The organism is Mesorhizobium sp. WSM3224, from assembly GCF_000427725.1.
Classification (GTDB): Bacteria; Pseudomonadota; Alphaproteobacteria; order Rhizobiales; family Rhizobiaceae; genus Mesorhizobium.
In genome coordinates this window covers 55,742-110,347 of the sequence record NZ_ATYO01000013.1, presented here as the reverse complement: position 1 = coordinate 110,347, position 54,606 = coordinate 55,742, and the positions used below count along the sequence as shown (strand labels likewise).

At 63.7% G+C, this 54,606-nt stretch carries 59 protein-coding genes (2 of these 59 only partly in view); 28 read left to right on the top strand and 31 right to left on the bottom strand.

Annotated elements, in window-relative coordinates; translation table 11 throughout:
* Window positions 1-821, top strand: the 3' portion of a protein-coding gene (locus YU3_RS0121625; RefSeq protein ID WP_027168212.1) for a trypsin-like peptidase domain-containing protein. Its footprint begins 127 nt before the window's first position; the window shows 821 of its 948 coding nt (coding positions 128-948); its start codon lies beyond the left edge, outside the window; its stop codon occupies window positions 819-821.
* Between the two features lie 16 nt (window positions 822-837).
* Here YU3_RS0121625 and YU3_RS0121620 read toward each other — a convergent pair whose 3' ends face one another.
* The gene (locus tag YU3_RS0121620) at window positions 838-1,263 is read right to left on the bottom strand and encodes a VOC family protein (RefSeq protein ID WP_027168211.1); all 426 of its coding nucleotides are present in this window, start codon (window positions 1,261-1,263) and stop codon (window positions 838-840) included.
* Window positions 1,264-1,329: 66 nt separating this feature from the next.
* Here YU3_RS0121620 and YU3_RS0121615 point away from each other — a divergent pair, with 66 nt between their 5' ends.
* On the top strand, window positions 1,330-1,956 hold the full coding sequence (locus tag YU3_RS0121615; RefSeq protein ID WP_027168210.1) for a TetR/AcrR family transcriptional regulator: 627 nt from the start codon (window positions 1,330-1,332) through the stop codon (window positions 1,954-1,956).
* Here YU3_RS0121615 and YU3_RS0121610 read toward each other — a convergent pair.
* Window positions 1,898-2,845 carry a LysR family transcriptional regulator gene (locus YU3_RS0121610; protein WP_027168209.1) on the bottom strand — a complete coding sequence of 316 codons (948 nt, stop codon included), beginning with the start codon at window positions 2,843-2,845 and terminating at the stop codon, window positions 1,898-1,900. The genes YU3_RS0121615 and YU3_RS0121610 overlap by 59 nt on opposite strands.
* A gap of 111 nt (window positions 2,846-2,956) precedes the next feature.
* Here YU3_RS0121610 and YU3_RS0121605 point away from each other — a divergent pair, with 111 nt between their 5' ends.
* Window positions 2,957-3,595 carry an FMN-dependent NADH-azoreductase gene (locus tag YU3_RS0121605; RefSeq protein ID WP_027168208.1) on the top strand — a complete coding sequence of 213 codons (639 nt, stop codon included), beginning with the start codon at window positions 2,957-2,959 and terminating at the stop codon, window positions 3,593-3,595.
* Window positions 3,596-3,931: 336 nt separating this feature from the next.
* A complete protein-coding gene (locus YU3_RS0121590) occupies window positions 3,932-4,864 on the top strand; it encodes a 3-keto-5-aminohexanoate cleavage protein (protein ID WP_027168206.1) in 933 nt (310 codons plus the stop codon).
* A gap of 47 nt (window positions 4,865-4,911) precedes the next feature.
* On the opposite strand, the gene YU3_RS0121585 is transcribed toward YU3_RS0121590, so the two are convergent.
* Together YU3_RS0121585 and YU3_RS0121580 are read right to left on the bottom strand one after the other, a co-directional pair.
* On the bottom strand, window positions 4,912-5,205 hold the full coding sequence (locus YU3_RS0121585) for an HlyU family transcriptional regulator (protein WP_027168205.1): 294 nt from the start codon (window positions 5,203-5,205) through the stop codon (window positions 4,912-4,914).
* 52 nt (window positions 5,206-5,257) lie between these two features.
* Window positions 5,258-5,899: a TetR/AcrR family transcriptional regulator gene (locus YU3_RS0121580; RefSeq protein WP_027168204.1), complete on the bottom strand. Its 642-nt coding sequence runs from the start codon at window positions 5,897-5,899 to the stop codon at window positions 5,258-5,260.
* Window positions 5,900-6,076: 177 nt separating this feature from the next.
* Here YU3_RS0121580 and YU3_RS0121575 point away from each other — a divergent pair, with 177 nt between their 5' ends.
* Together YU3_RS0121575 and YU3_RS0121570 are read left to right on the top strand one after the other, a co-directional pair.
* Window positions 6,077-6,754, top strand: coding sequence for a PspA/IM30 family protein (locus YU3_RS0121575; protein WP_027168203.1), 678 nt, complete (start codon window positions 6,077-6,079; stop codon window positions 6,752-6,754).
* 44 nt (window positions 6,755-6,798) lie between these two features.
* Window positions 6,799-7,059 carry a YiaA/YiaB family inner membrane protein gene (locus YU3_RS0121570; protein WP_027168202.1) on the top strand — a complete coding sequence of 87 codons (261 nt, stop codon included), beginning with the start codon at window positions 6,799-6,801 and terminating at the stop codon, window positions 7,057-7,059.
* 79 nt (window positions 7,060-7,138) lie between these two features.
* On the opposite strand, the gene YU3_RS0121565 is transcribed toward YU3_RS0121570, so the two are convergent.
* From YU3_RS0121565 to YU3_RS0121540, 6 genes are all read right to left on the bottom strand, one after another.
* Window positions 7,139-7,798: a PadR family transcriptional regulator gene (locus YU3_RS0121565; protein ID WP_027168201.1), complete on the bottom strand. Its 660-nt coding sequence runs from the start codon at window positions 7,796-7,798 to the stop codon at window positions 7,139-7,141.
* A gap of 211 nt (window positions 7,799-8,009) precedes the next feature.
* Window positions 8,010-8,390: a DCC1-like thiol-disulfide oxidoreductase family protein gene (locus tag YU3_RS0121560; RefSeq protein ID WP_027168200.1), complete on the bottom strand. Its 381-nt coding sequence runs from the start codon at window positions 8,388-8,390 to the stop codon at window positions 8,010-8,012.
* 92 nt (window positions 8,391-8,482) lie between these two features.
* Window positions 8,483-8,776, bottom strand: coding sequence for a GYD domain-containing protein (locus YU3_RS0121555; protein ID WP_027168199.1), 294 nt, complete (start codon window positions 8,774-8,776; stop codon window positions 8,483-8,485).
* 206 nt (window positions 8,777-8,982) lie between these two features.
* Window positions 8,983-11,010, bottom strand: coding sequence for an RNA polymerase sigma factor RpoD (rpoD, locus tag YU3_RS0121550; protein WP_027168198.1), 2,028 nt, complete (start codon window positions 11,008-11,010; stop codon window positions 8,983-8,985).
* Window positions 11,011-11,438: 428 nt separating this feature from the next.
* On the bottom strand, window positions 11,439-13,376 hold the full coding sequence (gene dnaG / locus YU3_RS0121545; RefSeq protein WP_027168197.1) for a DNA primase: 1,938 nt from the start codon (window positions 13,374-13,376) through the stop codon (window positions 11,439-11,441).
* A gap of 139 nt (window positions 13,377-13,515) precedes the next feature.
* Window positions 13,516-13,878, bottom strand: a complete 363-nt coding sequence (locus YU3_RS0121540; protein ID WP_027168196.1) for an RcnB family protein — start codon at window positions 13,876-13,878, stop codon at window positions 13,516-13,518.
* A gap of 361 nt (window positions 13,879-14,239) precedes the next feature.
* Here YU3_RS0121540 and YU3_RS0121535 point away from each other — a divergent pair, with 361 nt between their 5' ends.
* From YU3_RS0121535 to YU3_RS0121525, 3 genes are all read left to right on the top strand, one after another.
* Window positions 14,240-15,901 (top strand): Na/Pi cotransporter family protein, encoded by a 1,662-nt coding sequence (locus tag YU3_RS0121535; RefSeq protein WP_027168195.1) that lies wholly within the window; start codon window positions 14,240-14,242, stop codon window positions 15,899-15,901.
* Between the two features lie 186 nt (window positions 15,902-16,087).
* Complete coding sequence (locus YU3_RS0121530; protein ID WP_027168194.1) at window positions 16,088-16,297, top strand: DUF2061 domain-containing protein; 210 nt, start codon at window positions 16,088-16,090, stop codon at window positions 16,295-16,297.
* 181 nt (window positions 16,298-16,478) lie between these two features.
* Window positions 16,479-17,660, top strand: coding sequence for an MFS transporter (locus tag YU3_RS0121525; protein WP_027168193.1), 1,182 nt, complete (start codon window positions 16,479-16,481; stop codon window positions 17,658-17,660).
* A 1-nt stretch (window position 17,661) separates the two neighbouring features.
* Here the strand turns inward: YU3_RS0121525 and YU3_RS0121520 are convergent, their stop codons facing one another.
* From YU3_RS0121520 to YU3_RS0121510, 3 genes are all read right to left on the bottom strand, one after another.
* Window positions 17,662-18,219 carry a GNAT family N-acetyltransferase gene (locus tag YU3_RS0121520; protein ID WP_027168192.1) on the bottom strand — a complete coding sequence of 186 codons (558 nt, stop codon included), beginning with the start codon at window positions 18,217-18,219 and terminating at the stop codon, window positions 17,662-17,664.
* A 51-nt stretch (window positions 18,220-18,270) separates the two neighbouring features.
* Window positions 18,271-18,981, bottom strand: a complete 711-nt coding sequence (locus YU3_RS0121515) for a DNA helicase (RefSeq protein ID WP_027168191.1) — start codon at window positions 18,979-18,981, stop codon at window positions 18,271-18,273.
* Window positions 18,982-19,172: 191 nt separating this feature from the next.
* Window positions 19,173-19,784, bottom strand: coding sequence for a TetR/AcrR family transcriptional regulator (locus YU3_RS0121510; RefSeq protein ID WP_027168190.1), 612 nt, complete (start codon window positions 19,782-19,784; stop codon window positions 19,173-19,175).
* 97 nt (window positions 19,785-19,881) lie between these two features.
* Between YU3_RS0121510 and YU3_RS37010 the strand changes: the two genes are divergently transcribed.
* The 3 genes from YU3_RS37010 to YU3_RS0121495 all read left to right on the top strand — a co-directional run bounded on the left by YU3_RS37010 (window position 19,882) and on the right by YU3_RS0121495 (window position 23,071).
* A complete protein-coding gene (locus YU3_RS37010; protein WP_051334021.1) occupies window positions 19,882-21,354 on the top strand; it encodes a coniferyl aldehyde dehydrogenase in 1,473 nt (490 codons plus the stop codon).
* Window positions 21,351-21,812, top strand: a complete 462-nt coding sequence (locus YU3_RS0121500; RefSeq protein WP_027168189.1) for a GFA family protein — start codon at window positions 21,351-21,353, stop codon at window positions 21,810-21,812. The genes YU3_RS37010 and YU3_RS0121500 overlap by 4 nt, the downstream gene beginning before the upstream one ends.
* 260 nt (window positions 21,813-22,072) lie before the next feature.
* Entirely contained in the window at window positions 22,073-23,071 is a 999-nt protein-coding gene (locus YU3_RS0121495) for a hypothetical protein (protein ID WP_027168188.1), read from the top strand.
* Window positions 23,072-23,080: 9 nt separating this feature from the next.
* Here YU3_RS0121495 and YU3_RS0121490 read toward each other — a convergent pair whose 3' ends face one another.
* Entirely contained in the window at window positions 23,081-23,533 is a 453-nt protein-coding gene (locus YU3_RS0121490) for a GatB/YqeY domain-containing protein (RefSeq protein WP_027168187.1), read from the bottom strand.
* A gap of 316 nt (window positions 23,534-23,849) precedes the next feature.
* On the opposite strand from YU3_RS0121490, the gene carA reads away from it, so the two are divergent.
* The 3 genes from carA to YU3_RS0121475 all read left to right on the top strand — a co-directional run bounded on the left by carA (window position 23,850) and on the right by YU3_RS0121475 (window position 25,773).
* Complete coding sequence (carA, locus tag YU3_RS0121485; RefSeq protein WP_027168186.1) at window positions 23,850-25,055, top strand: glutamine-hydrolyzing carbamoyl-phosphate synthase small subunit; 1,206 nt, start codon at window positions 23,850-23,852, stop codon at window positions 25,053-25,055.
* A gap of 71 nt (window positions 25,056-25,126) precedes the next feature.
* A complete protein-coding gene (locus tag YU3_RS0121480) occupies window positions 25,127-25,378 on the top strand; it encodes a plasmid stabilization protein (protein ID WP_027168185.1) in 252 nt (83 codons plus the stop codon).
* Window positions 25,379-25,389: 11 nt separating this feature from the next.
* Window positions 25,390-25,773, top strand: a complete 384-nt coding sequence (locus tag YU3_RS0121475; RefSeq protein ID WP_027168184.1) for a helix-turn-helix transcriptional regulator — start codon at window positions 25,390-25,392, stop codon at window positions 25,771-25,773.
* Between the two features lie 130 nt (window positions 25,774-25,903).
* On the opposite strand, the gene YU3_RS37005 is transcribed toward YU3_RS0121475, so the two are convergent.
* The 3 genes from YU3_RS37005 to mntR all read right to left on the bottom strand — a co-directional run bounded on the left by YU3_RS37005 (window position 25,904) and on the right by mntR (window position 28,915).
* Window positions 25,904-27,172 (bottom strand): tetracycline resistance MFS efflux pump, encoded by a 1,269-nt coding sequence (locus YU3_RS37005; RefSeq protein WP_036259125.1) that lies wholly within the window; start codon window positions 27,170-27,172, stop codon window positions 25,904-25,906.
* Window positions 27,173-27,337: 165 nt separating this feature from the next.
* Window positions 27,338-28,267: a neutral zinc metallopeptidase gene (locus tag YU3_RS0121465; RefSeq protein WP_027168183.1), complete on the bottom strand. Its 930-nt coding sequence runs from the start codon at window positions 28,265-28,267 to the stop codon at window positions 27,338-27,340.
* Between the two features lie 195 nt (window positions 28,268-28,462).
* A complete protein-coding gene (mntR, locus tag YU3_RS0121460; protein WP_027168182.1) occupies window positions 28,463-28,915 on the bottom strand; it encodes a manganese-binding transcriptional regulator MntR in 453 nt (150 codons plus the stop codon).
* A 237-nt stretch (window positions 28,916-29,152) separates the two neighbouring features.
* On the opposite strand from mntR, the gene YU3_RS0121455 reads away from it, so the two are divergent.
* The 4 genes from YU3_RS0121455 to YU3_RS0121440 all read left to right on the top strand — a co-directional run bounded on the left by YU3_RS0121455 (window position 29,153) and on the right by YU3_RS0121440 (window position 32,897).
* Window positions 29,153-30,511: an Nramp family divalent metal transporter gene (locus tag YU3_RS0121455; protein ID WP_027168181.1), complete on the top strand. Its 1,359-nt coding sequence runs from the start codon at window positions 29,153-29,155 to the stop codon at window positions 30,509-30,511.
* 45 nt (window positions 30,512-30,556) lie between these two features.
* Window positions 30,557-31,399: a methyltransferase domain-containing protein gene (locus YU3_RS0121450; protein ID WP_027168180.1), complete on the top strand. Its 843-nt coding sequence runs from the start codon at window positions 30,557-30,559 to the stop codon at window positions 31,397-31,399.
* 96 nt (window positions 31,400-31,495) lie between these two features.
* Window positions 31,496-32,146, top strand: a complete 651-nt coding sequence (locus tag YU3_RS0121445) for a dihydrofolate reductase family protein (RefSeq protein ID WP_027168179.1) — start codon at window positions 31,496-31,498, stop codon at window positions 32,144-32,146.
* A gap of 100 nt (window positions 32,147-32,246) precedes the next feature.
* Window positions 32,247-32,897 carry a glutathione S-transferase family protein gene (locus YU3_RS0121440; protein WP_027168178.1) on the top strand — a complete coding sequence of 217 codons (651 nt, stop codon included), beginning with the start codon at window positions 32,247-32,249 and terminating at the stop codon, window positions 32,895-32,897.
* A gap of 11 nt (window positions 32,898-32,908) precedes the next feature.
* Here YU3_RS0121440 and YU3_RS0121435 read toward each other — a convergent pair whose 3' ends face one another.
* Window positions 32,909-33,775, bottom strand: coding sequence for a LysR substrate-binding domain-containing protein (locus tag YU3_RS0121435; RefSeq protein ID WP_027168177.1), 867 nt, complete (start codon window positions 33,773-33,775; stop codon window positions 32,909-32,911).
* A gap of 94 nt (window positions 33,776-33,869) precedes the next feature.
* Between YU3_RS0121435 and YU3_RS0121430 the strand changes: the two genes are divergently transcribed.
* Complete coding sequence (locus tag YU3_RS0121430; protein ID WP_027168176.1) at window positions 33,870-34,469, top strand: LysE family translocator; 600 nt, start codon at window positions 33,870-33,872, stop codon at window positions 34,467-34,469.
* A 175-nt stretch (window positions 34,470-34,644) separates the two neighbouring features.
* Here YU3_RS0121430 and YU3_RS0121425 read toward each other — a convergent pair whose 3' ends face one another.
* Window positions 34,645-35,439: an SDR family oxidoreductase gene (locus YU3_RS0121425; RefSeq protein WP_027168175.1), complete on the bottom strand. Its 795-nt coding sequence runs from the start codon at window positions 35,437-35,439 to the stop codon at window positions 34,645-34,647.
* Window positions 35,440-35,656: 217 nt separating this feature from the next.
* On the opposite strand from YU3_RS0121425, the gene YU3_RS0121420 reads away from it, so the two are divergent.
* Window positions 35,657-36,121 (top strand): MarR family winged helix-turn-helix transcriptional regulator, encoded by a 465-nt coding sequence (locus YU3_RS0121420; RefSeq protein WP_027168174.1) that lies wholly within the window; start codon window positions 35,657-35,659, stop codon window positions 36,119-36,121.
* Window positions 36,122-36,152: 31 nt separating this feature from the next.
* Here YU3_RS0121420 and YU3_RS0121415 read toward each other — a convergent pair whose 3' ends face one another.
* On the bottom strand, window positions 36,153-37,331 hold the full coding sequence (locus YU3_RS0121415) for an MFS transporter (RefSeq protein ID WP_027168173.1): 1,179 nt from the start codon (window positions 37,329-37,331) through the stop codon (window positions 36,153-36,155).
* A 196-nt stretch (window positions 37,332-37,527) separates the two neighbouring features.
* On the opposite strand from YU3_RS0121415, the gene YU3_RS0121410 reads away from it, so the two are divergent.
* The 5 genes from YU3_RS0121410 (at window position 37,528) to YU3_RS0121390 (ending at window position 44,549) form a co-directional block, all read left to right on the top strand.
* Complete coding sequence (locus tag YU3_RS0121410) at window positions 37,528-37,884, top strand: helix-turn-helix transcriptional regulator (RefSeq protein WP_027168172.1); 357 nt, start codon at window positions 37,528-37,530, stop codon at window positions 37,882-37,884.
* Window positions 37,884-38,678 carry a metallophosphoesterase family protein gene (locus YU3_RS37000; RefSeq protein ID WP_051334020.1) on the top strand — a complete coding sequence of 265 codons (795 nt, stop codon included), beginning with the start codon at window positions 37,884-37,886 and terminating at the stop codon, window positions 38,676-38,678. The genes YU3_RS0121410 and YU3_RS37000 overlap by 1 nt, the downstream gene beginning before the upstream one ends.
* A gap of 62 nt (window positions 38,679-38,740) precedes the next feature.
* A complete protein-coding gene (locus YU3_RS0121400) occupies window positions 38,741-39,487 on the top strand; it encodes an SH3 domain-containing protein (RefSeq protein ID WP_245273586.1) in 747 nt (248 codons plus the stop codon).
* A gap of 239 nt (window positions 39,488-39,726) precedes the next feature.
* Window positions 39,727-43,230, top strand: a complete 3,504-nt coding sequence (gene carB / locus YU3_RS0121395; RefSeq protein WP_027168170.1) for a carbamoyl-phosphate synthase large subunit — start codon at window positions 39,727-39,729, stop codon at window positions 43,228-43,230.
* Between the two features lie 422 nt (window positions 43,231-43,652).
* Complete coding sequence (locus tag YU3_RS0121390; RefSeq protein ID WP_156913549.1) at window positions 43,653-44,549, top strand: hypothetical protein; 897 nt, start codon at window positions 43,653-43,655, stop codon at window positions 44,547-44,549.
* 4 nt (window positions 44,550-44,553) lie between these two features.
* Here the strand turns inward: YU3_RS0121390 and YU3_RS0121385 are convergent, their stop codons facing one another.
* The 8 genes from YU3_RS0121385 to YU3_RS0121350 form a co-directional block, all read right to left on the bottom strand.
* Complete coding sequence (locus YU3_RS0121385; RefSeq protein ID WP_027168168.1) at window positions 44,554-44,946, bottom strand: RidA family protein; 393 nt, start codon at window positions 44,944-44,946, stop codon at window positions 44,554-44,556.
* A gap of 380 nt (window positions 44,947-45,326) precedes the next feature.
* Window positions 45,327-45,890, bottom strand: coding sequence for a DUF4142 domain-containing protein (locus tag YU3_RS0121380; RefSeq protein WP_027168167.1), 564 nt, complete (start codon window positions 45,888-45,890; stop codon window positions 45,327-45,329).
* A 111-nt stretch (window positions 45,891-46,001) separates the two neighbouring features.
* Entirely contained in the window at window positions 46,002-46,757 is a 756-nt protein-coding gene (locus YU3_RS0121375) for a DUF899 family protein (protein WP_027168166.1), read from the bottom strand.
* A 109-nt stretch (window positions 46,758-46,866) separates the two neighbouring features.
* Window positions 46,867-47,691, bottom strand: coding sequence for a carbohydrate ABC transporter permease (locus YU3_RS0121370; protein WP_027168165.1), 825 nt, complete (start codon window positions 47,689-47,691; stop codon window positions 46,867-46,869).
* A gap of 1 nt (window position 47,692) precedes the next feature.
* Window positions 47,693-48,565, bottom strand: a complete 873-nt coding sequence (locus tag YU3_RS0121365; RefSeq protein WP_084508199.1) for a sugar ABC transporter permease — start codon at window positions 48,563-48,565, stop codon at window positions 47,693-47,695.
* Window positions 48,566-48,630: 65 nt separating this feature from the next.
* Window positions 48,631-49,899, bottom strand: coding sequence for an ABC transporter substrate-binding protein (locus YU3_RS0121360; protein ID WP_027168163.1), 1,269 nt, complete (start codon window positions 49,897-49,899; stop codon window positions 48,631-48,633).
* Window positions 49,900-50,267: 368 nt separating this feature from the next.
* Entirely contained in the window at window positions 50,268-50,822 is a 555-nt protein-coding gene (locus YU3_RS0121355; RefSeq protein WP_036259122.1) for an N-acetyltransferase, read from the bottom strand.
* Between the two features lie 40 nt (window positions 50,823-50,862).
* Window positions 50,863-51,822, bottom strand: coding sequence for a lytic transglycosylase domain-containing protein (locus YU3_RS0121350; protein WP_027168161.1), 960 nt, complete (start codon window positions 51,820-51,822; stop codon window positions 50,863-50,865).
* A 165-nt stretch (window positions 51,823-51,987) separates the two neighbouring features.
* On the opposite strand from YU3_RS0121350, the gene YU3_RS0121345 reads away from it, so the two are divergent.
* On the top strand, window positions 51,988-52,557 hold the full coding sequence (locus YU3_RS0121345; RefSeq protein ID WP_027168160.1) for a methylated-DNA--[protein]-cysteine S-methyltransferase: 570 nt from the start codon (window positions 51,988-51,990) through the stop codon (window positions 52,555-52,557).
* A gap of 35 nt (window positions 52,558-52,592) precedes the next feature.
* Here the strand turns inward: YU3_RS0121345 and YU3_RS0121340 are convergent, their stop codons facing one another.
* From YU3_RS0121340 to YU3_RS0121330, 3 genes are read right to left on the bottom strand one after another with little or no spacing between them, the layout of a single operon-like run.
* A complete protein-coding gene (locus YU3_RS0121340) occupies window positions 52,593-53,078 on the bottom strand; it encodes a nuclear transport factor 2 family protein (protein ID WP_027168159.1) in 486 nt (161 codons plus the stop codon).
* Between the two features lie 20 nt (window positions 53,079-53,098).
* Entirely contained in the window at window positions 53,099-53,476 is a 378-nt protein-coding gene (locus YU3_RS0121335) for a nuclear transport factor 2 family protein (protein WP_027168158.1), read from the bottom strand.
* A 1-nt stretch (window position 53,477) separates the two neighbouring features.
* Window positions 53,478-54,380: an MBL fold metallo-hydrolase gene (locus YU3_RS0121330; protein WP_027168157.1), complete on the bottom strand. Its 903-nt coding sequence runs from the start codon at window positions 54,378-54,380 to the stop codon at window positions 53,478-53,480.
* A 167-nt stretch (window positions 54,381-54,547) separates the two neighbouring features.
* Here YU3_RS0121330 and YU3_RS0121325 point away from each other — a divergent pair, with 167 nt between their 5' ends.
* Window positions 54,548-54,606, top strand: the 5' end (the start) of a protein-coding gene (locus YU3_RS0121325; protein WP_027168156.1) for a LysR family transcriptional regulator. It continues 832 nt past the right edge of the window; 59 of the gene's 891 nt are visible here — the first part of the coding sequence; its start codon is at window positions 54,548-54,550; the stop codon falls past the right edge of the window.

Sequence of the window (54,606 nt, the reverse complement as noted above, 5' to 3'; positions counted from 1 at the left end):
GCCACGGCTCCGGCTTCGTCATCGCGCCGGACGGCCTGGTCGTCACCAATTTCCATGTCGTCGGAGACGCGCGCGCCGTGCGCGTCACCATGCCCGACGGCGCCGCGCGCGAGGGCCATGTGCTCGGCCGCGATCCCGACACCGACATCGCGCTGGTGCGCGCCGACGGCAGCTTCGCCGATGTTGCGCCACTTGGCGATTCCAAGCGCCTGCGCCGCGGCCAGATCGCGATCGCCATCGGCAATCCGCTCGGCTTCGAATGGACGGTCACCGCCGGTGTCGTCTCCGCGCTCGGCCGCTCGATGCGCGCCTCGACCGGCCGCCTGATCGACGACGTCATCCAGACCGACGCCGCGCTCAATCCCGGCAATTCCGGCGGACCGCTGGTGTCGTCGGCCGGCGAGGTAATCGGCGTCAACACCGCCATGATCCATGGCGCGCAAGGCATTGCCTTTGCTGTTGCCTCCAACACCGCCAATTTCGTCATCTCGGAGATCATCCGTTTCGGCCGCGTACGCCGTGCCTTCATCGGTGTTTCCGCGGACACCACCAACCTGCCGCGCCGGGCGGCACTGCTGTCGCAGGTGACCACCAACACGGCTGTGCGCCTGCGCAGCGTCGAGAAGGACGGTCCCGCCGCAAAGGCCGGCCTGAAGGAAGGCGACATCATCGCCGCCATCGACGGCCGGCCGGTGACCGGTGTCGACGATCTCGTGCGCATGCTCGATGCCGAGCGCATCGGCCGCGAGACGCTCTGCACCGTCGTGCGCCGCACCGGCGTCAGCCAGGTGGCGGTGATGCCGGTGGCGCGGACGGGCTGAGACCCGAGCGTCCGGCCTAGCTCCCTGCCGCCGCTCCGGCATATTGCGCCAGGAATTCTTCGCTCGGCGGGATCGGCTTGATGACGTCGATCAGCACGCCATTGGGGTCCTTGGTGATGAAATGACGTTGGCCGAAGGGCTCGTCGCGCAACGAGCGCAGGATCGGCAGGCCGGCGGCGACAACGCGCTCGTAAACGGCATCGGGGTCGCGGACTTCGAAATTGATCAGGAGGCCCGACGCACGCCCCCGCCCCTCTTGCGGGATGGTCTCATGGTCGCCGTGGACAATGCCGAGATTGACGCGCCTGTCCTCGGCCGAACGAAGATGCACATACCAATCGCTCTCGAAGAGCGGCGCGAAGCGGAAATGCTCGACGTAAAAGGCGGCCGTGCCCGCGACATCGCCGGTCATCAGCACCGGATAATAGCTCGTCGTCTTCATCTTTCTTTCTCCACTCACACAACATACAGTTTGTATGCGAATGCAAATAACATACAGGCTGTATGTATGCAACACGACTCCGGACGCCGCTCAAACCGCGATCGCACCGAAGCTACGCGCGCCGATTTGATCCGCGCCGCGCGAAAGCTGTTTACGGAAAAATCCTATGCGGAGACCGGCACGCCGGAGATCGTCGCCGAGGCCGGCGTGACGCGCGGCGCGCTCTATCATCACTTCGCCGACAAGCAGGCGCTGTTCGCGGCGGTCGTCGAGCAGGAAGCGGCGGCCGTGGCGGCGGAGATCGATCAGGCCTCGCCTCCGTCACTATCGGCGCGTGACGCGCTGATCGCAGGATCGGACGCCTATCTGGCCGCAATGCGGGTGCCCGGCCGCACCCGCCTCCTGCTGCTTGACGGTCCCGCCGTGCTCGGCCGCGCCGCCATGGACGAGATCGACAACCGCCACGGCAACCGTTCGCTGCGCGAGGGCCTTGTCGCGGCGATGCACGCCCGGTCGATGATCAGGCTGCCCGCCGAGGCGCTGACGGCCGTGCTGGCTGCCGCCTTCGATCGCGCAGCCCTTGCCATCGAAGCTGGCGCCTCCGGCGAGGATTACCGTGCGGTGCTGATCGCCCTTATGGACGGCTTGTCTCCTGCCCCTCCTCCGTCCACACCCCCGGCTCCATCTCGTTGAAGCAGCCGAGCTCGCGCTTGAACTCGTCGATCAGCCAGGATGCCGCCGGCTTCGGGCTGCGGTCGGTCCGGTGCATGGCATAGAGCGGCGAGCGCACCTCGCGATAGGGTTCGAGGTTGAGCTCGACGAGCCGGCCGCTGTCAAGGTCTTCGGCAATCAGCCAGCGCGGCAGGCCGCCCCAGCCGAGACCTTCGCGCATCAGGGCGCGCTTGGTGCGCACGTCCGTCAGCCGCCAGGTGCGGTAGGCAAAGACGCCATAGTCGCGCCCGCGCGTGCGCTCCGACTGGTCGGTAACAACGAGCTGGATATGCTCGCGCAGATCCTCGACGGCGATAGGGCCCGGCAGTTTCGCCAGCGGGTGGTCGGGCGCCGCCGCCGGCACCAGCGAGATGAAGCCGATGCGCAACAGATTGACGTCGGCCTCGCCTATCAGCCCGCCGAAGCCCAGATCCGACTGGCCGTTGACGACCTGATCGACGATCAGGCCGAGAGAGCCGATATAGAGGCGCAGCATGACCGCCGGGAACTGGGCCTCGAAGGCCTTCAGCACGCGCACCAGCGCGTGCGAAGGCAGCGTCACGTCGACCGAAATCGCCACTTCCGCCTCCAGACCCTGCCGGTAGCCGTCGGCGCGCGAGCGGATGCGCTGCAACACGCCCATCATGCGCCTTGCGTCCTCCAGCATCGCCTTGCCGACATCGGTCAGCTGCGGTTCGCGCACGCCTTCGCGCTCGAACAGTTTCAGACCGAGCTGCGCCTCCAGATTGGCGATGCCGTAGCTCACCACTGACTGCGCCCGGTTTAGCTTGCGGCCGGCAGCAGAGAAGCTGCCCGTGTCGGCCACCGCAATGAGTATCTGAAACTGGTCGAGCGTTGGATTGGGCTGCATGATCAATCAACTCTATAGATGGATGCCATGCAAATTATACCAGTTCTCCAGATAGGCGGGCAATCCCATATTGGCGGAGAAGTTCAAATCCAACCCCAAGGGGAGACCGCCATGTCTATTCTGCTTGTTACCTCCAGCCCGCGCGGCGCCGCTTCGCACTCGACCCGCGTCGCCACCGATCTCGCTCAGAAGCTGGCTGTAGCCGATCCGTCCAACACGCTTGTCGTGCGTGACCTGGTCGCCAAGCCGCTGCCGCATATCGACCCCGATTACGCCTCCGGCATCTACACGCCGGCCGAAGCCCGTTCGCCGCGCCAGGCTGAAGTCGTCGGCGTTTCCGACGCCGTGCTCGACGAGCTTTTCGCCGCCGATACCGTGATCCTCGCCACCGGCTTCATCAACTTCAACATCTCCTCGACGTTGAAGTCCTGGGTCGACCACATCGCCCGTTCCGGCAAGAGCTTCGCCTATGGCGACGGCGGCCCGAAGGGCCTCGTCACCGGCAAGAAGGTCTATATCGTGCTCGCTTCCGGCGGCATCTATTCGGAAGGCGCCGCGGTTCAGATGGACCATGCGGTCCCCTATCTGCGCAGCGTCCTCGGCTTCCTCGGCATGACCGACGTCGAAGTCATCCGCGTCGAGGGTGTCAGCATGGGCGCAGATGCCGTCACGGCAGCACTTGCCAAGGCCACCGCCAAGGTCGATGCGATCGCTGCCGCCAATGCCGATCAGGCCGCCGTCGCGGCCTGATCTCCGATGCCAGAATGAAAAAGGCAGGCGCCCGCCAGCGCCTGCCTCTTTCTGCATTTCGCCGCGGCCGGCGCTGGTGATCGTGGCGATCCAGAACGCGGTGCCGATCTGGAACGACTTTTTCTTCCCGCTGGTGCTGACCACCTGCCGCGGGGGCTGACCGTGTTCGTCGGCGAATTCACCACAGATTTGGGGGGTGCTGTTCACCGGGCTGACACTGGCGGCGCTGCCGATTACGCTGCTCTACATCGTGCTGTCGAAGCAGTTCATTTCCGGCATTACGCAAGGCGCGGTCAAATAAGGCGCGGTCAAACAGCGAAAGTCAGGACATCAAAAGTGGCAAACCAGAACAAGATCATCATCACCTGCGCGGTCACCGGATCGATCCACACCCCGTCGATGTCGCCGCATCTGCCAGTGACAGCGCAGGAGATTGCCACCGCCGCCATCGAGGCGGCCGAGGCAGGGGCTGCGATCGTCCACCTTCACGCCCGCAATCCGGTCGACGGCCGCCCCGACCAGTCGACCGAGGCCTTCGCCCCGTTCCTGCAGGTCATCAAGCAGCGCTCCAACTGCGTCGTCAACATCACCACCGGCGGCGCCGCGACGATGAGCGTGGAGGAGCGCGTCAGGCCGGCGAAGGTGTTCGCGCCCGAGGTGGCGTCGCTCAACATGGGGTCGATGAATTTCGCGCTGTTCCCGATGCTTGAGCGGTTCAAGACCTTCGAGCACGATTGGGAGCGGCCCTATCTCGAATCCTCGCGCGACCGCATCTTCCGCAACACTTTTGGCGACATCGAGCACATATTGCGCACCTGCGCCGACAACGGCACCCGCTTCGAGATCGAGTGCTACGACATCGGCCACCTCTACACGCTGGCGCATTTCGTCGAGCGCGGCCTGGTGAAGGCGCCGTTCTTCGTCCAAAGCGTGTTCGGTATCCTCGGCGGCATCGGCACGCATCCGGAAGACGTCGCCCATATGAAGCGCACGGCCGACCGCCTGTTCGGCAACGATTATCACTGGTCGGTTCTGGGCGCCGGCCGCCATCAACTGCCGATCGCCACGCAGGCGATCGCGCTCGGCGGCAATGTGCGGGTCGGCCTGGAGGACTCGCTGTGGATCGGCAAGGGCAAGCTCGCCCGCTCCAGCGCCGAACAGGTCACCAAGGTGCGCCAGATCATCGAGGGGCTCGGCGCCTCCATCGCCACGCCCGACGAGGCGCGGCAGATCCTGCAGCTCAAGGGCGGCGACAAGGTCTCGTTCTGATCTGAAAGGAAGAGCCGGCGGGGTCTGAGACTTCGACCCCCGCGCATCTATCCGAAAATCCGCTCGCCCTGCTCATCTACGAGCTGGATGCCCTTCTTGATCGAGATGTCGACGGCGTCGTCCAGCCCGGCGAAACGGTCGGCGCGGATGAAGCGGTGCTCCTTCATCACGCCGTCAACTTCCTTCGAGACGACGCCGCAGGTCTGGTATTGGCCCTCGGCCTTGTAGGGCGTGGCGCTGATCAGGAATCCCTTATGCTCGACCTGCTTCGCCGGCTTGGCAGTGCCGGCCTCCGTTGCCTCACTACTGCCGCCGCCAAAAAGCTTTTTCAGAAAAGACATTGCTCAAAACTCCCATTCACGCGGACACAAGAGGAATCACGGCGTCCTTTGTTCACGCAGGCTTTGTCCCAGCATGCGCGAATGCGCCGCCGCGTTCCAGTCCCTTGACGAAGACGCCGACCAGAAGCTCGACCTGACGCCAGATCTCCTCGGCCTGCCTGCTGTCCGAATTTGCCACATAGCCGCTGGTCACGATGCCATGCACGCTCGACCATAAGGTTCGGGCCGCAAGCGCGCGGCGGTCGTCGTCGAGGTCGAAATCTCCCGCCTTGAGCACGCCGGCGACGATGTCGAAGAGCGCATCCAGCAGCGCGTCATAGGCATCCGGGCCGGGCCGCGTGGCGCGGCGGCGATTGAAGGCAAGCACCGCCGGCCAGCTGCCGGGATGCGCCTCGACGAAGCGCACATAGGCGGCGGCCATCGCCAGGATGCGATGCCGGACATCGGTCACTCCCTGCCTTTCGAGATCGGCCATGGCGGCTATGCCTGTCGCGCCGAGCCGGTCGAGCAAACGCATGTTGACGGCGCGGTGCACTTCGTCGAGATCGGCGAACAGGTTGTAGACGGATCCGACCGAAATGCCGGCTTGCTCGGCGATGGTGCGCGCTTTCAAATTGTCGGCGCCGCCCTCGTTGAGCAGCGCCTCGGCAATGGCGAGCACCTTCTCGCTCATTTCTTCCTTGTCCAGCGCCATGCTCTTTCCTGTGCTTTATGTGCGGTACCGCGGCGCCTCGCCCGGAAATCCATTCCATTTCGTTGCATTTACCATGTCTGGCGCCTCATGAACAGCGTTCAAAATAGCCCTTGAACAATGTTCATTTCCTGATATGTTGGCTTCGTGAACATTGTTCACACAACCAGGGAGAAGACCATGCTTAGCCTGATCAAGACATTGCTGGACGGCGCCAGCGCACGGGCCGAGGACAATCTGAAGGATCGTTTCGCGATCGACCTTCTGGCCCAGCGCATCCGCGACGCGGAGGCGGGCCTCGCCGCCGCCAAGCAGACGCTCGCCTCGCTGATCGTGCGCCAGCGTGCCGAGCAGACCAGCCTCGACCAGCTCGACCGCCGCATCGCCGATCTGGAAACCCGCACGCTCAGCGCGCTTTCTGCCAACAACCAGGCTCTTGCCGAAGGCGGCGCGTCCGCGATCGCCGAACTCGAGAACGAGCGCGAGGTCCGCCGCGCCACGGTCAAAAGCCTCGGCGACAAGACCTTGCGGATGCGCCTATCCGTCGAACGGGCGCATCGCCGCATCATCGATCTCAACCAGGGCATGATTTCCGCCAAGGCAATCGATGCCGAGCGCAAGGCGCAATCGCGCCTCAACCGCTCGATCGGCCGCAGCGCGAGCATCAACGAGGCGGAGGAACTGCTGGCCCGCATCAAGGACAGCAGCGATCCGTTCGAGGAGGCCGGCATCCTCGACGAAATCGACGGCGAGCTGCGCCACGAGGCGATCCGCGAACGCCTCGCCGAAGCAGGCTACGGACCGGCCACCAAGGTGCGCGCCGAGCACGTCCTGGCACGCCTGAAGTCCCTCAACTGAACCCGCACTTTTCCCGAAACAGAGCAAATCCAAGGAGCAATACGATGAACGGCAATCAGACCTACATTCTGTTCAATACGGTATCCGTGGGTGCCGCCTATTTCATGCTCGGCCTGTCGCTGTGGCTGGCGCCGGTCGACCTCTCGACCAAGGGCTACTGGGCCATGGGCGTCCTCCTGCTCACCGGCAGCCTGGTGAACCTGGTCAAGTACCGCACCGACGAACGCATCTCCGCCGAGACCACGGCCAAGATCGAGAAGGCGCGCAACGAGAAGCTGATCAGCGAATATGTCGGTAAGGATTGATCCGTCTTTCCTGACCGATCGACAAAAAAGCCCGGGCACTCCGGGCTTTTTTCATTGCAAGTACAGGGCAGCGCTGGCGTTAGCGCCGCGACAGAGCCTCGATCGCCTCGGCGGCGTCTTCCAGAATGCTGATCGCCTCGGCCTGCTTGTCCTCCGGGGCATCGGCGATGTCGCCGAGTGCCGCGCGCAGCCGATGGCGCAGGGTGCGGAAACGGTCATGTTGCTCCGAGCGGCCGCGTCCACGCCGTCCTTCCTCGCCATCATCGCCCCAGCCGAACCACTCGCGCGCCTTGGCCATCTTGCGGCCGAACCGCTCGAGATGGTCGAGCACGCCGTCGATCATCTCGCGGTTCTCCTCGAGATGCGCCTTGCCGGTCTCGGTGATCGAAAACACCTTCTTGTTGCCTTCGCTCGACGAAACCGCGTAGCCGGCTTCCTCCAGGAAGGTCAGCGTCGGATAGACCACGCCCGGGCTCGGGCTGTAGACGCCGCTGGTGCGCTCTTCCAGCGCCTTGATGATGTCGTAGCCGTGGCGCGGCGCCTCGGCCAGAAGCGACAGCGTGATCAGCTTCAGATCGCCATCGGCCAGCATGCGCCCGGCGCGGAACATGTCGCCCGGGCCGCCACGCCCGCCGCCCCTGCCGCCATGGCCGAACGGGCCGAAACCGCCGCCGCGCCCGCCGAATTTGCCGGCCATATGCATGAACATGCGCTCGCCGAAATGGTTGTGTCTGTGCATGGATTGCTCCTTGAGTTATATCTTACGATACATCTTAAGTAGGGCGCAGCTGTCTCGAGGTCAAGATATATCTTAAGATGTATCGCAGGCAACGCCAAGACCCATGGCAATTCCAGGAAAAGTGTGAGCGGTTAGGTTCGGCGTCTTCGCCGTAGCCTTTCCGTCCGGAATTGCGTCAAAACAAAGAGATAGATGCGGGCGACGGAGCCGCCTACCAGCGACCCTTGCGCCGGTTCCAGGCGTAGAGAAGGTCCGCGAAGCGGTCATAGGCAAAGCGCGTCAGCGGCAGCGCGACAGGGTTGCCGAACAGGATCGCCAGCCACCCCTCGCCCGGCGTGAGCCGCCAGACCGCGATCGCGACATCGGCGCCGACCAGCAGCCGTCCTTCGGCATCGGTCGCGTGCAGCCGGCGCCGGATATCCTCCAGCGAAGCGCCGAAAGCGGAAAGCGCCGCCGGTTCGAAATTGATGTCGCGGAATTCCACGCGGCCCGCCTTGACCGCTTCGATGAGCCGTCGCTTCTGCCGGTTGATGCCGGCGTCGCAGACCGGACAGCGTGTGTTGTACCAGACAGTCAGCGGCGGCTCGGGCATGGCGCGACTATCGGGGATGCGGCGCGGCTCCGCAACCGCCGCGCCGATCACTGCTTCAGCGCCACTTTACCCGAGCGAGCTTCAGCGCCACCTCACCCGAGCGAGCTGATGATCTCGCGGTAGGCGAATTCCGGAAACGCCTTCATCGTCCGCGTCTTGACATTGCCGCCTGACGACAGCATCAGCGCGAAGCGGGCAAGCACCGCATCGTCCGGCGCTTCGACGATGGCGACCATGTCGCATTCGCCCATGGTCAGGTAGAACGACTTGAACGAGCCGCCCATGTCCCCCAGCAGCTTCTTGGCGGCATCGAGCCGCTTCGGCGACTCCCGCACATTCTTGGCGCCCAGTTCGGTCCAGTTGATAAGCACGATGTAGGTTGTCATGGCACACCTCCCTCCGGGGCCACGGAGCAGGCGCCGGCCGTTAGCGGCCGGCGTCGGGCGGGCACCCGGCTTGTCGCCCACAAATGCATCCGACGCTGAAATTATCGTCCTGTCGGGCAGCTCCGGCAAGGCGGCATGAGAGGTAGCCGGAAACGCAAAAAGGGCGCCGAGGCGCCCTTTCAGTTTCGTGTCGTTGCGTTTCCGTATCAGCTGTCCAGGAAGCTTCTCAGCTTGCGGCTCCGGCTCGGGTGCTTGAGCTTGCGCAGCGCTTTGGCTTCGATCTGGCGGATACGCTCGCGGGTGACCGAGAACTGCTGGCCGACTTCCTCCAGCGTGTGGTCAGTGTTCATGCCGATGCCGAAGCGCATGCGCAGCACGCGCTCCTCGCGCGGCGTCAGCGAGGCAAGCACGCGCGTCGTCGTCTCGCGCAGATTGGCCTGGATCGCCGCGTCGATCGGCAGGATCGCCATCTTGTCCTCGATGAAGTCGCCGAGATGCGAATCCTCCTCGTCGCCCACGGGGGTTTCGAGCGAGATCGGCTCCTTGGCGATCTTCAGCACCTTGCGCACCTTTTCCAGCGGCATGGCGAGCTTCTCGGCCAGTTCCTCCGGCGTCGGCTCGCGGCCGATCTCGTGCAGCATCTGGCGCGAGGTGCGCACGATCTTGTTGATCGTCTCGATCATGTGCACCGGAATGCGGATGGTGCGCGCCTGGTCGGCGATCGAGCGGGTGATGGCCTGCCGGATCCACCAGGTCGCGTAGGTCGAGAACTTGTAGCCGCGGCGGTACTCGAACTTATCGACCGCCTTCATCAGGCCGATATTGCCTTCCTGGATCAGGTCGAGGAACTGCAGGCCGCGATTGGTATATTTCTTGGCGATGGAGATGACCAGGCGAAGGTTCGCCTCGACCATTTCCTTCTTGGCGATCGCGGCCTCGCGCTCGCCCTTCTGCACCTGGTTCACGATCTTGCGGAATTCCAGGATCGAGATCGCCGTTTCGGTTGCGAGGTTCTGGATCTCGGCGCGCAGCTCCTTGATCGCGTCCTTCTCGTTCTTGGTGAACTCCTTCCAGCCGCGCGAGGTCAGGTTGGCGATCGAACGGGTCCAGTTCGGATCGAGCTCCGAGCCCTGATACTCCTTGAGGAATTCCTCGCGGCGCACGCCATAGCTCTCGGCGAGGCGCAAAAGCTTGCCCTCGTTCTGCACCAGGCGCTTGTTGATGTCGTAGAGCTGCTCGACCAGCGCCTCGATGCGTGCGGCGTTGAGCGACAGCGACTTCACCGCCTTGATCAGCTGGTCCTTCAGCTCCTTCAGCCGGCGGTCCTGGCTGGGCGAGAGCGTGCCGGCCGCGGCCAGGCGGTTCTCGACCTGCTGGTCCTGCAGCTTCCTGAGCTTCTTGTAGGTATCGGCGATGACGTCGAGCGTCTCCATCACCTGGGGGCGCAGTTCCGCTTCCATTGCGGCCAGCGACAGGCTCGCCTCGTCCTCGTCGTCTTCCTCTTCCTCCAGCCCGCGCGTATCGCCGCCGACATTGGTGATGTCGTCTTCTTCCTCGCGTGTCGCCGCGCGGCCGCGCGGCTTCTCCTCGGGCTTGGGCGCCTCCTCGACGCGTTCGACGACGGGCGCCTGCTTGGCTTCAGGGCCGGCATAGGTCGCCTCGAGGTCGATGATCTCGCGCAGCAGGATCTTCGATTCGTTGAGCTCGTCGCGCCAGATGATGATGGCCTGGAAGGTCAGCGGGCTTTCGCACAGCCCGGCGATCATCGTTTCGCGGCCGGCCTCGATGCGCTTGGCAATGGCGATTTCGCCCTCGCGCGACAAAAGCTCGACCGAGCCCATCTCGCGCAGATACATGCGCACCGGATCGTCGGTGCGATCGGTCGGTTCTTTCTTTGCGGGTGTGGCGGCGACGGCGGTGCCGGTCTGCTCGGCCAGTTCGTTGGCGTCTTCCTCGCTGTCGCCGGCCGGCTCGGCTTCGGTCTCTTCGCCTTGCTCGTCGTCTTCGACGACGTTGATGCCCATGTCGCTGAGCATCGCATTGATGTCTTCAATGCGGTCCGGATCCGTCTCTTCCGAGGGCAGCACCGCGTTGAGCTCGTCAAGGGTGACATAGCCGCGTTTCTTCGCGGCCTTGATCATCTTCTTGACAGCATCGTCGGAAAGGTCGAGCAGAGGGCCATCGGTGGCGCCTTCGCGTTCGGTCTCGACCTCTTCCTTTTCCTTTGTCGCCATTCTTTGTCGTCTCCAAGCGGCCGTGTATCGAAGCCGCATAAATTGCCGAACCGGTCATGCCGGGCGCGCTCGCGCCAGAACGCCTTTTACCGGCCCAGTAACCGCATCATCTCTTTACTTTGGTGTATGTCGTTTGCCCCAAAACCGGGTTTCCATTTTTGGGCGACATGCATTAAGTCCAGATTAACCCTGATATCTGGGGCAAGCACTTTGCCTGTCCAGCCATCACCAGTACCTCGCATGGCTCGAATTTCCGCCGACGCCGGGGTACGGTTAACGTTTCGAATCGTCCTGATTCCGCCAATCTGCCAGAAGGTCAAGCGCCTCTGGCATGATTCGCATGAAAAAAGCGAATCAATTACCCGACTTAGAGGCGTCGATTCGACGCGCTGCGCATTTCCACTTCGCTTTTTGGGAGCAGTTCGACCCTAAACGCGTCCGACCCTGCCCGACGAGACGCCGAACCCTTCGATCAGCGCTTCCGTTGCCTGCACATCATTGAATTGCGCTTGAATCTCGACGAGATGCCGGAAGTTTTCGTCCGAAGGGTCTGCATCGAGCGCCGCCTGCGCCTGTTTCAGCTCTCTATGTAAGGTGCGAGCGCTGCGCTGCAAGTGCAGCGCTTGGTTGAAGGCGTCGCGGGCATCGTCGAGCGCCGCGGTTTCGAGCGCCGGCCACTGCCGCGCGCGCTTGATCAGTTCCACGGCCCGCTCCCAGATGCCGCCGCAGCCGACGCGCTCGATGGTGGCGATAACCGCGCCGCGATCGTCGGCTGCGTCATGCGCCATCGCGTCGAGGATGGCGACATGGAGCTTGCGCAAATCCGAATTGGCAAGGTCGAGGAATTCGACATGCGCGAAATTCTCATCGATCAGCGCCGGATGGTTGACCAGCGCCACGATGATCGTCGCCTCGCGCACCGACATCCCTTCGCTGCCACGCTTGACCAGCGCCGAACGCCCCAAGCTCTCGGTGATCGCGGCGCGCGCGCCGACCCCGCCGCCTTTCGCGAACTGCCCGCCGGGTGCTGGCTTCTTCTGCCCCGGTTTCCAATCCTGACGACCTTGCCGAACATTGCGCTGGGCGCCGAAGAAGTTCCGCACCCGCTCGTCCATTGCCTGCTGGTAGTAATAGCGCACGCTCTCGTCGCGAATGCGGCTGGTCAACTCCCGCAGCGTCTTTTGCAACTCCGCTCGCCGCTCCGGTGTATCGAAGACACCGCCCGCCGTCTCGCGCATCCACAACAGTTCGTCCAGCGGCCGCGCGTCGGCAAGCACGGCGCGGAACGCGTCCGGTCCCTCGGCCTTGACCAGATCGTCGGGGTCCTTGCCTTCCGGCAGTAACGCAAAGCGCGCCCGGCGCCCGGCCTGCACCGACGGCAGCGCCAGATCCGCGGCGCGCCATGCCGCCTTCAGCCCGGCCTGGTCGCCGTCGAAGCACAGCATCGGCTCGGGCGCCATGCGCCACAGAAGCTCGAGCTGGTTTTCGGTGAGCGCGGTGCCGAGCGGCGCCACGGCATTCTCGAAGCCGGCCTGCGCCAGCGCGATCACGTCCATATAGCCCTCGACGGCAATCACCGTGCCGCCTTTCGCGAGCGTCTTGCGGGCGCGAGCGAAATTGTAGAGCACATTGCCCTTGTGGAAGAGCTCGGTATCCGGCGAGTTCATGTATTTGGCCAGCGCATCCGGTGCCAGCGCCCGCCCGCCGAAGGCGATGATCTTGCCGCGTGAATCGGGGATGGGAAACATGATGCGATCGCGGAACCAGTCATAGGAGACCGGGATATCGTCGCCGTGCCTTACCAGTCCGCAGGCCTCAATGTCGGCCTTTGGAACGCCCTTGGCGGCGAGGTGTTCCTTGAGCGCGTTGCGGCTGTCGGGCGCGTAGCCCAGCCGGAACGATTGCTGCGTCGCCGGTGTCAACCCACGGTCGCGCAGATACGCGCGCGCCTTGGCGCCCTCGGGTCCTTGCAGCCGCTCCTGGAAGAAGGCAGTCGCCATTTCCATCACGTCGGTCAGGCTGGCGCGTTCCTTCTCGCGCCGTTCTTCCTGGGCGTCGCGCACCGGCATCGGCACGCCGGCCATCTCGGCGACCTTTCCGACCGCTTCGGGAAAGCTTATTCCCTCGAGCTCGGTCAGGAACTTGAAATGGTCGCCCGACACCGAGCATCCGAAGCAGTGATAGCGGCCCTTCTTGTCCTCGCAGTGGAAGGACGGGCTTTTCTCGCCGTGGAACGGGCAGCAGGCCCAATAGTCGCCGCGCGGGGCATTGGTTTTCTTCCTGTCCCATGCGACGCGCAAGCCGATCAAGGATGAAATCGGCACGCGGTCGCGTATCTCGTCGAGGAAGGCGGGCGGAAAGCGCATCGGGAAACTCGTTTGCCCTCCATATAATCAAGCCGACCGGGCGCGGCGACTCTGTCCGGCCCATCGTACCCGCTTTTCACAAGACGAAAAGAAGGCGGCCAGGCGGCCGCCTTCTGCTGGATTTCCGGATTGTCGCGGATTACTGCGTCGCGATCGCGCCGAAGATGATGCCGGAGAGGATGCTGACCAGCACATAATCGTTGCCGACGCGGATCCACTCCTGGCCGGGGCCGGGGCGGCGCAGGCCATAGCGGTTCCAGTCGCGGACCGGCTGGTGACGCCTCCAGTTGGAATATCTCTGGCCGTTGCGCCAATGGCTGCGCTTGACGATGACCTTCTTCTTCACGACTCGCTTGTCGACATGCCTGCCGGGCTTCTGCCAGTCGACCTGCGTATAGTTCGATTGGGACGCGCTCGGCTGGGCGAGCGGCGCGGCCTGGCCGGAAAAGGCCGAGGCGGCCAGCATCGAGGCGGTGACGGCGGAAAGTATGAGACGCTTCATGGTCGGTGCTCCTTGGTTGTCGATAGGCAGGAGATAACCGGACCAGCATGAACCGAAACTGAACGTCTTGATTACAATTCTGTAATGATTTCCAATGCTTATAAAAGCAACTTCAACAACTTGCATGAGCTGGACCGACATTCTGCCTGGCGCCCGCGCGATATTGCCGCTCGATCCGCCTCCCGCATGCAACCAATGCGCCTTTCGTCCATTTCCGACACACGCCGTCGTGCGCCGAACGTCGGCAAAATCAGGCATAATTTATTACTCGGCTAAAATTGTTTGGAGTAATCTCGGCCGCTGAAATGCTAACGATTCGTGCCCTTTCCCCCTTCCCTGCCGCCTCATCGCGAGGCCGGGCATGAGCGGCTCCGTTGTCCTTCTGCACCTTGCCGGCGCGGTGGCGCTGATGCTTTTTGCCACCCGCTTGGTGAAGACCGGCGTCGAGCGTGCCTATGGCGACGTGCTGCGCCACAAGCTGCGCGCCACCATGCGCAATCCGATCATGGCGGTACTGGCCGGCTGCGGGCTGGCGATTGCGCTGCAGAGTTCCACCGCGGTGACGCTGCTGGTCGGCTCCTTCGCCGGCGCCGGTATCGTCTCCGGCGCGGCGGGGCAATTGGCAGTGCGCGGCGCCGAGATCGGCTCGGCGCTGGTGGTCAAGCTCTTGACCTTCGACCTGTCGCTTCTGGTGCCGATCTGCCTCGTCGCCGGCACCGTCATGTTCATGGCCACCGAGCGGCGCAACTGGCGCCAGTTCGGCCGTATCCTCGTCGGCATCGGCCTGCTTCTGCTCTCGCTGGAGATGATCGGCCAGGCTTCGGAGCCGCTGCGTCAGAGCACGCTGATGCCGATGATCGTCAACTATTTCTCTGGCGATTTCGTCACCGCCTATCTTCTCGCCGCCCTGATCACCTGGCTGTTCCATTCCTCGATCGCCGCCGTGCTGTTGATGGTGACGCTGGCCGGCCGCGGTTTCATCCCGCCTGAACTCGGCATCGTGCTGGTGCTCGGCGTCAATCTCGGCTCCTCGATCATCGCGCCGTTGCTTACCCGAAATGCCGATCCGGGCGTGCGCGTCGTGCCGGTCGGCAACCTCCTGATGCGCGGCATGGGCTCGCTGGTCATGCTCATCCTGTTCATGGCGCTGAAGCCGCCGGTCGGCTTTCTCGGCGCGACCGGGCCGGATCAGATCGTCAACGCCCATATCCTGTTCAACGTGATCATCCTGCTTGCCGGGCTGCCGCTCGCCGGCCTGGTCTATCGCGCTTCCGAGAAGATCGTGGCGCTCGGCACCGGGCCAGCGCCGGCAGCGCTCGATGTCGTCGAATTGTCGGCGCTGAACGAGAGCGCGCTCGACACGCCGAGCCAGGCGCTGGCCAACGCCGCGCGCGAGGTGGTGCGGGTCTGCGAGACGGTCGAGATCATGCTGAAGCGTATCATCGAGCTTTACGAGAGCGCAGACGGCGACAAGATCAAGGCGCTTGCGGCGCTCGACGACCGTGTCGACAGAAAGCACGCGGCGATAAAGCTCTATCTCGCCAAGGTCACCAAGAACCCCTTGAGCGAGGACGAGGCGCTGCGCTGCCAAGAGCTGATCGGCGCCTGCGTCAAGCTGGAGCAGGTCGGCGACATCATCGTGCGCAACATGCTGGTGCATGTCAGGAAGAAGCTGGAGCGCGGGCTGGAATTCACACCCGAGGGCTGGCGCGAGCTTTGCGCCTTCCATGCCTCGGTGCTGGCCAACGCGCGGCTTGCCTTCAACGTGCTCGTCTCGCGCGATCCGGAAACCGCACGCCAGCTGGTGCTGGAGAAGGACCTGCTGCGAGAGCGCGAGAAAGAGACCAGCGCGAGCCACTTTGTACGATTGCGCGACGGCACCGCCAAGAGCGTCGAGACCAGCTCGATCCACCTCGACACCATCCGCGACCTGAAGCAGATCAATTCGCTGCTTGCCTCCATGGCCTACCCGGTGCTGGAGGAGCGCGGCCTGCTCGGCGGCTCGCGGTTGAAGGCCAGCTAGGGCAATTCAGGAAAAGTGTGGAACGGTCAGGCTCGGCGGCTTCGCCGTAGCCTTCCGTCGGGAAAGCAGGAGGACAGGGCCGTCGCATCGGCCGCGCCCTCACGCCGGACCGAACAAAATCTTTGCTCATCCTCGCTCCTGTCAGCTAAGGATCGCCCGAGGACCTGTTGGGAGGACGATCGGTCGATGGACACGCATTCGCGCAGCTTCGCCAAGGCGCTTTCGTGGCGCGCCACCGGCACGATCGACACGATGATCATATCGCTGGTGGTCACCGGCAGCATCAAGCTCGCGGCCACGATCGGGCTTACCGAAGTCCTCACCAAGTCGCTGCTTTACTATCTGCACGAGCGGGCCTGGCTGAAGATCCCCTATGGGCGCAAAACGCCCATCTGATGCGTGTCGCGCAAAAGCGTGCCGGCGGTTTTGCGAACACGACATGCACAAAAAGGCCTAACGCGCGACGCGCTTCAGGCCCGACGCTCAAGAAAAGCTAAAGCGGCATCGACAATTTCTGCATTGCCGGACCGACCCAAGCGTGGTTTGAGGCGTGCATTCCTCGCATATGTTTTGAAGCATGCTGCCACTGATTGCCCTTTTCCTTGCCGCTTTCGCCTTCGGCACAACCGAATTCGTCATCGCCGGCGTGCTGCCCGAGGTGGCGCAGGGCCTTGGCGTTTCGATACCGACCGCCGGCTATCTCGTCTCCGGCTATGCCTGCGGCATTGCCATCGGCGGCCCGCTGCTGGCTTTAGCCACCGGCAAGGTTTCGCGTAAGACGTTGCTGATTGGGCTGACAATTGCGTTCACCCTTGGCCAGGCGGCCTGCGCGCTGGCGCCCGATTTCACCTCGATGCTTTTCCTGCGCGTCGCGATCGCGGTCGCGCATGGCGCCTATTTCGGCGTCGCCATGGTGGTTGCGGTCAGCCTGGTGCGCGAGGACCAGCGCGGCAGGGCAGTCGCGGTGATCCTGTCCGGCCTGACGGTTTCCAATGTCATCGGCGTGCCGGCCGGCACCGCGATCGGCAGCCTGTGGGGCTGGCGCGCGACCTTCTGGGTGATGGGCGCACTGGGCATCGTCGCGATTGTCGCCATGCTGGCGCTGTTGCCCCGTACGGCCGGCGCCGCCAACCGGCCGGCTGGGCTGGCCCGGGAGGTCCGCGTGCTTGGCCGCCAGCAGGTCTGGACGTCGTTGATCCTCATGCTGATGCTGATGATCGGCCAGTTCGGCCTCTTCACCTACATCACGCCGACCCTGCTCGAGGTCACCGGCCTCGACGAGAGCCTGATCCCCTTTGTGCTTTTGCTCAACGGCGTCGGCGCCACGATCGGCGTCTTTGTCGGCGGCAAGCTTGCCGACTGGAAGCTGATGCCGTCTCTGATCGCCATGCTCTTCTTGCAGGCGGTCATGCTGGCCGTCATCTACGCCGTCAGCCCTTACCCGGTGCCGATGATCGTCGCGATCGTCATATGGGGCGGTCTCAACTTTGCCATCGGCGCGCCGATCCAGACCCGCATCCTGGCCTGGACCGCCGACGCCTCGAACCTCGCCTCTTCGCTCATCCCGTCCGGCTTCAATGTCGGCATCGCGCTCGCCGCGTCGCTTGGCGCGGCGATGCTCAATGCCGGCTACGGTTATCGCAGCCTGCCGCTCGCCGGCGTTTTAGCCATGTCTGTGGCGGTGGTGGTGGCTGTCGCCTCGCAGGCCTGGGAATGGCGCAGCCGCGCGACGCCGCCGCTGCCGGCGGCAGCCGAGTAAACTAAAGATCGATCCGGAATCTCAGGCTCTCCGCACCGCCATAGGCTGCGTCCTCGAAGAAGCGGCCGACCAGCCTGCCGCCATTGGCCGTTATGACCCTGTGCGAAGCAGGATTGCCCGGCTTCGCGGTGATCTCGACATGATCGAGGCCGACCGCCCTCGCCTCGTCCAGCATCAGCCGCAGCGCCTCGGTCGCATAGCCGCGGCCCCGCTTCCATGGCACCACCGCATAGCCGATATGGCCAAGCACATGCGAAGGCAGCACCGACGTGCCCTTCTGCCAGCGAAACCCGATCGAGCCGGCGGCCTCGCCATCCCAGATCCAGCGCCGGAAGCCCGGCAGCCGCGCGACCTTGGTGCCGTCGGGCAAAGTGACGGGCGGTCCCTTCGCCTCGGGGTCGTCGAGATCGGCGAGAAATTGAACTGGGTCCTTCTCAATGGCCTCTAGCTGCTCGCGCGTCGCTTCCAGAAGCCGCACATTGTCGGGCGACCACCCGCGCTGCAGCGCCGCCTTGTAGGACGGCAGATGTTCGAGCGCGGGCTTGACGATTTCGATCATGGCTCGTTTCCGTGTCGAGACCGGCAGGCATAACCGTCACACGGATCGCTCTCAAGTCGCCTGAAACCGGATTTCGCCCTTGTTCAGGAAACAGGCCTTGTCGAACAGCGACAGGTCGAGCGGGTTTGGCAGCCGGATATCGCCGATATCCGGGAATGGTTTGCTGGTGGAATCATACGATCGGTCGACCTGCGAAATGAAGACCAGCACCAGTCCGCGTTCCCGGGCAAACGACCTCAAGGCGCGGACCTGAACCATGAGTGCGGGATTCTCCCGCTTCTGGTCGAGCAACTGCAGATAGTCGATGACCGCAAGCGTGCCGCGCGGCGCCGAGCGCAACGTCTCGATGATATAGGCAGCACTGATGGCGTCGGAATTGTCGAACTCGAACAAATGGTCGAAATCGGCAGGCTCGGCCCAGATGTCACGGAACCGGTCCAGGATGTCGGCATGCGCATATTCCAGGGTGAAGAACACAGCGCGATTGCCTTGCTGCATGGCCGCCACCGCGAGTTCGAGGCTCATCAGCGTCTTGCCCTGGCCCGGCCGCGCCGCCACGAGGACCATGTCGCCCGGCATCAGCCGCGCCAACAGCCTGCCGGCGGGCGCGGCCTCGGCGGCTTTGGCCGCAAGCAGGCTCCAGCTGCCGAAGCCTTCCTTGGCGGCAACGCGGTCGAGCGCCTGATGAAGGGGAACGTTCTCCCTGCGAGACATCAGCCTCGCCTGGCGCTTCAGATGATAGACGGGTGCGGAAAGCCGCATCGAAAAAACCTCCTGCCGCGAGCAGTCTTAGCAACCCCTCCTTATGCCTGGCGCTCGAACAGTTGGTTGAATGATCGACAGCCCTGCATGGACAATGCTTTCCCGATGGAGGGAGGAGGCGTGGGCGCGCCGAATCAGATGATACCGCAATTTCGCCGGTGCAAAAATCGGGGATGTCCGGGCAGCTAGCGTCATGTTGCCAGGGTCTCGAGCCCCTCCACCAACGTGCTCAAAGCCGCATCCAACGGGGCCGATCCCACCTTCTCGGGCACCAGGAGCCCTTCGATCGCAAGCATGGTCATGCCGTGAACGAGCCCCCACCAGGCTGCCGCCTGACCCTCTATCGGCCGCTTGCGAATGCTCCCCGCGGCCTGGCCGCGCCGAAGGATTTCGAGCGCCACATCGAAGACCGCCAGCGCCCGCTCATTGAGATGCATCCCTGCTGCTTTCTCCTCCCCTGCGCTGAACATCAGGCGGTAGAGAGCCGGGTTGTCCGTTCCGAACGCGACGTAGGCATGAGCTACCGGAGCAATTTCGTCGCGCAGAGATTTGGGCGCCTTGGGCTTGGCGGCCGACAGGGATGCCCGCAGCCAGTCGAACCCAATCATTGCGAGCTCGGCAAGCAGCGCGGCTTTGTCCGGAAAGTGCTTATAGGGTGCAGCATGGCTTACGCCCGCCCGGCGGGCGACTTCCCGCAGGGTGAACTGCCAGTTCTTCTCCTCCCGAAGCATATCCAACGCTGTCTCGATAACCGCACGACGGAGATCACCGTGGTGGTAGGGGCGGTTGTGTGCGTCCTGCATGGTGCCTCAAAGTTTCTTATGGATACATTGTTGACAGTGACTACTTAAGCGCCTATGTCAAGGGCATAAGTTTCTCCTGTCTACATCGGAGTGGGCCATGAGCGCCATCGCAAAAGTCACCGCCGCTGATCGGCTGGGCAGTCTCCTCGCCGGCCAGCGTGCTGCCTTCCTGCGTGAGGGAGCCCCTTCGCTGGCGCGGAGACGCGCTGATCTGACCAAGTTCAGGGCCGCGATCATTGGGCACCGCAAGGCGATCGAAGATGCCATCAATGCCGATTTCGGGCATCGTTCGAAGTATGAGACGGCGATCATGGAGGTCGGAGGGGTCGCCGAGGGCACGAAGTATCTGATCCGCAACCTTCGCAAATTCATGGCGCCGACCCGCCGCCACGTTGCTTTGCACATGCGAATGGGCAACGCCCGCATCGAATACCAGCCGCTTGGCGTCGTCGGAGTGATGTCGCCGTGGAATTATCCGGTGAACCTGTCGCTGATGCCAGTCGTCACGGCCATCGCCGCTGGCAACCGGGTGATGCTGAAACCTTCGGAGTTTACACCCGTCACCAATGCGCTGCTCGCGAAGATGCTGGGCGAGATCTTCCCGGAGGATCAGTTCGCGATCGTCACCGGCGATGCGGCCGTGGGGGCGGCCTTCACGGCCCTGCCGTTCGACCATTTGGTCTTCACTGGGAGCACCGCGGTAGGGCGATCGGTGATGAAGGCCGCCAGCGACAACCTCGTTCCGGTTACCCTCGAACTCGGAGGCAAGTCGCCTAGCATCGTTGCCAAGGGCCACGCCCTCGACCAGGCGGCGGCGTCAATTGTCTACGGAAAGCTGCTCAGCGCCGGACAAACCTGCATCGCCCCGGACTACGCGCTGATCCACGAAAGCGAGGCTGATGCATTCGTCAAGGCATATGACCGGAAGGTGGCATCCTTTTATGCTGACGGTCCGACGAGTGAACACTACACCGCAATCATCAACGAGCGGCACTATGCACGGCTCCGGAGCCTGATCGACGACGCTCGCTCCAAGGGAGCGCGGATCATCGAGGTCGGTAACCGGCCTGGCGATGCATCCCGTCGCCCTAACACGCTGGCGCCGACCGTGGTGCTTGGCGTCACAGACGACATGCGTATCGCTCACGAGGAAATCTTCGGCCCGGTCCTGCCGATTTTTCTCTACCGCGACATCGAGGAAGCGATCGCCTATGTGAACGCCCGCCCCCGGCCGCTCGCGCTCTACTACTTCGGTGCCGATGACCAAGACCGGCGCAAGGTGCTGAGCCGAACGACCTCCGGCAACGTCACCATCAACGGCACGATCATGCACATCGCCCAGGATGACCTGCCGTTCGGCGGGGTCGGTCCCAGCGGCATGGGCGCATACCATGGCATCGAAGGCTTCCGTACCCTCAGCCACGCCAAGGGGATCTATGAGCAGGGTCGCTGGAACCTCTCCAACCTTCTGCGCGCCCCCTTCAGACAGCCGATCGATATCATCCTCAACGTTATGCTTCGGCGACCAGCATGCCGTCATCAAATCAAGCTCAGGAGCATCAGCACATGACCACCGACACATCATTGCCGCTACGCGGTTCATGCGAATGCGGTGCCTGCTCGTTCGAGGTGCGTGCCTCGCCGAAAGCCAGGTTCCGGTGCCACTGCCTGATCTGCCAGGCGTTCAACGGCAAACCGTTCGCGGATGTGGTCGCCGTTCGCGCCAAGGATGTCGTGCTGAAAAACGCCGGCAACATCTCATTCAAGAAATACCGCCCGCCGCCGAACTTCAATCGCGGTGTCTGCCGAACTTGCGGCAAACCCGTTGTCGAGGTTGCGGGCGTCGGGCCGTTCAAAGTGATGTTCATCCCGGCCGACAACTTCGAGCCCGAGGTCCGGCTGCCGCCGGTTCGGCTCGACATATTCTATCACCGTCGCGCACTGGACATGCCCGATAGCTTGCCCAAATACAGCGGCTATTTCGCGAGCGAGATGGCGATCGGGAAAATGATCATGAGCGGCTTGTGAAATGACGAGCCGGTCTGTCTGGCGAAGCGTGAGCCGATTGCTCCCCTAGAGCCGGATTCAGATTTCAGGTCGAATCGACCTGAAATCTGAATCCGGCTCTAAATCAAAGAGATAGAGCATGATGTCGCCCGAAAAACGCTTCACACTTTTCGGCATCATGCTCTGGGCCTAAACCAGAAGTGTTTCGCCGATTAGCACGAGACGTTTTATGATCGCATCAGGGTGATTCCCGACAACGCTTCGAGAGGGGAACTGAGCTGGTGCGGTTGAGATCTGTTCCGCGGGGTGTCGCTTTCCTGTGCCTCATCGCCGTTGCAATCGCCCTGACGATGTCGGCGCGATCTTTCGCGGCCTTGCAACCCTCAAGCATTCCAGCCTGGCTGCAGCGCCATGTCGGCGATGGCGAGGGCCAGATCTCGCAGGTCGTGCTGGAGCGGGCGCGCGCGCTCTACCAGAAAAAGATAAGCGATGGTTCGGTCAGCAATCCCTGCTACTTCGCCATGGATGCCACGCGCCCCGGCGATCTGGGCAACAGCGTGCTTGGCCAACGCTACTATATCGTCTGCGAAGCCAAGCAGCTCTTCCGCGCGGTTTCCTCGGGCCATGGCGGCGGCCGCAACCTGAAAGGCGTCGCCGATTTCTCCAACGGCAGGCGTTGCGCGAAAAACTTCGGCAACGCCATGGACTCCGAACTGACGGCCGGCGGAGCCTACATCACCGCCGAGACCAAGACGTCCTTCAAGGGCTACTACCGCGTCGGCGCGCAGAACGCGGTGTTCATGCGCAGCTTCATCCAGTTCGACGGCGAAGGCGAAGCGGCGAACGCCCGGCAGCGCGTGATCGGCGGGCATCCGGCTGCTTTGCTCAGGGGTATGTGCCTGCGCAAAGATCCGAACAGCTCTTATGCCGATCATGACGGCTTTGTCCCGTTCGGCAAGCTGGTGAATTATGCCGGCGGCCGTAGCAATGGCTGCACAAGCTGGTCGCCTGCCGATGCCGAGCAGATCATCCCCATCGTGAAGAACAAGCCGACGACGCTCTACATCTATCCCGAGTCACGCGACATCGCGGCCGTTGCGCGCGCCAAGTCCGGCGGCCAGGCGCTCTCGGCAGCAGGAGCCTATTGGAACGCCTCCTGCCTGAAGGAGATCGGCGCGCCGAAATTCTGGCCGAAGAAGACGCTGGAGCCGATCATCGCGCAGTACAAGAAGGACCATCCGGCGCCGCCGCCGCAGCCGGTGCCGATCTGCAAGGACTAAGGCAGTCCCCTACTGCAGCAGTCCCTTGATGATGGCGCTGGCCTTGGCGAAATCCATCTGCCCGGCATATTTCTGCTTCAGCGCGCCGATCACCTTGCCCATGTCCTTCTGGCTGGCAGCCCCCGTCGCCGCGATCGCCTCGCGAGCCGCCGCCAGGATCGCCGCGTCATCGAGCTGCGTCGGCAGGAATTCGCGGATGATTTCCATCTCGCCGCGTTCTTGCGCCGCCAGCTCCGGCCGCTTGCCGTCTTCGAAAGCCTTGGCCGATTCCTCGCGCTGCTTCACCATCTTGGCGAGGATCTGCAGGATCTCCTCCTCGCTCGCCGGCGGCTTGCCTGTGCCGCGGTTGGCGATGTCGCGATCGTGGATGGCGGCCTGGATCAGCCGCAATGTCGGCAGGCGGTGCTTGTCCTGCGCCTTCATCGCGCTCTTCATGGATTCGGCGATTTTCTTGCGCATCATGCTTCTCCTTCGGATGCGGCGGACAATAGCTTTGCCGAACGGGTAACGCAAATCCCGGCAAGCCGCTGATATTGCTGAACGAAAGCAAATCGACCGTGGTTTCGGGGGCGCCGCATTGACCGCTCCGGCGCCTTCCCCTATGTACTCGGTCCTGCATGAGATAATGAAGTCATGTCGCCCAAAAGTGCGTAGCGGTTTTGGGAAAACGGCATGGCGAGAAGGAACTGGCGTGTGAAAGCGGCAAAGCCTGCTTCGCGCGCCTTGCTGCGCGAACGGCCCAGCCGGCCGGTTTGAAGCGCCTGACAGGAGTGCCGCCATGGCCACGATCACTGCCCCCTGGGCCACCGAAAAGCCGACCGCCCTTCTGGTCCTCGCCGACGGCACGGTGATCGAAGGCCGCGGTCTTGGCGCCACGGGCTCGGCGGTTGCGGAAGTGTGCTTCAACACGGCGCTTACCGGCTATGAAGAAATCCTCACCGACCCGTCCTATGCCGGCCAGATCGTCACCTTCACCTTCCCGCATATCGGCAATGTCGGCACCAACGACGAGGATATCGAGGATTTGCATCCGGCTGCTCGCGCGGGCGCTGTCGGCGCGATCTTCAAGGCCAATGTCACCGACCCGTCCAACTATCGCGCCGCCGGCCATCTCGACCAGTGGCTGAAGCGGCGCGGCATCGTCGCGCTTTGCGGCATCGACACCCGCGCGTTAACCGTGCTTATCCGCGAGAAAGGCATGCCCAATGCCGTCATCGCCCATGCTCCCGATGGTGTCTTCGACATCGAGGACCTGAAGCGGCAGGCCGCGGCGTGGTCCGGTCTGATCGGCCTCGACCTGGCCAAGGAGGTCACGTCGGGCCAGTCTTCGGTCTGGCGCGAGACGCCCTGGATCTGGAACGAGGGCTATGGCGAGCAGGACGCTCCGTCGATGCATGTCGTGGCGATCGACTACGGCGTCAAGCGCAACATCCTGCGCCTGCTGGCCGGCCTCGGTGCCAAGGTCACCATTGTGCCGGCCGAGACAGGCGCCGAGGAAATCCTGGCCATGCAGCCGGACGGCATCTTCCTGTCGAATGGCCCGGGCGACCCGGAGGCCACCGGCGAATATGCCGTCCCGGTGATCCAGGATATCCTCAAGACCGACATACCCGTGTTCGGCATCTGCCTCGGCCACCAGATGCTGGCGCTAGCGCTCGGCGGCAGGACCGAGAAGATGCACCAGGGCCATCACGGCGCCAACCATCCGGTCAAGGACCACACCACCGGCAAGGTCGAGATCGTCTCGATGAATCACGGTTTCGCCGTCGACGCCGACTCGCTGCCCGAAGGCGTCGAGGAAACCCATGTCTCGCTCTTCGACGGCTCGAACTGCGGCATCGCGCTGACCGGCCGGCCGGTCTTCTCGGTCCAGCATCATCCCGAAGCCTCGCCCGGCCCGCAGGATTCGCATTACCTCTTCCGCCGCTTCGTCAACCTGATCCGCGAACGGCGCGGCGAGGAAGCGCTGGCCGAACGCGCCTGAGCTTGCCGAGCCGACAGCTCAGCGATAATATCGCTTAACTTCAGGCGATAAATCTGCGATATTATCTCCCCGTGAAGACGATCATCCTCTCGGTATCGGCGGCTCGCGATCTCGACAACCTGCCGGCTGATGCCCGTGAGCAGGTCTCTGAAGGTCTGATCACCTATGCAGTCAGCGGCCGTGGAGATGTAAAACGTCTTGCCGGCCGGGACGGCTACAGACTGCGGATTGGTCGCTACCGCGTTATATTCGACGAAGATCGCACGACGATCCTGGCGATCTACATCGGCAAGCGGGAAACGACGACATACAGTCGACCATAGGACAGGACATTATGAACGCCCCGCAAATCATCAAAACCTCAACCGGCGAAGAATTGGTCGTCATTCCGAAGGCCGACTATGAGGCGTTGCTCGATGCCGCCGCAGAAGCCCTCGAAGACGCCGCGGATGTTGCGATCTACGATGAGCGGAAGGCCAAACTCAAAACGGAAAAAGCCCTGCCCGCCGACGTCGCCATGGATATCTTGCGCGGCTCCAGCCGGCTCAAGGCGTTGCGCAATTGGCGTAACCTGACTCAGGCCGAACTGGCGGCGACGGTCGGCGTCAGCCAGGGTTTCCTGTCAGACCTTGAATCCAACCGCCGCAAACCGTCGGTACAGACCAGTACAATGCTGGCGAAGGCGCTGGATATCCCCATCGAATGGGTCGAACCCTAATGCATGTCGCCCAGAAGTGTGCTGCGGTTCTGGGACAACGACATGCATCAAAACAAAGACTTTAAAGCGCGTTGCCTGAATCCGTTTCAGCGCGACGCGCTTTAAGCAGTTTCATGAAAGATACCATCCCTCAAGCCGCGTCGGTCGCAGCTTCCTGCGTGTGCATGCGCTCGACTTCCTTCGGCGTCGGCTTGGCAACTTTCGTCACGAAGACTATGACCGCCAGCGTCAGGAAAATCGCGCCGAGCACATAGGGCGCGCCGCCGAACGCAACCGGCGCCGTCGGATCCGTGAACCAGGAAAAGATAGCTGTGTAAAGCAGCGGCGTGATGATCGAAGTGATCGAAAAGATCGAGGTCATCGCGCCCTGCAATTCACCCTGCGCCGAAGGCGGCACCTTGGCGGCGGCGAGGCTCCTCAGCGGCGGATCAGCCAGCGCTTCCAGGCAGCCGGCCACGATAACCGCGTAGATCATCCAGCCTTGCGTCGAAAACGCATAGCCGAGGGCACTGAGCGCGGTGAAGGTCAGCCCGATCGCCGCCGTCTTCCACTCGCCGAGCTTGGGAATGACCCGCGGCAGCACCGTCGCCATGACGATCGCGCCGCACAGGCCGAAGGCGCCGAGCGAGAAGCCGATCTGCTGCTGGCTCCAGCCATATCGATAGGTCGAAACGAACGACCAGACCGCTGGATACATCATGTGGCCGAGCGTCATCAGGAAGAACACCAGCCCGATCCAGCCGATGCCCGGATAATTGCGCATCTGCATGAGCGTGCCGGCCGGATTGGCGCGCTTCCACTCGAAGCGTCGACGGTGTTTTTCGTCCAGCGTCTCCGGCAACAGGAACATCGCGATCAGGAAATTCACCAAGGCAAGCGCTGCGGCAAAATAGAACGGCACGCGCGGCCCGAGCGTGCCGAGCAGCCCGCCCAGCACCGGGCCGATAACGAAGCCGACGCCGAAGGCGATGCCGAGCAGGCCGAAATTCTTCGCCCGGTTCTCGTCGTTCGAGATGTCGGCGATGAAGGCGGATGTCGTCGAATAGCTGGCGCCGGAGATGCCGGCCAGCACCCGGCCGATGAACAGCATCGGATAGGACCAGGCGACGGCGCAGATCAGATTGTCGATGGAGAAGGTCAGCACCGAGGCAAGCAGGATCGGCCGCCGCCCGAAGCGGTCGCTCAAGCCGCCCATGATCGGCGCGAAGAAGAACTGCATCGCCGCATAGACGAAGAACAGCCAGCCGCCCTGGATCGCGGCCTTGCTGACGCTGACGCCGCTCAGTTCCTCCAGATAGGCCGGCAGCACCGGCATGATGATGCCGAAGCCGACGATGTCGAGCAGCAGCGTGGTGAAGACGAGCGCAAGGCCCCGCTTGGCGGTTTTGGGGTCGATCATGGTGATAAGCTCCTGAGCCGCCCGGGGCAAAGGCGGGAGGCACCTTATAGGCGAGGTTGCCGACTGGAACAATACGCGAACGAAGGCAAATGCCTCATCCTGACATCACTTGCCAGGCGCCTTCGATCGCAGGCCGTCACCGATAGGAAGCGGAACACTGCCGCCTCAGATTGCCCCGCTGAGCGTGTTGCAGTCAGTCAGCTTGCCGCTCTTGTAGCCGCGCGCCAGCCAGGTCTGCCGCTGTTGCGAGGTGCCATGGTTGAAGCTTTCCGGCACGACATAGCCCTGCATCTTCTTCTGCAGCGTATCGTCGCCGATCTGCTTGGCCGCGTTCAGCGCGCTTTCGATATCGCCCTGCTCCAGGATGCCCTTTTGCTGCGTGTAATGCGCCCATACACCGGCGAAGCAGTCGGCCTGCAGCTCGATGCGAACCGACATCTGGTTGGCCTCGACCTCGCCCATGCTTTGCCGCATCTGGTTGAACTTGCCCATGATGCCGGTGAGGTTCTGCACATGGTGGCCGACCTCATGCGCGATCACATAGGCGCGCGCGAATTCGCCGGACGCGCCGAACTGCTGGTCGAGCTGCTGGAAGAAGGTCATGTCGAGATAGACCTTGTGGTCGCCCGGGCAGTAGAACGGCCCGGCTGCCGCCGAGGCGAAACCGCAGGCCGAACGAACCTTGCCGCTGAACAGCACGAGCTTGGGATCCTCGTAGGTCAGGCCCTCGGATTTGAAAATGCCGGTCCAGGTGTCTTCGGTTTCCGCCAGCACCGTCGCGACGAACTGTTTCATCTCGTCGGAAGCGGGAGAACCGCCATCCTGCGAGCTGTTGTCCTCGGTGATCTGGCCGCCACCGCCCGGCACCAGCCCGCCGCTGCCGTCACCCAGGATCTGCGATGGATCGAAGCCGAAATACCATCCGGCGAGCACGACGAGGATGACGAGGATGATGCTGGAGCCGCCACCGGCACGGCCGCCGATCGGAATGCGGAACTGACCGGGGCTGCCGCCCAACCCGCCGCCAAGTCCTCCACCGCTATCGCTGCGCTGGTCCTCGATATTGTCGCTCTGACGACGGCCTCTCCAAAGCATGGCAACTCCTCGCAATGCGAATGTCCTGAAGGGACCGGCCCGCGACCTCCCCTCGCAAACAATTATCCCAATGCCCAAATCAAGTCACAGCATTTTTCGCGGCCGGGATACGAGCCCGGCGGCACGCAAACCGCAATGTCAGCTCTTCTGCCAGCCAAGCGCCTTTACCAGTTGTCGGTACCGAGGCAGAGACGCCTAGCGATGCGTCATCGCCCGGCGGAAAGCGTCCAGCGTTTCGGCGCTGACATGGTGCTCGATGCCCTCGGCGTCGATGCGCGCCGTCTCGGCGCTGACGCCCAGCGAGCGCAGGAAGGCTTCCACGGTCTGGTGGCGGATGCGGCTTTCCTCGGCGACCTTGCGGCCGGCCTCGGTCAGGAACACGCCGCGATAGGGCTTTCGCGAGACCAGTCCGTCGGCGCACAGCCTGGTCAGCATCTTTGCCACCGTCGGCTGCGCGACGCCTAGCCTTGCCGCGATATCCACCTGCCGCGCTTCGTTGCCGTCCTCGATCAGATCGGCGATCAGCTCGACATAGTCCTCGACCAGCGCGCTGCGGCGCGCCTCGCGCGTGTGCCGGAATCCTTCCGAATGGATTTCGGCATCGGGAAGCGGCTCTTCGCGCCGAACCGGTTTGTTCCTCAGCGCCAATACGCGCTCCTCTTGGCTGCCTTAAGGCTGAAACGGGATCGCATCCATAGCACGAACCCCTGTTGGTCCGGCCGTTTATTTGCATTCCCGCGCGGGCGCAACCGGCGTTTGCGGCACCCGCCGCCCGGCTTGCTCCAGCGCATCACGAAAGCATGATCAATGAAATATAGCCTATTGCATAATGTTGAGCCATGGCGTAGATAGAGGGGACGCCGATACAGTCCAGCGGAAACCCTCATGTCCGATGCCGATGCAGCAACCATAGCCCGACCCGCGTGGCGATTCGACAGGCCCGGCGACGAGCAGCCCAGCCTGCGCGAGGTGAACGCCTCGATCGCGGTGCCGCAGACCGGCGTCTGGTTCCGCCGCCTGTTCGCCTTCATGGGACCGGGCTACATGGTCTCGGTCGGCTATATGGATCCGGGCAACTGGGCGACTGATCTCGCCGGCGGCGCCCAGTTCGGCTACACGTTGCTTTTCATCATCATGCTGTCGAACCTGATGGCGATCCTGCTGCAGGCGCTGGCCGCGCGTCTCGGTATCGCCACCGGCCGCGACCTCGCCCAGGCCTGCCGCGCCTACTATCCGCGGCCGGTCAATCTGATGCTCTGGATCGCCTGCGAGCTGGCGATTATCGCCTGCGACCTCGCCGAGGTGATCGGCACGGCGATCGCGCTGCAGCTTCTGTTCGGCATCCCGCTGATCGGCGGCGCCATCCTCACCGCGCTCGACGCTTTCATTGTGCTGCTGCTGATGAACAAGGGCTTCCGCTATCTCGAGGCCTTCGTCGTCGCACTGCTGATCATCATCTTCGGCTGCTTTGCCATTCAGATCTTCGTCGCCGCGCCACCAGCCGGGACGATCCTGCATTCGATGTTCGTGCCGTCGTCGGAGATCGTCACCAATCCGACGATGCTCTACATCGCCATCGGCATCATTGGCGCGACAGTCATGCCGCATAATCTCTATTTGCACTCCTCGATCGTGCAGACCCGCGCCTATGAGCGCACTGACAGCGGCAAGCGCGACGCCATCAAATGGGCAACGACGGATTCGACCATCGCGCTGATCCTGGCGCTGTTCGTCAACGCGTCGATCCTGATCGTCGCGGCAGTCGCGTTCCACGATACCGGGCATCACGACGTCGCCGAGATCGGCCAGGCCTTCGAGCTTCTGTCGCCGCTGCTGGGCTTGAGCATCGCCTCGATCCTGTTCGCGGTCGCGCTGCTGGCCTCCGGCCTCAACTCGACGGTCACCGCGACGCTCGCCGGTCAGATCGTCATGGAAGGCTTCCTGCGCCTGCGCATCCCGCAATGGGCGCGCCGCCTCTTGACGCGCGGCATCGCCATCGTCCCCGTCGTGATCGTCACCGCGCTCTACGGCGAAAGGGGCACGGCGCAGTTGCTGGTCTTCAGCCAGGTCGTGCTGTCGATGCAGTTGCCTTTCGCGGTCGTCCCGCTGGTGCAGTTCGTGTCGGACAAGAAGAAAATGGGCAATCTCGCCATCCCGCGCGGCGTTGCAGCCTTGGCCTGGGTGGTCGCCGCCATCATCCTCGTGCTCAACTTCAAGCTGCTCTACGACACCGTCGCCGGCTGAAATCGGACCGCGACATTCCACCCGGCGGTGCTATCTTCTTGAAGCATGGCCGGATCGGACGACGCCCGCAAATTCTACGCCAAGCTGATGGCCGCGCAGGCGCGCTCTGCCGACCCGCGCATCGAGCAAGTCTTTGCGTCAGTGCCCCGCGAGGCCTTTCTCGGCCCGGGGCCATGGACGGTCTTTGCCGGTGACGGCAGGATAGAAACGCCAACGGCCGATCCAGCCTATATCTACCAGAACGTGCTTGTCGTGCTCGATGCCGACAAGGGCATCAACAATGGCGAGCCGCTTCTGCATGCCATGTGGCTGGACAAGGTCGGGCCGAAGCCAGGCGAGGCCGTCACCCATATCGGCGCCGGCACCGGATATTATACGGCGCTGCTGTCGAGGCTGGTCGAGCCGGGAGGCAGCGTCATGGCCTTCGAGCTGGAGGCCGATCTTGCCGCGCACGCCAGGGCGAACCTCGCGGCTTACGGCAACGTCGAGCTTATTGGGGGCGACGCTGTCGCCAATCCGCCTCCGTCGTCCGACGTCATCTATGTCAATGCTGGCGTCGTCGCTCCGCCCGCCGCATGGCTGCAAGCGCTGAAGCCCGGCGGCCGCATGATCTTCCCTTGGCGTCCATCCGAAACCGTTGGCCTCGCGGTCCTCGTCACCCGCGCGGAAAACGGCTTCGCCTGCCGGCCTTTCATGGGTTCGTGGTTCATCCCTTGCGTCGGCGCCTCCATTGCCGAACCCGGGGCGAAGATACCGACCCGCGAGCGCGCAACCCGTACCCGCTCGATCTGGCTGACAGCAGCCAAGACACCGGATAGGACGGCAACCGCCGTGTTTGGCGATGTCTGGTTTTCATCGCGCGCCATTCGCGCCGATAGCACGCGATAGAAATTTTGCAGGCCTTTGTCGAAAACGCGCCTCGCCGTTCGTCCTTAGCTAGAAATCCGGCCTTGACGGCGCGGATCAGTGAACAGGAGAAGACAGATGCGCAAGATCATCGCCGCCACCTTCGTCAGCCTCGATGGCATCATGCAGGCGCCCGGCGGACCGGAAGAGGATCCGGTCGGCGGCTTCAAGTTCGGCGGCTGGACCTTCCATTACTTCGACGAGGTGGCGGGCGCGGCCTTGGATGAATTATTTTCCAAGCCCTTCGCGCTGCTGCTCGGCCGCCGGACCTACGACATCTTCGCCGCGTACTGGCCGTATCAGAAAGATCCGATCGCGGACGCCTTCAACCCTGCGACCAAATATGTGGCGACGCACCGGCCGGATTCGCTGACCTGGCAGAACACCCAGTCGCTTGGGTCCGATATCGTTGCAAGGCTTGAGGAACTCAAGCAGGAGGACGGGCCGGACCTGCTCATCCAGGGATCGGGCAATCTGATCCAGACCCTGCTCGCCAACGGGCTGATCGACGAGATCCGGCTGATGACCTTCCCGCTGTTGCTGGGCAAGGGCAAGCGGCTGTTCGGCGATGGCGCGATGCCGGCCGCCTTCAAGCTCGTTAAGTCGCAGGCTTCCACCACCGGCGTCATCATGGCGACCTATGAGCGCGCAGGAGAAATCCGTACGGGCTCGTTTGCTCAGCAGGAGCCTTCCGAAGCCGAGCTCGAGCGGCGCAAGACCTGGAAGTAGCGATTGATGGCGGGCGAGGCCGGCCTGGCCGGCGCCTCGCCCGCGAACGATGCCTTCGCGGAACCACGAGACATTTGACGCCATCACCAGGAACCTGCCGATGATACCCACCATCACCGCCTTTGAACACTCGCCCGATGGCGGCCGGGGGCTGGCGCGCGACATGCACGTCCGCTGGGCACTTGAGGAAGTCGGTCAGCCTTATGACGTTCGTCTTGTTTCGTTCGATGCGATGAAGCAGCCCGCGCATCTCGCGCTCAACCCCTTCGGCAGTATCCCGACCTATGAAGAAGGCAGTCTTGCTCTGTTCGAGTCGGGGTCGATCGTCCTCCACATCGCGGAGCGTCATGCTGGCCTGTTACCCGACGATGCGAACGCGCGGGCGCGCGCAATCGCCTGGATGTTCGCAGCCTTCAGCACGGTGGAGCAGCCGATCCTCGATCGCACGACGGCCGTGATACTGGAGCACGATACGCCGTGGCACGATGAGCGCCTGCCGCTGGTCGACGACCGGATCCGCAAGCGGCTGGGCGAACTCTCCCGCCATCTCGGCGATTGCGACTGGCTCGATGGCGCCTTCAGCGCCGGCGACCTTGTCATGGTGGGCGTGCTGCGCCGGCTGCAGAGATCGGGACTGCTGAACGAATTCCCAAACATTGCTGCCTATGTCGCCCGCGGCGAGGCGCGGCCGGCCTTCAAGCGCGCTTTCGAAGCGCAATTGGCGGTCGCCATGGCGGCGGCGAATGGCTGACCGGCGGTGCCTCACGCCGCCTGGCGATAGCGGGAAAGACCTTCGCGGATATGGCTGGCGAAGGCCTGCGCGGCCGGCTGGGTGGCATGTTTGGGCAGATGCAGGTTGACGGAGAAATTCGGCAGCGGTGGAAGACCTGCATCGGCGAGGATATCGAGATCGGCCGGAACCGTCGAGGCGAGCCATGTGGTCACGGCGAGGTCCGAGCGCACCGTCGCGGTCGTTGCATCGATGTTGCCGTTCTCGAACACGGTACGCCAGTCGAGCCCGTGCTCGCCGAGTGCGGCCAGCACCGCCGGCCGGAAGGCGCAGGTGTCGGCGACGATCGAAACCGGCAGCGGCCGCTTCAGGCGCGCCGCCCCGCCTCTCGCGCCGACCCAGACCAGCCGGTCGACGAGCAGGCATTCGCCGGCGCTGGGACCGGCGCGCTCCTCGATGACGGCAAGGTCGATCGTGCCCGCCGCCAGGGCAGCCGCGAGTTCCGGCGAGGAAGCGCAGACCAGCGATATCTCCACTTGCGGATAGGCTTCGGCGTAAGCTTTCAGCACTGGCGCGAGCAGCGTGCCGACGAGATCGTAAGGCACGCCGATCCGCACCTGTCCGGCAACCGCCCTGCCCTTGATCTCGGTGAGGATCTCGTCGTTGAGCTGCAGCAGGCGCCTGCCTCTGTCGAGCAGCCGCTCGCCGGCCCGCGTCAGCCTCAAACCGCGGCGGTCGCGCTCGAACAAGCTTTGGCCGAGCACCTCCTCAAGTCGCTTGACCTGCTGGCTGACGGCGCCTTGTGTCAGGTGAAGCGCATTTGCCGCCGCCGTCATGCTGGCCTTGTCGGCCGCCGTGACAAAGGTGCGGATGAGGGTCGTGTCAAGATCGCGGATCATGACCTGCATTATAATTGCTAATGAAAACCATATCAAACATTGCATTTACTGATGCTAGACCATGCCTACCATGGAGCTTCCGAGAAGGACGCCCATGCTCCAGCCCATCCTGCCGCTCATCCTGTTTGCCTTCGTGGCCACCGCCACGCCCGGCATCGCTACGACCTTGTCCACCGCCTCGGGCGCGCAGTTCGGCTTTCGCCGGTCCGTTCCGCTGATGATCGGCAGTGCCGCCGGCCTCGCTACCGTGACGGGGGCGGCGGCCGCCGGGCTCGCGGCCCTGCTGCTTGCGGTCCCTTCGCTGCAACTGGCGATGAAGGTGATCGGCTCGCTCTATCTCCTGTGGCTGGCGCTCAAGATCGGCCGCGCCGGCCCGCCCAATCTCGATGTGACCATGGCCAGACCGAACAGCTTCCTCGGCGGCGCCGGTATCCAGTGGGTGAACCCAAAGGGCTGGGCGATGGGGCTGGGCGCCGCGGCCTCGTTTGCCGCCCTGGCCGACGGCCCGGCACAGCTCGCGTTGCTGCTCGGTTCGACCTTCGGCCTCACCGCCGCCGTCTCGCTGTCGATCTGGTGCGTGGCCGGTATGATCCTGGCGCGGCTGCTCAAGACCGAACGGCAATGGCGCGCGCTCAACATCGCGTTGGCGCTGGTGCTGGCCGCCTCGATCATCCCGATGTGGCGGGGGGCATAGGGTGACGACAGAACAAGGTCGGCGCCAGTACCCCCACCCGGACCTGCGGTCCGACCTCCCCACAAGGGGGAGGTAGGGAGCGCGGCGCCACCCTCCCCCTTGTGGGGAGGGTCGCTGCGAAGCAGCGGGGTGGGGGTCCTGGTTCGCAAAGCGAACCAGCCTCTTCACTCAACCTTCAACCCGCGTAGCGGGCCGCCGGCTTGTCGGCGTGCAGGCTGCCGAAGAACACTTGCCGGGCGCCGAGGAAGGTGTCCAGCTTGGCCGCATCGGCAAGCGCGGGCACGGTGACCGCTTCGCCCCTGGCCAGGCCGACAAGGGCGGCATCGACCATATCGTCGGCTGTCATGACGATCTCCTTCGGAACGCTGTCGATATCGGTGCCGGCAAGTTCCCAGAAATCGGTCCGGGTCGCGCCCGGCAGCACGGCCTGCACTGTCACATTGGTCCCCGCGACCTCGCGATGCAGGGCTTCGGTGAAGTTGACGACATAGGCCTTGGTGCCGCTGTAGATGCCGCCGAACGAAGTGTCGAAGGCAAGCACCGAGGCGATGTTGACGATGCCGCCGCGGTCGCGTGCCAGAAGCCCCGGCAGCACGGCGCGGGTCAGGCGCGTCAAGGCGATGGTGTTGACCTTGATCATGCGCTCGGCCGCGTCGGCGTCGGCGGTGGCCACGACGGCCTGGCCGCCGATGCCGGCATTGTTGACCAGCAGCGTTACGCTCTCGTCGCCGGCAATCGCCTGTTCGACGCGGCGCACATCATTGTCATCGGCGAGATCGGCAGCAACAACGCTGACCTTGCGCTTGTAGGCATAACGCAGCTTTTCAGCTAGCTCTTCCAGCCGGTCGGCGCGCCGCGCCACCAGCACAAGATCGTAGCCTTGGCCGGCGAGCCGGTCGGCATAAACCGCGCCGATGCCTGACGAGGCGCCGGTCACGACCGCTGTGCCCTTGTTGTTTTCTGCACTCATTGTCCTGCTCCTTGTGTTTGACCAATTGGTTCGTTTCGACCCCGGTTGCCGGGCCTCCGTGGGCAACCGCCCTCGCCTTCACCAAAGTCGCTCTATTCAATAGTGGCATATACCACCATCAGCGAAGTAGGCATATGCCACTACCTTGTCAATGATCTCAACGGGGATTATTTGTCAGGCTGCGACGGACATCATGTCTCTGCCGCGAGGACCTATCATGCCGCAAGACGCCCTGCCCGGCCTGAACCTTTGCAACAACGCCATGCTGCGGCGTGCGACGCGCAAGCTCGGCCAGTTCTATGACGATGTACTGGCCCCTTCGGGGCTCAAGGCGACGCAACACGGCCTGCTCTTCCAGATCCATGCCGGCAGAGAGCCGGCCATGAGCGCCATTGCCGAGGCGATGATCATGGATCTCTCCGCGCTCGGCCATACGCTGAAGCCGCTGATCCGCGACGGCTATGTCGAGACCTTCGCCGACAAGGACGACCGCCGCGTCAAACGTGTGCGGCTGACGCCGCAGGGCGAGGTCAAGCTGGATGAGACGATGAAGTTGTGGAGCGTCGCCCAGCAGCAGTTCGAGGATAAGGTCGGCGCGGAGCAGGCCGCCAAGCTGCGCGCGGTGCTGGACACGGTGGCCGACCTCAACCTGGAAATGCCTGCAGCCGCTCCTTCGAACTGACGAAGCGGCCGCCAGTCAGGGTTTGAAGCAGTTACTCGGCCGGCATGGCGACCGGCCGACCCAACATCCGCCCGGCAAGCACGACACCCAGGCCCACGATCGGGAACACCGCCGCGATCAGGCCGAGATCGGCCGGCGCGCCGAAGCGCAGCACGGCGCCGCCGACCACCGCGCCAAGCGCGACGCCGAAATAGAGCGCCGACGCGTTGAGCGAAAGCACGATCGGGGCGGCATCGGGGGCGAGCTTGATGATGCGGCTTGCCTGTGCTGGCGGGAAAGCCCAGCCGACGATGCCCCACGGCACCATCATTGCCATCAGCGCCGGCCCGGCGATCGAATGCGGCAGGAAGGTCGGGATCAGCGAAAAGGTGATCAGCATCGCAGCGGAGAGCGCCAGCGACCAGCAGACGGTGCGCGTCGCGCCGAAACGGTCGGCCGCCTGGCCGCCGGCGATGTTGCCAATGACGGCGCCGACGCCGAAGGCGAGCAGCATGCCCGGCAGCGCAATCGGGCTGAGGCCACCACCTTCGATCGCCAAAGGCGCGATGAAGGCAAAGACGGTGAAGGCGCCGATCAAGGCCAGCACAGTCGTGACCAGGATCGGCATCACGCCGGGGCGCACAGCCGCCGCCAGCCGGCGCTTCAGCGGCAGCCTGGTGCCGATGATGCCGCGCGGCAGCCGGTACCACAGGATCGCGCCTGACAGCGCGCCGAGCCCGGCGATGGCGAAGAAGGTGCCGCGCCAGCCGGCAATCGCCGCGACCAGCGCGCCGAGCGGCGCACCGACCGCCACCGCCACCGTGGTGCCGCCGACGACGACGGCGATGGCGCGGGCCCGGTGATGGTCGTCGACCAGCGCCACGGCGGTGCCTTGCGCGGTCGCCGCGAACAGGCCGGACGACAGCGCCATGACGATGCGGGCGATCAAAAGCAGCTCGAATGATGAGCTCACCGCTGCCACCAGATTGCCGATGACGAAGAACGCGATCGTCCACAGGATGACGCGCCGCCGGTCCCATTCGCCGGTCAGCGTCGCCAGCACAGGCGCGCCGATCGCATAGGCGAGCGCGAAGGCGGTGATCAGCGAGCCGGCGAGCGGCACGGATATGCCGGCATCGGCGGCGATATCGGGAAGAAGGCTCGATATGACAAAACCTTCGGTCGAGATCGCGAACGATCCGAGCGCTAGCCAGAAGATCCGCTTGTCCATGGGGGAATTGTCCTTAGTTCAAGAGTTATTGAACAATTGGACATAACAGGGCATGATGTCAACCGAGCCTGCGGAAAATAGCTGAACCATGCTGACAGCCCTGTGTCAGGACCGGACCGAAAACGAAGAACCAGTCTCTATCGGCAAAGAGAGGAGCCGCGTTGAAGTTCGTGCCGTTTGTGCTTAATTCTGGGCCATGAGCTTGCCCCATCCCACCACCGACCAGATCAGCCTGCCGATCGTGCTTGCCGTGCTCGGCGATCCGACCCGGCTTGCCATCGTGCGCTATCTGGCGAGCAAGGAAGGCGTGCCGCTGAACTGCAGCAAGTTCCTCGACCTCGCCTCCAAGACCAATCTCAGCTACCACCTCGCCAAACTGCGCGAGGCTGGCGTCACCCGCAGCGAAGCGGCCGGCACTAGCCGGCTGATCACGCTGCGCCGCGACGACCTCGACAAGCGTTTTCCCGGCCTGCTCGACAGCGTGATTGCCGCGGCCGGCGAGGACAAGGCGTTGCCCATGGTCGGCACCGCCGAGACCGAAATCGACGCCTGATGCGCATTGCCGTCCTGGCCGACATCCACGGAAATTTGCTGGCCTTGGAGGCCGTGCTCGACGACCTCGGGCGCCGCGGCGGCGCCGATCTCATGGTCAATCTTGGCGACTGTGTCTCAGGCCCGCTGTGGCCGCGCGAGACGATGGAACGGCTGCAGGCGCTCGGCCTGCCGACGGTGCGCGGCAACCACGACCGCCGCGTGGCGCAGGACACGGCCAATGAGGCCATGTGGCCGTCCGATCGCTACGCGCAGGAACGGCTGACATCGGCGCAGCGCCAGGCACTGCTCGGCTTGCCGCTGACATTGGAGATCGCGCCCGGCGTCGTCGCCTTCCACGCCCGGCCGGACCATGACGAGAAATATCTTGCCGATGCCATTGTCGATGGCCAGTTGGTGCGTGCGCCGCTTGCCGCGATCAGGCGGCGGCTGAAGCCACTCGATCCGGCCTGCCGCCTGGCATTGTGCGGCCACAGCCACCGCAGCGAGCTGATCCATATCCCCGATGGTCCGGTCATTTTCAATCCCGGCAGCGTCGGCTGCCCCGCTTATGAGGATGACACGCCACCGGCGCATGTCTCCGAACAAGGCTCGCCGCACGCCCGCTACGGCATCGTTGATCTTGGCACGGACGGCGACCGCTTCGAGAGCATCGCCGTGGATTACGACCATGAAGCCGCCGCAAGGCAGGCCGAACAGGCGGGAAGGCCGGAATGGGCCCACGCGCTGCGGACCGGTTTTATGCAGGATCGAGCGAAGCTCGTATCCCGATTGAGCGCCATGGCCGAAGGATGAAAGTTAGGCTCCGATCGACGCTGCTGATCGCCGCTCCTTTGCTGTTGGCCGCGTTGCCGGCGGTGGCGCAGGACGCGCCGGGACCGATCATCTCGATCATCGGCGGCCTCGCGCCGGATGATCTTCTCAACATCCGCGCGACGGCTTCATCGGCTGGAAAGGTCGTGGCGCGGCTGCCGAACGGCGTGGCCCTGAAGAATTTCGGCTGCAAGGCCGTCAACAACAATCCCTGGTGCAAGATCGAGGATACGCAGGACGCGCACATCTCCGGATGGGCGCCCGCCCGCTATCTCAGTCCCAGCAACCCGGCGCCGGCGCCTGAAGAAGCAGCCGCGCCGGCCACCGACGCAGGCCGGGAAGCTGACGCGCCTCAGCCCTCCGAAGAGACGCCGCCGGACATCGCCGCGCGCCTGGGCGCAGGCGAGCCGGCCGAGCCGCCATCGGCGGCCGAGATCGGCAGGACCGCCATGCAGGATGCCTACGCCCTCGCATTCGCGGCCTCGGTAAGCGCCGACCCCGACGCCCTTGCCCCCGATGCCGCCGGCGGCATTCCTTGCGCGCGCCATGTCGGCCAGCCCATGACCCGCTGCGAGGCCAGTGTCACGCACACGGGCGGCGACAGCGCCGTGACCGTGACCTGGCCCGATGGCGGCAGCCGTCTCATCACCTTCCAAGACGGCAAGCCGAGCGGTTCGGACTCAGCGGACGAATTCCACTTCACCCGCGAAGGCAGCCTCAACATGATCCGCATCGGCGTCTCCGAACGTTTCGAGATCACGGACCAGCTGGCGTTGGGATTAGGGGAATAAGCAAGTAAGGGAATAAGGCAGTAGGGCAGTAGGGCAGTAGGGCAGTAGGGGAAGCTCCCCAGCCTCACATACTGCCTTACTGCCCTACTCCCCTACTGCCTTCATTTTCAGGGTTACATCCGCCAAAACTCTTCCCTATAAGGCCCTCCTAGCCTGATACCAGAATCGCAAGCACAACCGGCCGGGTCCTCCCCGCCCGGTTTTTCGTGCAAGCCGCTCGCCGAACGGAATTATCGAACATGCCAAGACGCACCGACATCAAGTCGATCCTGATCATCGGGGCCGGCCCCATCGTCATCGGCCAGGCCTGCGAGTTCGACTATTCCGGCACCCAGGCCTGCAAGGCGCTGAAGGAAGAGGGCTTCCGCGTCATTCTGGTCAATTCCAACCCGGCCACCATCATGACCGACCCGGAGCTGGCCGACGCCACCTATATCGAGCCGATCACGCCCGAAGTGGTGGCCAAGATCATCGCCAAGGAGCGGCCGGACGCGCTGCTGCCGACCATGGGCGGCCAGACCGCGCTCAACACCGCGCTGTCGCTGCGCCGTATGGGCGTGCTGGAGCGCTACAATGTCGAGATGATCGGCGCCGACGCGCATGCCATCGACAAGGCCGAGGACCGCGCGCTGTTTCGCCAGGCGATGAGCAAGATCGGCCTGGAGACGCCGCGCTCTATGCTGGCCAATGCCACCGAGGTCAAGGACGCCGACCGCAAGATCCACGAGGCCGAGCGCGCCGCGCTGAAGGCGGAGAACCCGGAAAACCTCGACGCCGCGCTCGATGCGCTGGAGACGCGCTGGAACCTCGGCGAAGGCGACCGCAAGCAGCGCTATATCAGCCATGGCATGGCGATCGCCGCCCAGGCGCTCGACCATGTCGGCCTGCCGGCCATCATCCGCCCCTCCTTCACCATGGGCGGCACCGGCGGCGGCATCGCCTACAACCGCGCCGAATTCTACGACATCGTCCAGTCCGGCCTCGACGCCTCGCCGACCACCGAGGTGCTGATCGAGGAAAGCGTGCTCGGCTGGAAGGAGTATGAGATGGAGGTCGTCCGCGACAAGGCGGACAACTGCATCATCATCTGCTCGATCGAGAACCTCGACCCGATGGGTGTGCACACCGGCGACTCGATCACCGTCGCGCCGGCGCTGACGCTGACCGACAAAGAATACCAGATGATGCGCAACGCCTCGCTCGCGGTGCTGCGCGAGATCGGCGTCGAGACCGGCGGCTCCAACGTGCAGTTCGCCGTCAACCCGGCCGACGGCCGCCTGGTCGTCATCGAGATGAACCCGCGCGTCTCGCGCAGCTCCGCTTTAGCCTCGAAGGCCACCGGCTTCCCGATCGCCAAGGTCGCGGCCAAGCTTGCCGTCGGCTACACGCTGGACGAACTGGAGAACGACATCACCGGCGGCGCGACGCCGGCCTCGTTCGAGCCGACCATCGACTACGTCGTGACCAAGATCCCGCGCTTTGCGTTTGAAAAATTTCCGGGCGCCGAGCCGGTGCTGACCACCGCCATGAAGTCGGTCGGCGAAGTCATGGCCATCGGCCGCACCTTCCAGGAATCGCTGCAGAAGGCTTTGCGTGGACTTGAAACCGGCCTGACGGGTTTGGACGAGATAGAAATCCCCGGCCTCGGTCACGGCACCGCGCCCGCCAACCACGCCGACGATCGCAACGCCATCCGCGCCGCGCTCGGCACGCCGACGCCGGACCGGCTGCGCATGGTGGCGCAGGCGATCCGCATGGGCACGTCGCTCGAAGACGTGCATGCCATGTGCAAGATCGACCCGTGGTTCCTCGAGCAAATCGCCGGCATCATCGCCATGGAAGCGCGCATCCGCGAGCACGGCCTGCCGCAGGATGCCGAGAACCTGCGCATGCTGAAGGCGATGGGTTTCTCCGACGCCCGCCTCGCGTCGCTGACGAAGACCGACGCCGAAGTGATTCAGAAGGTTCGTGAAAAGCTCGACGTTCATCCGGTTTACAAGCGCATCGATACCTGCGCCGCCGAGTTCGCCTCGCCTACCGCCTATATGTACTCGACCTATGAGGTGCCCTTCGTCGGCGAGCTCGCCAACGAGGCGCGGGTGTCGTCGCGGAAAAAAGTCGTCATCCTCGGCGGCGGCCCGAACCGCATCGGCCAGGGCATTGAGTTCGACTATTGCTGCTGCCATGCCGCCTTCGCCCTGCGCGACGCCGGCTATGAAGCGATCATGATCAACTGCAACCCGGAGACGGTCTCGACCGACTACGACACCTCCGACCGGCTCTATTTCGATCCGCTGACGGCGGAGGACGTGCTGGAGATCCTGCGCGCCGAGCAGGCCGCGGGCGAGCTCGTCGGCGTCATCGTCCAGTTCGGCGGCCAGACGCCGCTGAAGCTGGCCGACGCGCTGGAGAAGGCCGGCATCCCGATCCTCGGCACCTCGCCCGACATGATCGACCTGGCGGAAGACCGCGACCGCTTCCAGAAGCTCTTGCACAAGCTCAACCTCAGCCAGCCGAAGAACGGCATCGCCTATTCGGTCGAGCAGGCGCGCCTCGTCGCCGGCGAGCTCGGCTTCCCGCTGGTGGTGCGCCCGTCCTATGTGCTCGGCGGCCGCGCCATGCAGATCATCCATGACGAGGGCATGCTGCAGAGCTACCTGCTCGACACCGTGCCCGGCCTTGTGTCGGAGGACATCAAGCAGAAATACCCCAACGACAAGACCGGCCAGATCAACACGCTGCTCGGCAAGAACCCGCTTTTGTTCGACACCTATCTGTCGGGCGCCATCGAGGTCGATGTCGACTGCCTTTGCGACGGCAAGGCGACCTTCGTCTCCGGTATCCTGGAGCATATCGAGGAGGCCGGCATTCATTCGGGGGACAGCGCCTGCTCGCTGCCGGTGCACTCGCTGCACCCGGACCTTGTCGACGAGCTGGAGCGGCAGACCGCGGCCTTGGCCCGCGCGCTCAATGTCGGCGGGTTGATGAACGTGCAGTATGCGATCAAGGACGGCACGGTCTATGTGCTGGAGGTGAACCCCCGAGCCTCGCGCACGGTGCCCTTCGTCGCCAAGACCATCGGACGTCCCATCGCAAAAATCGCAGCCCGCATCATGGCCGGCGAGACGCTGGAGGACGCCTTCGCCCATTACGGCCCGATGCCCGACCCGCGCAATCCCGGCCACATCGCGGTCAAGGAAGCCGTCTTCCCCTTCGCCCGCTTCCCCGGCGTCGACATCCTGCTCGGCCCAGAAATGCGCTCGACCGGCGAGGTCATGGGCCTCGACCGCGACTTTGCCTTGGCCTTCGCCAAGAGCCAGCTCGGCGCGGGCGTTGATCTCCCCCGCTCCGGCACGCTGTTCGTCTCGGTGCGCGACGAGGACAAGAAGGGCATCCTGCCGGCGGTCAAGCGCCTCGCCGGCCAGGGCTTCAAGGTGCTCGCCACCTCCGGCACCGCCCGCTTCCTCGCCGAGAACGGCGTGGTGGCCGAAAAGATCAACAAGGTGCTCGAGGGACGCCCCCACATCGAAGACGCCATCCGCAACCGCCAGGTCCAGATCGTGTTCAACACGACCGATGGGCAGAAAGCGGTGTCGGACTCGAAGTCGCTGCGCAGGGCAACGCTGATGCAGAAGGTGCCGTATTACACGACGCTGTCAGGCGCGGCGGCGGTGGCGGAGGCGATTGCGGCGTTGCGGGCGGGGAACCTGGAGGTAAGGCCGTTGCAGGAGTATTTTGGGTGAGGTTATTGCTCTCTTCTCCTCGTCACTACACGGGGAGAAGATGCCGGCAGGCAGATGAGGGGCGGCGCCACTCATCTGCGGATGATAGATATTCTACTGCTATCACTGACAAGTATGCCTTAGCTACTTGGTAGTTTCAACCTACCTTGCTTCCAAAGGATGCGAAGCCGGTTTCGAATATTCATTGCGACTTGCCCTACATTCAAGTGGCCGTATTGGGAGCGTGTGTCCATCAGTCCGTTGAGACGTGCAATCTCATGAAGCGCCTCTATGTTCGCAACGCCGTCAGGTCGTTTGTAGTGAGGACCAATAATCCCTTCCCATTCGTGATTCTCGGGCCGCTTTGACCATGCTTCGCGTTGATCACTTGTAATGTCCATAATTTGCCCCATCCATCGGCTCTGATTTGAACCTAGCGCGAAGTGAGCTGCGGCAGTAGTGCACGTCAATCTTGGCGCCGTAGCGACCCCAGCGGCGGCATTGAACGTGTTGGCACGGTCGGTGACAAGGATATAGAATCCGGGCATTATTCCCAAATGGGCTATTTGGGGAAGTGTTTTCACCGCGCCTTTGCGGGTTCCGTACTCTTAACTGACAAAGTTTCAATTGTTGGTGGCGTTCTCGCTCCTGCGATATTCTTTGCGCGTGGCGAGGCAATGGATGCCGCGTATCAAGGTTATCTCGCATGGACGATTCTAACGGTGGTCGGCGGTGGTATTGCGCTTCGGTTGATTACCGCGCCGTATTTTATTTGGAGGGATGACCAAAGGGAAATTTCTAGGCTTCGCGAGGAAATAGCGAATACCTCACGCAAGAGGCGCCAATTCTTCGAAGAGACGTTCCTCCAGGATCGAGCCGACTTGGCCCGCCAGCTGACCCACTATGCCATGGTCAACGCGCCGATGGACGCGTTCTCCAATTTCGACGCCGACGCGCATCTAAATGAAATTACACGTAAGGCTGTCATACAATTGGGAGATTCAAATTTCCGAGTTTATTGGGAAACTTTCTGTTTCGCATTCCGAAATCTCGTACGAGGGGCGAAGTTCGCTAAAGATAATGTAGATCGACTCGCAGACGAGCACATGCGGCTTTTACGCGACCGATTTGATTATGATTTCAGCGCAATGAAAGCAGGTTCAACGGCCTTGATATACATTTTAACCGAAAATCATGATCACAATAAAGTATATGTTGAACTCCTTGAGAGATTGAATGCCAAATACCCGCACGTCCAATTTGATGACATAACCGCTAGTTTATGGACACTGTCTGAAATCCAATCGCTTCCAGACGCTCACGAAAAGAAGCCGCTGTAGTCCCTCACGCCACCGCCACGCACTCGATCTCGATATCGAACTCCATCGGCCACGACGCCACCGGCACGAAACTCCGTGCCGGCGGGTTGACGCTGAAGTACCTCGCATAAACCCTGTTGATCACGTTGTAGAAGCCGGAATTGACGGCGTAGATGCGCACCATCACCACCTTGTCCAGCGAGGTGCCGGCCGCTTCCAGGCAATGTTTCAGCGCCTTCAGCGAAGCCTCGGTCTGGGTTTCGATGTCGCCGCGCACCATCTCGCCGGTCACCATGTCCACCGGCGGCGTCGCCGAGATGAACACGAAGCCGTTGGCCCGCACCGCCGTCGAGCACGGTAGCCCGAGCGTCCGCACCTTGGCCGACATCACGGGCACTTCGATGACTTCCTTGTCCATGGCGATCCTCCCTTTGGTTGGCAGGGAGCTTATCGCGGCGCGGGAGGAACGCCAGCGGCGCCTTTACCTTCTCCCCTATGAGGACTTCGCAATCGTTGCGCATTTCCAATCGAGGGTTGGCGCCGCCCCTCATCTGCCTGCCGGCATCTTCTCCCCGTTGAACGGGGAGAAGGGGCTGGCCGTGGTGACGGCTCTCATTCTGCTACGCGGAGGACTGGCGAAAGCGCCGGCGCAGGCCTCTTTCTCCCCGTTTACGGGGAGAAATGCCCGGCAGGGCAATGAGGGGCAGCGCCAGCGCCCGGCAAGTCAAGCCTACGGCATGATCGTAAGACCGCCGAGCAATGGAAGTCGACTCTATAGCGAACGGCTGGAATGCCCCCTCACCCCTGATGCGCGACCGCCAGTTCCTTTGCGTGCTTCTCGTGCATCTTCAGCACCGGCAGCGTCTTCTTGGCGAATTCCTTCATCGTCGGGTCGTCGCCCGAATTGGCATAGGTGCTGAACAGCGCAACCGCATCCTTGTGCGCGTCGGTCTGCATCTTGATGTATTTGGCGTCGAACTCCTTGCCGCTCGCGCCCTTCAAGTCGTCGAGCATCTGCTGCTCCCTGGGCTGCAGCGCCGGACCGGCGGGCTTGATCGACGCTGTGGTCTGGCCCTGGCTGAGTGCGGCCTTGAAATCCTCGCCGGCCTTGGTGTGATCCTTGATCATCTGGGCGGCGAAAGCCTTGACGTCGGCGGATGCCGACTTCTGCTCGGCCAGCTTGCTCGACTGGATCTCGAACGCGTTGGCGTTGGGCACCGTCGCGACGAAGGTCTGGGTGTCGACCTTATTGTCGGTCACCATCGGTCCCACCGCGTCCGTGTTGGTGTCGTCCGATTGGGCGATGGCAGCCGGCGCGCCGGCAACGAGCACGACGGCGACCAGGGGCAGCAGCGTTTTCATCTCAATCTCCGATCTGGAAACAGCCCCTCTGCCATCCCAACGCGGCACCGGCCCCCGGGTTGCCTGAGAAGTTGCCCGAACAGACGCGCAGACTGAGCGTACGGACCGCCGTCAGTGGCAATGCGCGCCGGCGGCTTGGCCGGCATATTGCAGCTGCTCGTGCCAGTTTGGACGGCCTTCCGGCGTGAAATCCATCAGGTTCCAGAGGATCTCGCAGGTGCCGATGGCGCGCGGGTCCTGTCCGGGTTCGGTCGGCGCGAAACCCAGCTCCGACGACCAGAAATGGCGGATGCCGTCATCATCGCGATGGAACACCGAAAGCAGCGGTATCTGCGCGCCCTCGGCGGTTTCGGAATTGTAGTCGCGCTTGAAACTGTTGCCGGCCGACGAGACGAGCCGCATGTTTTTCCAGCCGCGATCGCGGCCGAGCGCCGTCAGATTGTCGAGCGCGGTCTTGGCCACCACGGCGAAGTTGAAGCCCGCCGCCTGCAGATGGCCGATCGCGCCGTCGAACTGGTCGAGCAGCGCGGTGCAGGACGGGCATGGCTGGTCCTGCCGGGCAAGCTTCGCCGTCTCGCCGCCGGTCGCCACCTCGCGCGTCTCCTGCGGATGGCGCGGGAACATCATCTGGTAGAGGACCAGCGAATCCTTGTTCGGCGCGAACAGCTCCGGCAGTCTCACCTTCGACGGCCTGCCTTCTGCGTCCAGGGCCTCGAACACATAGTCCTGCGGCACCAGCCCGCCCGGCGGCAAGGAGCGCCTCGCTTCAGCCACCGCCTCCATGGCGCGGCGCAGCTCGATTTCCTTGTGCAGCAGCTTTTCGCGAGCGGTGCGGTATTTTGCGGATTCATTGGGAAAGGTGATCATGATCTTCTCCTTCGCGCCGGCGTCCCGGCGCGGGTTGGTCTACGACCAAAGGACGTGCCGCCCTGGCGTCTTCCGACATTTGAAGCGCAAGCTTTCTTCCGGACCCGCCTCAGCCCTTCACCCCGCCGGCGGTGAGGCCGGAGACGATACGGCGCTGGAAGATCAGCACCAGCACCACCAGCGGCACGGTGACGATCACCGAGGCGGCCATGATGTTGCCCCAGGGGATCTCGAACTGCGAGTTGCCCGACAGCAGCGCGATCGCCACGGGCACGGTGCGCTGCGTGTTCGTGGAGGTGAAGGTGAGCGCGAACAGGAACTCGTTCCAGGCGCTGATGAAGGCGAGCAGCCCGGTGGTGGCGAGCGCCGGCCACATCAGCGGCAGGAAGATGCGCGTGAGAATGGTCCATGGCCCGGCGCCGTCGAGGATCGCCGCCTCCTCGATCTCGACCGGCAGGTCGCGCACGAAAGTGGTGAGCACCCAGACCGTGAACGGCAAGGTGAAGATCATGTAGGACAAGATGAGCGCCAGCAGCGAATTATAGAGCCGCAGCGCCCGGATGATCTCGAACAGCCCGGCAAGCGCGGCGACCTGCGGAAACATCGACACCGACAGGATGGCAAGCATCAGCACTGAGCGTCCGCGGAAACGGATGCGCGCCAGCGCGTAGGCCGACGTGACGCCGAGCAGCAGCGAGATCATGACGACCGCGCCGGAGACGATGAGCGAATTGGCGAGATTGCGCAGGAAGGGGCCTTCGGTCAGCACGTTGCGGTAATTGGCGAGGCTGAACGATCGCGGCCACAGGCCTGCCTGGAACAGCTCGGTTCCCGATTTCACGCTGGTGACGATGGCGTAGTAGAACGGAAAGACCGCGACGAAGACGATCGCCAGCAGCAGGAGATAGAAGGCGGCGCGCTTCAGCATTCTCATGTCAGCGGCCTCCCTCCAGGCTCAGCCGGCCGATCCGGATATAGGCGATGGTGAGCAGGCCGATGATGAGGAAAAGCAGCGTCGAGGCGGCCGAGCCATAGGCGAACTTGTCGAACTCGAACAGGTTCTCGCGCGCGAAGACGGACATCGATTTCGTTTGCACGTTGTTGGGCGTCAGCACATAGATCAGGTCGAAGATGCGCAGCGCGTCGAGCGCGCGAAAGATCACCGCCACCATCACCGCCGGCCGGATGAGCGGCAGGGTCACCCACCAGAACACCTGCCAGGGGCTGGCGCCGTCGAGCTTGGCCACCTCGACGATCTCGCGCGGCAGCATCTGAAGTGCCGCCAGGATCAGCAGCGCCATGAACGGCGTCGTCTTCCAGATGTCGACGATCAGCACGGCGATCATCGCCGTGTCGGCGCTGGCGGTCCAGGCGATCTTGGCATGGATCAGGCCGAGGCCGAGAAGCGCGGCATTGATGATGCCGAACTGGTCGTTGAGCATCCATTGCCACATCTTGGCCGAGACGATGGTCGGGATCGCCCAGGGAATGAGGATCGCGGCCCGCACGATGCCGCGGCCCCGGAATTCGGCGTTGAGCGCAAGCGCCACGACCATGCCCAGCACCGTCTCGCACGCCACCGAAACCACGGCGAAGCGCACCGTGTTCCACACCGCGCGCCACCAGACCGGATCGACGAGCAGCCCGTCATAGAGCACCCGGCCGCTCGGCATGCTGAGCACCGAGAAGTAATTGTCGAAGCCCACCCATTGCCGGGCGTCGAGATCGGCCAGCGAAGCGTCGGTGAAGCTGTAATAGACCGTGCGCAGGAACGGCCAGACGGCGACGACGGCAAGCACGAAAAGCATCGGCGCCAGAAATAGCCATGCCGTGCGCACGCGCCGGCGCGCCAGCGGCGATTGCCTTGCCGCGGTCACCAGCCCTTGCCTTTCAGCTTGGTCAGCCTCGCTTCGAGATCGGCCAGATTATCGGCGGCAGAGCCTTGGCCGGAGATCGTGTTGTGCACGGCCGTCCAGAACTGGCTCGACGCCTCGTTGTATTTGATCCTGGCGGTTGCCGACGGGCGCGGCTGCGCGTTGAGAAAGATCTGCTTCCAGCGCGGCACGATCGGCTGCTGCCTGGCGATGTCGGGGTCGTCATAGAGCGCTGCGATGGTCGGCAGGTTGGACGTCTTCAGCGTCCGGTATTTCTGCATCTCGCGCGAAGCGATGAACTTGACCAGGTCGATCGCCGCCTCCGGGTGTTTCGAATATTTGGAGACGGCGAGGTTCCAGCCGCCGAGCGTCGCGACCGGCCGGTCGCCTTCACCGCTGCCTGCCGGCAGCGGCGCCACGTCGAACTTGCCCTTGATCGGCGAGTTCTCGCTGTTGCCGAGCGCATAGGCATAAGGCCAGTTGCGCATGAAGACCGCATTGCCGGTCTGCCAGACGCCGCGTGCTTCCTCCTCCTGGTAAGCGAGCACGCCCGGCGGCGCGATCGTGCCGATCCAGCCCTTGACCATGTCGAGCGCCGCGGCCGCATGTGGGTTGTCGATGGAGATGCCGCCGTCCGGCTCGATGATCCCGCCGCCGCCATTCGACATCACCCATTCGAGCGCGTTGCAGGTCAGCCCCTCATACGCGTTGCCCTGGAAGACGAAGCCCCAGATATCCTTGTTGCCCGCGGCCCGCTCCTTGTTCATCACAAGCTTCGCGGTATCGGCGAGCTCCTTCCAGGTTGTCGGCACCTTGGCGCCATATTTGTCGAGCAGGTCCTTGCGGTAGTAAAGCGCCGGCGCGTCGGTAAAGATCGGCAGCGCGACCAGCCTGCCATTGACCGTCTGCGACTTGATGATCGACGGGAAATGCTCGCCCACGACATCCCTGGTCGCCGCGGTCAGGTCGACGAGTTGGCTGGCAAGCTGAGGCGCCCAGATGACGTCGGTCTGGTAGACGTCGATGTCGCTGCTCCCGGCCGCGAGCCAAAGCCGGAATTGCCCGAACTGATCGGTGGTCGAAGGCGGGATGACGACGATGTCGACCTTGTTACCGCTCTTTTTCTCGTAACGGTCGAGTATCTCGCGCAGCACCTTGATGCCGTTGCCGGTATCGCCCGATACGATCGACAGTTCCACCGCGCCCGACGGACCGGCGGCCAGAAGAACGCCGACGGCAAGCGCCAGGAATGCGGAAGCAAGTTTCACGGGATTGCGGACCTCCTGCGCGACCGGCGACGCGTGCGTCGCGGCTCATCAAGGCCCCTGCGATGAATGCGTGGCGGCGCTTAGGGTTCCCGCGCTTGTTTCGCGCTGGCCAGACGGGCGGGTCGATGAAGCTGACCTCGGTCGGCTCGGCCGCGTCGCTGGCCGTCCTTCCGCCTCGCGTCGCGCAAAAGCGGACGGGCTCCGAAACCCCCGCCCCGGAGCCCGCCTGGGAGTGGCTGACGCATGCCGGCACAGCCTCCTCCGACGCCTTGCCCGCGTCGATCCGCCGATCGGCCGCCCGGCACGACGACGAATTAGCATGCCCTAACGTCAGCCAATGTGAAGGAGTTCACAGTGCCGGGACGCCATTAACCTTCCCAGCCGACCTTGATCATGCCGAGCCGCTCGTAGAGCCTGAAGGCCGCGGTATTGCTCACCGTATTGGTCTTGAGATCGACATGGTCCGCCCCGCGCTCGCGGAAGACTAGGAACACGTGCCGCATCAGCGCCTCACCAAGGCCCTGCCTTCTGGCCTCCGGATGGACGGCGAGGTCCTTGACGAAACCGGACGTCCGGCAGAGCGCCGCGCCCGCCAGCAGGCCCTTGCCGTCGATCGCCAGGAAGCAGAGAGCGGGATCGAACTCGGCATCGCCGGCAATGCGCGGCCACCATTCGTCGAACGGCCCGTCGGTGCCGTCGTCGAACACCTCTTCCAGCAGCGCGTGAAGGGCTAGAGCATGATGCCGAAAAGTGTGAAGCGGTATTCGGGCGACATCATGCTCCGTCTCTAGTGCATCCCCGTGCTCGAACGTGCGCAGGAGGAAGCCTTCCGGCCAATGCGGCGCGGTCAGCGTGTCGTCGAGGACCTTGCGCAGGCGGATGTCGTTGGGAGCCGGCGGTCGGGGCGTCTTGTTTTCATGCATCGCGCTGTCTCGAAACGCCGCGCGGGACTGGACAGTCCGCTCAGGCGTCTGGCGGCAGGCGATGCCGCCTGCGGTCGACGCCGAGGCCCGTCGCCTCGAGCAGGCCCTTGCGCTTGGCGTCGTAGTAGTAGCCGGTCTGGTAGAGCGTGTCGGCACGCTTGGCGTTGCCGCCCGAAACCAGCCAGGCGCCGCGCAGATACTTCACCGCAAATTTGAGATTGGTCTCGGCATCGAACAGGCCGGTCGCCGGCCCGTCATAGCCCATGCCGCGCGCCGTAGCGTGCTTGATCTGCATCAGCCCCCAATGGCCATGATTGTAGGCTTTCGGGTTGAAGGTGCTCTCGCGGTTGACGACATGGCGCACCAGCTCGACCGGCACTTCATAGATCACCGAATATTTCTCGATCAGCCGCTCGATCTCGCTGCGCGGGCCACTGGCGTGCTGCTCGGGCTGGCCGGGTGCTGCAAGCAACGCCGGATTTCCCGGCACGACATAGGCGGCCTGCTGGACACCGGGCATCGGGGCAATTTTCGCCGACCGGCCGGTGAGCGGCATGGCGACGCCGGCAGTCGTATAGACCGCCGCCTGTTTGATAGACCCTGGGCCGGTCGGCGAACCACCGGCCATCAGCACCGGCGGCGGCGGGAACTGGCCGAGGACCGGCGTCGAACCGGCGAACGCCGCGGGTTGCGCCAGCGTCACGCCCGAAATGGTTGCGCCAGGCTGGACAGGTGGCGGCAGCGCGCCACCAGGCGTGGTCGCCATGGCAACGGCATCGCCGGTCAGCGCGGCGGTCTGCACCTGCGCCAGACCCGACGGCTCGGGCACGACGGCCACCGTTTCCGGCAGCGTAAGCGTCGGCGCATCGTCCGCGACAACAGGCGTCGAAGCCGCCGCAAGCGCGGGCGCGGCCTTCATCTGCGAGGTCGAGGTGCAACCGCTGAGACCGGCTGCTGCAATGAGCACGCCAATCGCGGTGATGATGATTTTAGCTGGCAAGCCGTGCGGGTCCGGTTTGTCGGTTGTTAAGAAGTCCTTACACCAGCGATTCACACCCGGCAATCGGGGCCACCCGGCGGTTTTCGGGTGGCGACAACAGGGCTGAAATGCCATATTGTTCTGGATATGTACTCGTTTTTCGCTGGTTTGCGGAAGGAATACGTCATGAAACCCACATCTCAGATCACGGCCGGCCACGCAGTGTTAGAAACAGTGATCGGCTTCATGGGCATCGCCTGGAGCGAGAAGGGCCTGATCCGGCTTTGCCTGCCCGAGCGCAGCCGCGAAGCGGTCGAGCGCCGGCTGCTTCGTCACCCGGGTGTCTCAGCGTCCACCGACCAGCCGTCCTGGGTGGTCGACCTGATTGCCTCGATCAAGGCCTATGCGGCCGGCGAGGATGTCGACTTCTCCGGCGTGCCGGTCGATCTCGACGGTGTCGACGATTTCCGCCTGGCCATCTATGACGCGGCGCGCAAGCTCGGCTTCGGCGAGACCACCACCTATGGTGAGTTGGCCAAACGCGCCGGCCATGCCGGCCTGCCGCGCGAGACGGGCGCGGCACTTGGCGCCAACCCGGTGCCGCTCGTCATTCCGTGCCACCGCATCCTGGCGGCCGGCGGCAAGATCGGCGGCTTCTCGGCGCCGGGCGGCTCGGCCACCAAAGAAAAGATGCTGGCCATGGAAGGCGTTCGCGTCGGCCCGGCGCCGGCCGCGCAGGCCTCGTTCGGGTTCTGAACCGACGGTCAAGGCAGCGCGCCTGGAGGCCTGGATCAGTACATTGGTCGCTTGTTCGCCGGATTGGCCGGCACCGGTTGCATCACGTCCCAATGCTCGGCGATCTTGCCGCCCTCGACGCGGAAAATATCCACGATGACGGTCTCCGGCATGTCGCCCATCTTCGGTTGGACGACCTCCGTCATGACAAGGTCGCCTTCGGCGATCACCCGCTTGAAGTCGACCCTTTGTTTTGGCCAATTGGCAACACCCATGCTTTCGAGAAGCTTTTTGACCGAGTCTCGGCCATCCGTCATCGTCGGGTTATGCTGAATGTAAGCCTCGGCCCAATAACGGTCCAGCGCGGTGAGGTCATGGTCGCCGAACAGCGCCTGATAGGCCTTCAGGACGAGCGCCTTGTTCTTTTGGGCTAGTTCCTGTTGCTGCACCGCCTTGACCGGCTTGGCGTTTCCCGCATGTGCGACGGCGGTAAATGCCGCGACGGCGAAAGCAGCGGCCGCAAAGGATTTAAGTTTCAACATGGATGTCCCCTCGGTGCATGTCAGGTCAGGGCGCGCGAGACCAGGACCGTATCGACATATTGCCGCATGCGGATGATCTTGCCGTCGCGCAGTTCGTAAAGATGGGCGAAGGGGGCCGTCATGGATTTTCCCGTCGCCTTGTATATGCCGGAATATACGCCGAAGGCCGCCACCCGATCACCATCGGCAATGAAGCTGTGCACGTCCGCGCGGTATCCGGTCCATTCCGAGCCAAGTCGCTTGAAGACCCCTTGCATCAGGGCCTCGACGCCGACATAGGGGAATCCTTCTGCCTCGGTCCATTCGATGTCAGGGGAAAGAACGGCAAGAAGATTGCGGCCGTTCTCCTCGGAGGTTCCCTCGTAGGTCCTGCGGATCAGGTCGAGGTTCGTCGCCATGTCAGCCCCATTTCATCTCGCCCTTGGCGACCTTGGATCCGATATCGAGGGCGACGCCCAAACCGAGGCCTGGGAAGCGGGCCTCCATTGCGGCCTTTAGCGCGGCGCTGTCGGCCGCCTTGCTCAGTTCTTCCTCGAAGGTGAGAAGATAGGACTTGGTGAATTCCACGGCCGAGGGAGCGGTCGCGGCGTCGGGGTCCATATGGCCAGGCACCACCACGGCGGGCTTGCGGGCGGCAATCGCCTCCAGCGTCTTGACCCAGGCGGCGCGGCTTTCCCTGGTCTGCGTGTCGGCGGTCCAGACATGAACACCGGCGAAGATCATCACACCGCCGAACACGGCATTGAGCGACGGCACGAACAGGTACCGGCGGTTGGCGAGTCCATCTTCGGCATTGACGATCTCGATCGTCTCGCCGTCGACACTAAGCGTTGGGCCGTCGAATGCTTCGGGCAGAACGATGTCGGACAGTGCCTGGGGGCCGTTTTCCTTCAATTGCGGACCCCAGACCGCGAGCTTTTTCTCCACACTGCCTTTGATGGCTTCGAGCGTGGCGGAGGCAGCAATCACTTTTGCGTCCGGGAAGGCTTCCCGCACCGGCTTCAGGCTGAAGTAATAATCGGGATCGGACTGGCTGACATAGATGGTGGTCAGCTTCTTGCCGGTGGCCTTGATGGCGTCGGCGAGCGCCTTGCCGTCCGGATAGGTGAAGCCGCCATCGATCAACAGGGCCTCGCTCGGCCCGGAAAGCAGCACCGGCGCGCGGAAGAAGCCGTTCGGACCCGCCGGGAAATGTTTCCAGTCAAGCTTGCTGCCGGCGGCTTGGCCACGCTCCGCGGAGGCGAATACGGCGGTTGCGCCGAGGGCCAATGAGGTCTTCATGATCTGTCTCCTAGTGAACATGGAATAGCTCCTTTGAATGGAATGGGATCAGGTCGCGGTGGCAATCCGCGGGTCCGCCGCTGATTGAGAGAACAGCGCGGAAGGTAGCCCCGTCGGATTAGTTGATAAATTGTCTATAATGATACAATCTGTATGCTGTAAGCTTACAATCAACCGGAGGCGTTCCCTTGGAACCGATCAACCTCAACCGCCTCGCCTATTTTTCCACCGTCATCGACGCAGGCTC

Excerpts from the sequence above, each read along its gene's own strand:
- YU3_RS0121610 (WP_027168209.1), bottom strand. The coding sequence starts at position 2,845 with ATGCAGCCCAATCCAACGCTCGACCAGTTTCAGATACTCATTGCGGTG.
- YU3_RS0121575 (WP_027168203.1), top strand. The coding sequence starts at position 6,077 with ATGCTTAGCCTGATCAAGACATTGCTGGACGGCGCCAGCGCACGGGCC.
- YU3_RS0121525 (WP_027168193.1), top strand. The coding sequence starts at position 16,479 with ATGCTGCCACTGATTGCCCTTTTCCTTGCCGCTTTCGCCTTCGGCACA.
- dnaG (WP_027168197.1), bottom strand. The coding sequence starts at position 13,376 with ATGCGCTTTCCGCCCGCCTTCCTCGACGAGATACGCGACCGCGTGCCG.
- YU3_RS0121355 (WP_036259122.1), bottom strand. The coding sequence starts at position 50,822 with ATGCATGAAAACAAGACGCCCCGACCGCCGGCTCCCAACGACATCCGC.
- YU3_RS37010 (WP_051334021.1), top strand. The coding sequence starts at position 19,882 with ATGAGCGCCATCGCAAAAGTCACCGCCGCTGATCGGCTGGGCAGTCTC.
- YU3_RS0121490 (WP_027168187.1), bottom strand. The coding sequence starts at position 23,533 with ATGATGCGCAAGAAAATCGCCGAATCCATGAAGAGCGCGATGAAGGCG.
- YU3_RS0121375 (WP_027168166.1), bottom strand. The coding sequence starts at position 46,757 with ATGATCACCTTTCCCAATGAATCCGCAAAATACCGCACCGCTCGCGAA.
- YU3_RS0121345 (WP_027168160.1), top strand. The coding sequence starts at position 51,988 with ATGAAACCCACATCTCAGATCACGGCCGGCCACGCAGTGTTAGAAACA.
- carA (WP_027168186.1), top strand. The coding sequence starts at position 23,850 with ATGGCCACGATCACTGCCCCCTGGGCCACCGAAAAGCCGACCGCCCTT.
- YU3_RS0121340 (WP_027168159.1), bottom strand. The coding sequence starts at position 53,078 with ATGTTGAAACTTAAATCCTTTGCGGCCGCTGCTTTCGCCGTCGCGGCA.
- YU3_RS0121455 (WP_027168181.1), top strand. The coding sequence starts at position 29,153 with ATGTCCGATGCCGATGCAGCAACCATAGCCCGACCCGCGTGGCGATTC.
- YU3_RS0121560 (WP_027168200.1), bottom strand. The coding sequence starts at position 8,390 with ATGCCCGAGCCGCCGCTGACTGTCTGGTACAACACACGCTGTCCGGTC.
- YU3_RS0121615 (WP_027168210.1), top strand. The coding sequence starts at position 1,330 with ATGCAACACGACTCCGGACGCCGCTCAAACCGCGATCGCACCGAAGCT.
- YU3_RS0121435 (WP_027168177.1), bottom strand. The coding sequence starts at position 33,775 with ATGATCCGCGATCTTGACACGACCCTCATCCGCACCTTTGTCACGGCG.
- YU3_RS0121440 (WP_027168178.1), top strand. The coding sequence starts at position 32,247 with ATGATACCCACCATCACCGCCTTTGAACACTCGCCCGATGGCGGCCGG.
- YU3_RS0121510 (WP_027168190.1), bottom strand. The coding sequence starts at position 19,784 with ATGCAGGACGCACACAACCGCCCCTACCACCACGGTGATCTCCGTCGT.
- YU3_RS0121580 (WP_027168204.1), bottom strand. The coding sequence starts at position 5,899 with ATGGCGCTGGACAAGGAAGAAATGAGCGAGAAGGTGCTCGCCATTGCC.
- YU3_RS0121570 (WP_027168202.1), top strand. The coding sequence starts at position 6,799 with ATGAACGGCAATCAGACCTACATTCTGTTCAATACGGTATCCGTGGGT.
- YU3_RS0121425 (WP_027168175.1), bottom strand. The coding sequence starts at position 35,439 with ATGAGTGCAGAAAACAACAAGGGCACAGCGGTCGTGACCGGCGCCTCG.
- rpoD (WP_027168198.1), bottom strand. The coding sequence starts at position 11,010 with ATGGCGACAAAGGAAAAGGAAGAGGTCGAGACCGAACGCGAAGGCGCC.
- YU3_RS0121365 (WP_084508199.1), bottom strand. The coding sequence starts at position 48,565 with ATGCTTTTCGTGCTTGCCGTCGTCGCCGTCTGGCCGTTCCTGCGCACG.
- YU3_RS0121500 (WP_027168189.1), top strand. The coding sequence starts at position 21,351 with ATGACCACCGACACATCATTGCCGCTACGCGGTTCATGCGAATGCGGT.
- YU3_RS0121410 (WP_027168172.1), top strand. The coding sequence starts at position 37,528 with ATGAGCTTGCCCCATCCCACCACCGACCAGATCAGCCTGCCGATCGTG.
- YU3_RS0121415 (WP_027168173.1), bottom strand. The coding sequence starts at position 37,331 with ATGGACAAGCGGATCTTCTGGCTAGCGCTCGGATCGTTCGCGATCTCG.
- YU3_RS0121335 (WP_027168158.1), bottom strand. The coding sequence starts at position 53,476 with ATGGCGACGAACCTCGACCTGATCCGCAGGACCTACGAGGGAACCTCC.
- YU3_RS0121385 (WP_027168168.1), bottom strand. The coding sequence starts at position 44,946 with ATGGACAAGGAAGTCATCGAAGTGCCCGTGATGTCGGCCAAGGTGCGG.
- YU3_RS0121475 (WP_027168184.1), top strand. The coding sequence starts at position 25,390 with ATGAACGCCCCGCAAATCATCAAAACCTCAACCGGCGAAGAATTGGTC.
- YU3_RS37005 (WP_036259125.1), bottom strand. The coding sequence starts at position 27,172 with ATGATCGACCCCAAAACCGCCAAGCGGGGCCTTGCGCTCGTCTTCACC.
- YU3_RS0121535 (WP_027168195.1), top strand. The coding sequence starts at position 14,240 with ATGAGCGGCTCCGTTGTCCTTCTGCACCTTGCCGGCGCGGTGGCGCTG.
- YU3_RS0121380 (WP_027168167.1), bottom strand. The coding sequence starts at position 45,890 with ATGAAAACGCTGCTGCCCCTGGTCGCCGTCGTGCTCGTTGCCGGCGCG.
- YU3_RS0121515 (WP_027168191.1), bottom strand. The coding sequence starts at position 18,981 with ATGCGGCTTTCCGCACCCGTCTATCATCTGAAGCGCCAGGCGAGGCTG.
- YU3_RS0121450 (WP_027168180.1), top strand. The coding sequence starts at position 30,557 with ATGGCCGGATCGGACGACGCCCGCAAATTCTACGCCAAGCTGATGGCC.
- YU3_RS0121605 (WP_027168208.1), top strand. The coding sequence starts at position 2,957 with ATGTCTATTCTGCTTGTTACCTCCAGCCCGCGCGGCGCCGCTTCGCAC.
- YU3_RS0121330 (WP_027168157.1), bottom strand. The coding sequence starts at position 54,380 with ATGTTCACTAGGAGACAGATCATGAAGACCTCATTGGCCCTCGGCGCA.
- YU3_RS0121445 (WP_027168179.1), top strand. The coding sequence starts at position 31,496 with ATGCGCAAGATCATCGCCGCCACCTTCGTCAGCCTCGATGGCATCATG.
- carB (WP_027168170.1), top strand. The coding sequence starts at position 39,727 with ATGCCAAGACGCACCGACATCAAGTCGATCCTGATCATCGGGGCCGGC.
- YU3_RS0121430 (WP_027168176.1), top strand. The coding sequence starts at position 33,870 with ATGCTCCAGCCCATCCTGCCGCTCATCCTGTTTGCCTTCGTGGCCACC.
- YU3_RS0121520 (WP_027168192.1), bottom strand. The coding sequence starts at position 18,219 with ATGATCGAAATCGTCAAGCCCGCGCTCGAACATCTGCCGTCCTACAAG.
- YU3_RS0121420 (WP_027168174.1), top strand. The coding sequence starts at position 35,657 with ATGCCGCAAGACGCCCTGCCCGGCCTGAACCTTTGCAACAACGCCATG.
- YU3_RS0121620 (WP_027168211.1), bottom strand. The coding sequence starts at position 1,263 with ATGAAGACGACGAGCTATTATCCGGTGCTGATGACCGGCGATGTCGCG.
- YU3_RS0121540 (WP_027168196.1), bottom strand. The coding sequence starts at position 13,878 with ATGAAGCGTCTCATACTTTCCGCCGTCACCGCCTCGATGCTGGCCGCC.
- YU3_RS0121565 (WP_027168201.1), bottom strand. The coding sequence starts at position 7,798 with ATGCACAGACACAACCATTTCGGCGAGCGCATGTTCATGCATATGGCC.
- YU3_RS0121465 (WP_027168183.1), bottom strand. The coding sequence starts at position 28,267 with ATGCTTTGGAGAGGCCGTCGTCAGAGCGACAATATCGAGGACCAGCGC.
- YU3_RS0121555 (WP_027168199.1), bottom strand. The coding sequence starts at position 8,776 with ATGACAACCTACATCGTGCTTATCAACTGGACCGAACTGGGCGCCAAG.
- YU3_RS0121530 (WP_027168194.1), top strand. The coding sequence starts at position 16,088 with ATGGACACGCATTCGCGCAGCTTCGCCAAGGCGCTTTCGTGGCGCGCC.
- YU3_RS0121370 (WP_027168165.1), bottom strand. The coding sequence starts at position 47,691 with ATGAGAATGCTGAAGCGCGCCGCCTTCTATCTCCTGCTGCTGGCGATC.
- YU3_RS0121585 (WP_027168205.1), bottom strand. The coding sequence starts at position 5,205 with ATGTCTTTTCTGAAAAAGCTTTTTGGCGGCGGCAGTAGTGAGGCAACG.
- YU3_RS37000 (WP_051334020.1), top strand. The coding sequence starts at position 37,884 with ATGCGCATTGCCGTCCTGGCCGACATCCACGGAAATTTGCTGGCCTTG.